The 43896-nt window shown below is 72.0% G+C and carries 37 protein-coding genes, 1 tRNA gene and 1 pseudogene; 16 read left to right on the top strand and 23 right to left on the bottom strand.

Going from position 1 to position 43896, the window contains the following annotated elements; all coding sequences use genetic code 11:
- A pseudogene (locus IF30_RS42335) lies at positions 1–198 on the top strand (hypothetical protein); the annotation flags it as partial.
- A 100-nt stretch (positions 199–298) separates the two neighbouring features.
- On the opposite strand, the gene IF30_RS44125 reads toward IF30_RS42335, so the two are convergent.
- Both IF30_RS44125 and polA read right to left on the bottom strand, forming a co-directional pair.
- Positions 299–1198 (bottom strand): HEAT repeat domain-containing protein, encoded by a 900-nt coding sequence (locus IF30_RS44125; protein WP_051711713.1) that lies wholly within the window; start codon positions 1196–1198, stop codon positions 299–301.
- A gap of 72 nt (positions 1199–1270) precedes the next feature.
- Positions 1271–4015: a DNA polymerase I gene (gene polA / locus IF30_RS0132745; RefSeq protein WP_030245269.1), complete on the bottom strand. Its 2745-nt coding sequence runs from the start codon at positions 4013–4015 to the stop codon at positions 1271–1273.
- A 317-nt stretch (positions 4016–4332) separates the two neighbouring features.
- Here polA and IF30_RS0132750 point away from each other — a divergent pair, with 317 nt between their 5' ends.
- The 6 genes from IF30_RS0132750 to IF30_RS0132775 all read left to right on the top strand — a co-directional run bounded on the left by IF30_RS0132750 (position 4333) and on the right by IF30_RS0132775 (position 11245).
- Positions 4333–4821 (top strand): PaaI family thioesterase, encoded by a 489-nt coding sequence (locus tag IF30_RS0132750; protein WP_051711715.1) that lies wholly within the window; start codon positions 4333–4335, stop codon positions 4819–4821.
- 636 nt (positions 4822–5457) lie between these two features.
- Positions 5458–6690 (top strand): branched-chain amino acid ABC transporter substrate-binding protein, encoded by a 1233-nt coding sequence (locus tag IF30_RS0132755; protein ID WP_030245274.1) that lies wholly within the window; start codon positions 5458–5460, stop codon positions 6688–6690.
- A gap of 130 nt (positions 6691–6820) precedes the next feature.
- Positions 6821–7750, top strand: coding sequence for a branched-chain amino acid ABC transporter permease (locus tag IF30_RS0132760; protein ID WP_030245276.1), 930 nt, complete (start codon positions 6821–6823; stop codon positions 7748–7750).
- A gap of 5 nt (positions 7751–7755) precedes the next feature.
- Complete coding sequence (locus tag IF30_RS0132765; RefSeq protein ID WP_051711722.1) at positions 7756–9687, top strand: branched-chain amino acid ABC transporter permease; 1932 nt, start codon at positions 7756–7758, stop codon at positions 9685–9687.
- Positions 9688–9695: 8 nt separating this feature from the next.
- A complete protein-coding gene (locus IF30_RS0132770) occupies positions 9696–10532 on the top strand; it encodes an ABC transporter ATP-binding protein (protein WP_051711723.1) in 837 nt (278 codons plus the stop codon).
- Positions 10529–11245 carry an ABC transporter ATP-binding protein gene (locus IF30_RS0132775; RefSeq protein ID WP_030245282.1) on the top strand — a complete coding sequence of 239 codons (717 nt, stop codon included), beginning with the start codon at positions 10529–10531 and terminating at the stop codon, positions 11243–11245. Before IF30_RS0132770 ends, IF30_RS0132775 begins: the two co-directional genes overlap by 4 nt.
- Positions 11246–11317: 72 nt before the next feature.
- On the opposite strand, the gene IF30_RS0132780 is transcribed toward IF30_RS0132775, so the two are convergent.
- Positions 11318–11974 (bottom strand): ANTAR domain-containing response regulator, encoded by a 657-nt coding sequence (locus tag IF30_RS0132780; protein ID WP_037901914.1) that lies wholly within the window; start codon positions 11972–11974, stop codon positions 11318–11320.
- Positions 11975–12070: 96 nt separating this feature from the next.
- Here IF30_RS0132780 and IF30_RS0132785 point away from each other — a divergent pair.
- Positions 12071–12145 (top strand) — tRNA-Leu (locus tag IF30_RS0132785).
- Positions 12146–12523: 378 nt separating this feature from the next.
- On the opposite strand, the gene pyk is transcribed toward IF30_RS0132785, so the two are convergent.
- Entirely contained in the window at positions 12524–13954 is a 1431-nt protein-coding gene (gene pyk, locus IF30_RS0132790) for a pyruvate kinase (RefSeq protein WP_030245285.1), read from the bottom strand.
- 370 nt (positions 13955–14324) lie between these two features.
- On the opposite strand from pyk, the gene IF30_RS0132795 reads away from it, so the two are divergent.
- The 6 genes from IF30_RS0132795 (at position 14325) to IF30_RS0132820 (ending at position 21922) form a co-directional block, all read left to right on the top strand.
- Positions 14325–15407: a substrate-binding domain-containing protein gene (locus IF30_RS0132795; protein WP_037901916.1), complete on the top strand. Its 1083-nt coding sequence runs from the start codon at positions 14325–14327 to the stop codon at positions 15405–15407.
- The gene (locus IF30_RS0132800) at positions 15404–17056 is read left to right on the top strand and encodes a VWA domain-containing protein (protein WP_199807969.1); all 1653 of its coding nucleotides are present in this window, start codon (positions 15404–15406) and stop codon (positions 17054–17056) included. The genes IF30_RS0132795 and IF30_RS0132800 overlap by 4 nt, the downstream gene beginning before the upstream one ends.
- Complete coding sequence (locus IF30_RS48210; RefSeq protein WP_158835652.1) at positions 17043–17636, top strand: hypothetical protein; 594 nt, start codon at positions 17043–17045, stop codon at positions 17634–17636. Before IF30_RS0132800 ends, IF30_RS48210 begins: the two co-directional genes overlap by 14 nt.
- 244 nt (positions 17637–17880) lie before the next feature.
- Positions 17881–19716, top strand: a complete 1836-nt coding sequence (locus tag IF30_RS0132810) for a bifunctional metallophosphatase/5'-nucleotidase (protein ID WP_030245294.1) — start codon at positions 17881–17883, stop codon at positions 19714–19716.
- Between the two features lie 295 nt (positions 19717–20011).
- Positions 20012–20938 (top strand): NADP-dependent oxidoreductase, encoded by a 927-nt coding sequence (locus IF30_RS0132815; protein ID WP_030245296.1) that lies wholly within the window; start codon positions 20012–20014, stop codon positions 20936–20938.
- A gap of 39 nt (positions 20939–20977) precedes the next feature.
- Positions 20978–21922, top strand: coding sequence for an AraC family transcriptional regulator (locus IF30_RS0132820; RefSeq protein WP_030245299.1), 945 nt, complete (start codon positions 20978–20980; stop codon positions 21920–21922).
- Positions 21923–22095: 173 nt separating this feature from the next.
- Here IF30_RS0132820 and IF30_RS0132830 read toward each other — a convergent pair whose 3' ends face one another.
- From IF30_RS0132830 to hisI, 18 genes are all read right to left on the bottom strand, one after another.
- Complete coding sequence (locus IF30_RS0132830) at positions 22096–22962, bottom strand: helix-turn-helix domain-containing protein (protein WP_030245304.1); 867 nt, start codon at positions 22960–22962, stop codon at positions 22096–22098.
- 409 nt (positions 22963–23371) lie between these two features.
- Positions 23372–24832: a glutamate synthase subunit beta gene (locus tag IF30_RS0132835; RefSeq protein ID WP_030245305.1), complete on the bottom strand. Its 1461-nt coding sequence runs from the start codon at positions 24830–24832 to the stop codon at positions 23372–23374.
- Positions 24825–29426, bottom strand: a complete 4602-nt coding sequence (gene gltB, locus IF30_RS0132840; protein ID WP_199807971.1) for a glutamate synthase large subunit — start codon at positions 29424–29426, stop codon at positions 24825–24827. Before gltB ends, IF30_RS0132835 begins: the two co-directional genes overlap by 8 nt.
- Before the next feature lie 440 nt (positions 29427–29866).
- On the bottom strand, positions 29867–30604 hold the full coding sequence (locus tag IF30_RS0132845) for a VIT1/CCC1 transporter family protein (RefSeq protein WP_030245310.1): 738 nt from the start codon (positions 30602–30604) through the stop codon (positions 29867–29869).
- Positions 30605–30751: 147 nt separating this feature from the next.
- Positions 30752–31774: a prolipoprotein diacylglyceryl transferase gene (lgt, locus tag IF30_RS0132850; RefSeq protein WP_030245313.1), complete on the bottom strand. Its 1023-nt coding sequence runs from the start codon at positions 31772–31774 to the stop codon at positions 30752–30754.
- A 142-nt stretch (positions 31775–31916) separates the two neighbouring features.
- Positions 31917–32780, bottom strand: a complete 864-nt coding sequence (locus IF30_RS0132855; RefSeq protein ID WP_030245315.1) for a DsbA family protein — start codon at positions 32778–32780, stop codon at positions 31917–31919.
- An 81-nt stretch (positions 32781–32861) separates the two neighbouring features.
- The gene (locus IF30_RS0132860) at positions 32862–33380 is read right to left on the bottom strand and encodes a MauE/DoxX family redox-associated membrane protein (protein WP_078891884.1); all 519 of its coding nucleotides are present in this window, start codon (positions 33378–33380) and stop codon (positions 32862–32864) included.
- A 202-nt stretch (positions 33381–33582) separates the two neighbouring features.
- Positions 33583–33816 (bottom strand): hypothetical protein, encoded by a 234-nt coding sequence (locus IF30_RS0132865; protein ID WP_030245319.1) that lies wholly within the window; start codon positions 33814–33816, stop codon positions 33583–33585.
- A gap of 211 nt (positions 33817–34027) precedes the next feature.
- Positions 34028–34840 carry a tryptophan synthase subunit alpha gene (gene trpA, locus IF30_RS0132870; RefSeq protein ID WP_030245321.1) on the bottom strand — a complete coding sequence of 271 codons (813 nt, stop codon included), beginning with the start codon at positions 34838–34840 and terminating at the stop codon, positions 34028–34030.
- Positions 34841–34842: 2 nt separating this feature from the next.
- The gene (trpB, locus tag IF30_RS0132875; protein WP_030245323.1) at positions 34843–36093 is read right to left on the bottom strand and encodes a tryptophan synthase subunit beta; all 1251 of its coding nucleotides are present in this window, start codon (positions 36091–36093) and stop codon (positions 34843–34845) included.
- Between the two features lie 50 nt (positions 36094–36143).
- Positions 36144–36293, bottom strand: coding sequence for a tryptophan biosynthesis modulator TrpM (gene trpM, locus IF30_RS50860; RefSeq protein WP_420791178.1), 150 nt, complete (start codon positions 36291–36293; stop codon positions 36144–36146).
- 9 nt (positions 36294–36302) lie between these two features.
- Positions 36303–37109 carry an indole-3-glycerol phosphate synthase TrpC gene (gene trpC, locus IF30_RS0132880; RefSeq protein ID WP_030245324.1) on the bottom strand — a complete coding sequence of 269 codons (807 nt, stop codon included), beginning with the start codon at positions 37107–37109 and terminating at the stop codon, positions 36303–36305.
- Between the two features lie 299 nt (positions 37110–37408).
- Positions 37409–37852, bottom strand: a complete 444-nt coding sequence (locus IF30_RS0132885) for a DUF2752 domain-containing protein (protein WP_030245326.1) — start codon at positions 37850–37852, stop codon at positions 37409–37411.
- Between the two features lie 119 nt (positions 37853–37971).
- Positions 37972–38235, bottom strand: coding sequence for an HGxxPAAW family protein (locus IF30_RS0132890; protein WP_030245328.1), 264 nt, complete (start codon positions 38233–38235; stop codon positions 37972–37974).
- Between the two features lie 258 nt (positions 38236–38493).
- Positions 38494–39093: a TIGR02234 family membrane protein gene (locus IF30_RS0132895; RefSeq protein WP_030245329.1), complete on the bottom strand. Its 600-nt coding sequence runs from the start codon at positions 39091–39093 to the stop codon at positions 38494–38496.
- 26 nt (positions 39094–39119) lie between these two features.
- Positions 39120–39578: a Uma2 family endonuclease gene (locus IF30_RS0132900; protein ID WP_051711719.1), complete on the bottom strand. Its 459-nt coding sequence runs from the start codon at positions 39576–39578 to the stop codon at positions 39120–39122.
- Positions 39579–39598: 20 nt separating this feature from the next.
- On the bottom strand, positions 39599–41122 hold the full coding sequence (locus IF30_RS0132905; RefSeq protein WP_030245333.1) for an anthranilate synthase component I: 1524 nt from the start codon (positions 41120–41122) through the stop codon (positions 39599–39601).
- 105 nt (positions 41123–41227) lie between these two features.
- Positions 41228–41599, bottom strand: coding sequence for a phosphoribosyl-AMP cyclohydrolase (gene hisI, locus IF30_RS0132910; RefSeq protein ID WP_030245335.1), 372 nt, complete (start codon positions 41597–41599; stop codon positions 41228–41230).
- 142 nt (positions 41600–41741) lie between these two features.
- Here hisI and IF30_RS48840 point away from each other — a divergent pair, with 142 nt between their 5' ends.
- The gene (locus tag IF30_RS48840; protein WP_037901921.1) at positions 41742–42311 is read left to right on the top strand and encodes a hypothetical protein; all 570 of its coding nucleotides are present in this window, start codon (positions 41742–41744) and stop codon (positions 42309–42311) included.
- 26 nt (positions 42312–42337) lie between these two features.
- Positions 42338–42991, top strand: a complete 654-nt coding sequence (locus IF30_RS0132920) for a TIGR03085 family metal-binding protein (protein WP_030245337.1) — start codon at positions 42338–42340, stop codon at positions 42989–42991.
- Positions 42992–43142: 151 nt separating this feature from the next.
- On the opposite strand, the gene IF30_RS0132925 is transcribed toward IF30_RS0132920, so the two are convergent.
- Positions 43143–43896 (bottom strand): FG-GAP repeat domain-containing protein (locus IF30_RS0132925; protein ID WP_037901923.1); only part of this gene is annotated, 754 nt, incomplete at its 5' end.

Raw genomic sequence — 43896 nt, forward strand, 5'->3', positions numbered from 1 at the left:
ACCACCGGCAACCTCACCGCCGCCTACCTCTCCCTCACCGCCGCCCACCCCATGCCCCGCACCGGCAACCCCACCCGCTACTGGACCGCCCTCGTCGCCACCGGAGAACTCCTCGCCACCGCACCCCACCCCGACACCCGCATCACCTACGCCCTCACCACCTGCCGCGAGCGCGCGGCCCACGCCACCACCCCGTGAGCGCAGGAAGTCGGCCCCGCCGACTTCCTGCTCATTCCCCGCCCCACGGCCGGTGAACGACGCTGGTGGGCGGCGGCATCCGGGTGGCGTGGTCACGGGGTCAGCGCGGTTCCGGATCCGGGTCCGCGCTCCTGGGCGCCGGGGTGGAACACGCGGTGATCGCCTCGTCGAGTGTCCACGTCCTCGCGTCGTCGCCGGGCGTCTCCCGCTGCTTCAGCCGGCGCAATGCGGGAAGCAGCTCCGGTGCGGCGGACTCGAACGCGGCCTCGATGAGGATGTCGGCCGGGTCGCGGGCTTCCAGCGCCGCTCCCAACGCCGCCAGCATGCGCCGGTCACCACGCCGGGCCAGGCCGAGAAACGCCTCCCCGGCCGTGTCCGCGTGGGCGTCGCCGACCCGCTCCAAGAGGGCGCCTCGGATCTGCTCGCAGTCGCCCGTCGACTCCAGCCCGAGGCCGAAGGTCGCCCAGTCGCGGACGAAATCCGACCGGTCGCGGCTGAGCCGGACCAGCGCGGCGACGGCCTCCGGGCAGGCGGGCTCTCCGGCGACCGACGGCAGCGTGAACGCCACCGCCTGGCGCACGTCCTCGTCGTGGTGCCCCGCCTGCGCCAGCACCGCGGGAAGGCTTCGGGGGTCGGCGAGATGACTCAAGGCCGCGACCGCCGAAGCGACCACGCGGGACCGCCCGTCGGCGCAGGCCTCCATGACGACCGGCAGGATCTCCTCCGAGAACGGGCGACCGGCATCGGACCCAAGCCGCCCCAGAACGTCCAGGGCGATCACCCGCTCGCGCACGTCCCCGGCGCGCGCCAGTTCGCGCGCGGCCTCGAACGCCGACCGATCCGTGCGGAGGTGGAACTCGCCGATGACGTGCCAACGGTCGTGTCCGTCCAGGTCCAGGAGCGCCGCGGCGCGCAGGACGTCGAGATCGTCATCATCGGCCATGCGCTCCAGCGTAGACAGACCGCCCACGTGCCGCTCGGATTTGTCGCGCCCGACCACCGCTGCCCCACCGGCCGCACGGAACGGGCCCGGACGCTCCTGCGTCCGGGCCCGCCGTGAACCGCACGTGCGTCAGTGCGCGGCAGCCTCCCAGTTGGCGCCGACGCCGACGGAGACGTCCAGCGGAGCGCGCAGCGGGTAGGCACCCGCCATCTGCTCGCGGACGATCGTCTCGACCCGCTCGCGCTCGCCCGGGGCCAGCTCCAGCACGATTTCGTCGTGCACCTGGAGCAGCATCCGGGAGGTGAGCCCGGCCGCGCGCAGCGCGTCGTCCACCCGGAGCATGGCGATCTTGACGATGTCGGCGGCCGAACCCTGGATCGGGGCGTTGAGCGCCATCCGCTCGGCCATCTCGCGGCGCTGGCGGTTGTCGCTGTTGAGGTCCGGCAGGTAGCGGCGGCGGCCGAGCAGGGTCTGGGTGTAACCCGTGGCGCGGGCTTCGTCCACGACGCGGCGCAGGTAGTCGCGCACGCCGCCGAAGCGCTCGAAGTAGGTGTCCATGAGGCCCTGTGCCTCAGCGGGCTTGATGCCGAGCTGCTGGGAGAGCCCGTACGCGGACAGGCCGTACGCCAGGCCGTAGGACATCGCCTTGATCTTGCGCCGCATCTCGGCGTCGACCGCGTCGCCGGGGACTTCGAAGACCTGGGAGGCGACGGTGGTGTGCAGGTCCTCGCCGGTCGCGAAGGCCTCGATCAGTGCCTCGTCCTCGGAGAGGTGGGCCATGATGCGCAGTTCGATCTGGGAGTAGTCGGCGGTGAGCAGCGACTCGTAGCCCTCGCCGACGATGAAGGCGCGGCGGATGGCGCGGCCCTCCTCGGTGCGGACCGGGATGTTCTGCAGGTTAGGGTCCTGCGAGGAGAGCCGGCCGGTGGCGGCGACCATCTGGTTGAAGGTGGTGTGGATGCGCCCCTGCGGCGAGACGGTCTTGAGCAGGCCTTCGACGGTGGTGCGCAGCTTGGCCTGGTCGCGGTGGCGCAGCAGGATGACCGGCAGTTCGTTGGCGGTCTGGGTGGCCAGCCAGGTGAGCGCGTCGGCGTCGGTGGTGTAGCCGGTCTTGATCTTCTTGGTCTTGGGCAGGGCGAGTTCGCCGAAGAGGATCTCCTGGAGCTGCTTGGGCGAGCCGAGGTTGAACTCGTGCCCGGCGGCGGCGTGCGCCTCCTCGACGCAGCGCTGGATCTCGGCGGCGAACTGCGTCTCCAGCGTGGTGAGCCAGGGGCGGTCGGCGGCGATGCCGTAGCGCTCCATGCGGGCGAGCAGGGCGGCGATGGGCAGTTCCATGTCGCGCAGCAGCTCGGTGGCGCCGACCTCGGCGAGTCGGGAGTCGAACAGCTCGGCGAGGTCGAGCACGGCGCGGGCCTGGAGCATCAGGGCCTGGGCGCGGGCCGCCTCGGCGTCGATGCCGTCGCCGTCCTCCGGGGCGTCGAAGGCGAGTTGGCCGGTCTCCGCGACGGGGGCAGGGGTGAGGGAGCGGGCCAGGTACTCCTCGGCGAGCACGTCGAGGGTGAAGGTGCGGCGGCCGGGCTTCTCCAGGTAGGCGGCGAGCGCGGTGTCGGCGACGACGCCCCGGACCGTCCAGCCGCGCTCGGCGAAGGCGCGCATGACCTGCTTGGCGATGTGCAGGGCCTTGGGGGCGGCGGCGTCGGCGAGCCAGCCGGCGAAGGCCCGCTCGTCCTCCTCGGCGAGCAGCGCCGGGTCGAACCAGGCCGCCGACTCCCCTGCGGCCAGCGCCACTTCGGTGACCTCGCCGGCGCCGAGCGCCCACTGGTAGACGGCGGCCAGCGCGACCGTGGTCTTGGCGTCGGAGGCGTGTTCGCGCAGCCAGGCGGTCAGCGTGCCCGGGTCGGTGAGCAGTTCGCCGTCCACCTCGACGCCGGGGGCGAGTTCGACGGCCTCCTCCTCGGCGGCGGCCGGGTCGATGCCGAAGACGCGGTCGCGGAAGTTGGCGTTGCGGAACTCCAGCGACTCCATCAGGGTGCCGACGGCGGCCCGGTCGAACGGGGCGCGGGCGAGGTCGGCGACACCGAGCGGGAGTTCGACGTCGCGGACCAGCTCGGTGAGCACCCGGTTGCGCTTGACCGAGTCGAGGTGGTCGCGCAGCTTCTCGCCGATCTTGCCCTTCACCTCGTCGGCGCGGGAGACGAGTTCGTCGAAGGAGCCGAACTGGTTGACCCACTTGGCGGCGGTCTTCTCACCGACGCCGGGGATGCCGGGCAGGTTGTCGGACGGGTCGCCGCGCAGCGCGGCGAGGTCCGGGTACTGGCGCGGGGTGACGCCGTACTTCTCGGTGACCTTCGCCGGGGTGAAGCGGGTGAGCTCGGAGACGCCCTTGGTCGGGTAGAGGACGGTGACGTGGTCGGTGACCAGTTGGAGGGAGTCGCGGTCGCCGGTGACGATGTCGACGTCGTAGCCGGCCGCCTCGGCGGCGGTGGCGAGGGTGGCGATGATGTCGTCGGCCTCGAAGCCCTCGACGGTCAGCCGGGGGACGTTCATCGCGTCGAGGAGTTCGCCGATCAGGCCGACCTGGCTGCGGAACTCGTCCGGCGTCTTGGCGCGGTTGGCCTTGTAGTCGGGGAACTCGACGGAGCGGAACGTCTGCCGGGAGAGGTCGAAGGCGACCGCGAGGTGGGTGGGCTGCTCGTCGCGGACGGTGTTGGCGAGCATCGACGCGAAGCCGTAGACCGCGTTGGTGGGCTGGCCGGTGGAGGTGTTGAAGTTCTCCACGGGCAGGGCGTAGAAGGCCCGGTAGGCCATCGAGTGCCCGTCGAGCAGCATCAGCCGGGGTCGCGGGCCGGCCCCGCCGGCACCCGTCGCGCCCATGTCCGTACTCTGCGTAGCCACGTCAACGTCCGTTCCTGCCGATTCCACTACCGGTCACCGATCCTATGGCCCGGCACCGACAAAAGGGGCACGGCGCCGGGGTGCCGACCGGCCCGGTGCCGGGGTGCCGACCGGCCCGGCGACGACGGCCGCGACCCGCCCCCGGGGGCCCGCCGGTCCGCCTCCGGGGCCGACCGGACCGCCACACCGGCCCGCCCACCGCCGCCCGCCGCGCACTACCGCCGAGTAGGGCGGTCGTACGATCACAGGCAGCAGAGCAGCAGGACCCGTGATCCCCGAGCGGCAGGAGTTCCCCCATGGCCGATGCGGCCCCCGACACCGCCCCCGACACCGCCCCAGCCCCCACCCCCGTCCTCAAGGTCCCGCAGGAGGTGCTGGACCACTTCGCCAAGCTCGGCGTGGACCCGGAGACCTTCTCCGGCGGCCACCTCGGCGAGAAGCTCGGCATGCGGATCGTCGAGGCCTCCGGCGACCGCGTGGTCGGCACCATGCCGGTGGAGGGCAACCAGCAGCCGTACGGCCTGCTGCACGGCGGCGCGTCGGCGGCGCTGGCCGAGACGCTGGGCTCGATCGGCGCGATGCTGCACGCCGGACCGGGCCGGTACGCGGTCGGCGTCGACCTCAACGCCACCCACCACCGCTCGGCGACCTCCGGGCTGGTCACCGGCGTGGCGACGGCCGTCTTCAAGGGCCGCACCGCCGCGACGTACGAGATCGCGATCACCGACGACACCGGCAGGCGGATCACCAGCTGCCGGTTGACCTGCATGCTGCGCGATCTCTAACGGGCCGACGGCTGTCGAGAGTTCAGCCGATCGGCCGTCAAATCCCTTTTCCGCCCCCTTGTTTGACGACCCCGCCCCCTGGGCAGGCGTTGATCGGGACAAGGGGGCGTTCGCATGCCCGCGCACGGCCGACGGACTCGGCTCCCGTCACGCCGCCCGCCGCACCGCTCGTCTCCGGTCGTCCTGGCGACCGGGACCTCGCCCGTAACGCTGCGTAATCCGCCGGAAATTCGAGCACAGGCCGACTCCCGGGGCTTCCAGCCGCCGTGAGCCGCTTCGCCGCGCCCTGGTCGTCCGCAATTCGGACGGTCGAGGTCGAAACCCGGGAATCGGACACGGCTGTCCGATTATCGACGATGCCAGCTGCAACCTGCATTTCTGGCCCTTACATCGTCCTACCAGCGGGTAAACGCCCGCCGACGACGGATCGATCGGACCGAAACGACCACATGCTGAGACAACTGCTCCGTGTGCTCATAACAAGAGAATCACAGCCTGCCCACACCACTGCCCGAGCTGCCCAACGGCATCTAGAGTCACGGCCAGTCACCGCGCCATTCGACTGGGCCCAGCCCTCCGCGCACTGCGGCTCCCGCCACTCCGGCGCGGGCGCATCCTGAACCGAAGGGGACCCTTGTGCGTCATCGTTCAGCAGCTGTCGTGAGCATTGCCGTGATCGCCGCCCTCAGCCTCAGCGCCTGCGGCTCACGCGGTGACAAGAAGTCCGGCGACGGAGGCGGCAGCGGCGGCGGCTCCACCGTCACCATCGGCATCGACGCCCCGCTCACCGGCGACCTCTCCGCCATCGGCATCGGCATCCGCAACTCCGTCGAACTCGCCGTCAAGAAGGCCAACGAGACCAACGAGGTCCCCGGCGTCAAGTTCCAGATCAAGGCCCTGGACGACACCGCCAAGCCCGGCCCCGGCCAGCAGAACGCCACCCAGCTCGTCGGCGACAAGAGCGTCGTCGGCGTCGTCGGCCCGCTCAACTCCAGCGTCGCCCAGTCGATGCAGCAGATCTTCGCCGACGCCAACCTCGTCGAGATCTCCCCCGCCAACACCGGCGTCGCCCTCAGCCAGGGCGAGAAGTGGGTCACCGGCGAGAAGAAGCGCCCCTTCAAGACCTACTTCCGCACCGCCACCACCGACGCCGTGCAGGGCCCGTTCGCCGCCCAGTTCCTCGCCAAGGACGCCAAGAAGTCCAAGGTCTTCCTCATCGACGACCAGAAGACCTACGGCGCCGGCCTCGCGGCCACCTTCAAGGCCGAGTTCACCAAGCAGGGCGGCAGCATCGTCGGCGAGGAGCACGTCAACCCCGACGACCGCGACTTCGCCGCCATCGTCACCAAGGTCAAGACCTCCGGCGCCGAAGCCGTCTACTACGGCGGCGAGTACCCCGCCGCCGGCCCGCTCTCCCTCCAGCTCAAGGACGCCGGCGTCAACATCCCGCTGATGGGCGGCGACGGCATGCAGAGCGCCGACTTCATCAAGCTCAACCCCAAGAGCGCCGGCGACTTCGCCACCGCCGTCGGCGGCCCCGTCGAACAGCTCCCCACCGCCGCCAAGTTCATCGCCGACTACAAGGCCGCCGGCTACAAGGACCCCTACGAGACCTACGGCGGCTACTCCTACGACAGCAGCTGGGCCATCATCCAGGCCGTCAAGTCCGTCGTCACCGCGAACAACGGCAAGCTCCCCGCCGACCCCCGCGCCGCCGTCGTCGACGCCGTCCAGAAGGTCTCCTTCGACGGCGTGACCGGCAAGGTCTCCTTCGACGAGTTCGGTGACACCACCAACAAGCAGCTCACCGTCTACACCGTCAAGGACGGCAAGTGGGACGTGGAGAAGACCGGCACCTTCAGCGGCTGACACCGGGTCACCACCGCCGAACCGGCTCCACCTCACCACCACAGCGCGCGGGGGCGCCACGAGTGCCCCCGCGCGCCCCCACATCCACCACCCACGCGGACACCCCCGAACGCACTACGGAGGCCCAGCGGTGCACGACCTACCGCAGCAGCTGGCCAACGGCCTGATCCTCGGCGCCCTCTACGGACTCGTCGCGATCGGCTACACGATGGTCTACGGCATCGTCCAGCTCATCAACTTCGCCCACGGCGAGATCGTCATGGTCGGCGGCTTCGGCGCCCTGACCGCCTACCTCGCCCTCCCCGGCGGCACCACCCTCTGGCTGGCCCTACCGCTGATGCTGATCGCCGGCGTCCTGGTCTCCACCCTCACCGCCGTCGCCGCCGAGCGGTTCGCCTACCGCCCCCTGCGCAACGCCCCCCGGCTCGCGCCGCTGATCACCGCGATCGGGCTGTCCATCCTCCTCCAGCAACTCGTCTTCTCCTTCTACCCCGACGCCAAGAAGGCCCGCGTCTTCCCCAAGATCCCCGGCGACCCCTTCAGCCTCGGCTCCGTCACCATCCAGCGCAGCGACCTCTTCCTCATCATCGCCGCCCCGCTCTGCATGCTCGCCCTCGGCTGGTTCGTCACCCGCACCCGCTCCGGCCGCGCCATGCAAGCCACCAGCCAGGACCCGGACACCGCCAAGCTGATGGGCATCGACACCGACCGCATCATCGTCATGGCCTTCGCCATCGGCGCCGCGTTCGCCGCCGTCGCCGCCGTCGCCTACGGCCTGCGCAGCGGCCAGGTCGACTTCCGGATGGGCTTCATCCTCGGCCTCAAGGCCTTCACCGCCGCCGTCCTCGGCGGCATCGGCAACATCTACGGCGCCATGCTCGGCGGCCTCGCCCTCGGCCTCGCCGAAGCCCTCGCCACCGGCTACATCCAGCACCTCCCCGGCATGCACCTCTTCGGCGGCGGTGCCTGGAAGGACGTCTGGGCCTTCGTACTCCTCATCCTCGTGCTCCTCGTCCGGCCCCAAGGCCTGCTCGGCGAGCGCGTCGCGGACAGGGCGTGACCACCATGACCACCACCAGCACCGAAACGACCCCGGTCATCGCCCTCCCGGCCCGCGCAGCCACCGCCCTCACCGGCCTCGGCGCACTCACCACCGCCGCCTCCGCCGCCATGTCCTGGACCTGGACCTCCGACTACCCCGGCGACCTCACCTACTACGGCTCCCCCGCCGGCCTCCAGTGGCTCGCCCTCGCCGCCGGCATCCTCACCCTCCTCCTCCTGCTCGCCACCCAGGGCGTCCCCGGCCTGCGCTGGGCCGCCCCCGCCGGCAGCAACAACGCCGTCCTCCTCGCCGCCACCGGCGCCCTCGCCGTCAGCGTCTACTCCGTCGCTTCGATCTCCACCGAACTCGGCGGCCTCGCCAACCTCGAACCCGGCGGCTGGGTCCTCGCCGCCGGCGGCCTCATCACCATCCTCGGCGCCCTCGGCCTCCCCCTCGACCGCCGCACCGCCGTCCCCCTGCGGATCGTCGACAAGCGCCTCTTCCTGCTCGTCCCCGCCGCCCCCCTGGCCTGGTTCGGCGCCCACGCCATCCCCGACGACAAGCCCGTCGCGCCCGTCATGACCGCCCTCGCCGGCGGCCTGGCCATCGCCACCGGCGCCGTCCTCCTCCTCCAGCTCGGCCACCTCGCCAACACCTGGCTGCGCCTGGGCCGGATCGACCGCCCGCTGCCCGCACCCCGGCACCTCCCCTCCTGGGTCGAGGTCCTGATCATCGTCGGCGCCTTCGGACTCGGCCTCTTCGCGATCACCTTCGGCATCGACACCGAGTACGGCGAACTCTTCACCGGCTGCCTGCTGTTCACCGCCCTGGCCGTCGCCGCCCTCACCAAGTCCGGCCTGATCGGCCGCCTGCGCGCACTGACCGTCAAGCACCGCCCCGTCACCACCGGCGCCGCCTTCGCCGCGGCCGCCAGCTTCCCCTTCACCCAGAACAGCGACCAGTACACCTCGGTCGCCACCAACATCCTGATCTTCGCCACCGTCGCCCTCGGCCTCAACATCGTCGTCGGCCTGGCCGGCCTGCTCGACCTCGGGTACGTCGCCTTCCTCGGCGTCGGCGCCTACGCCGCCGCCCTGGTCTCCGGCTCCCCCGCCTCGCCCATCCACGTCCAGTTCCCGTTCTGGGCCGCGATGCTCACCGGCGCCGCCGTCTCCATGGTCTTCGGCGTCCTCATCGGCGCCCCCACCCTGCGGCTGCGCGGCGACTACCTCGCCATCGTCACCCTCGGCTTCGGCGAGATCTTCCGCATCACCATGCTCAACCTCAACGGCACCACCGGCCCCAAGGTCACCAACGGCTCCAACGGCATCCCCCGGATCCCCGACCTGCAGATCCTCGGCTTCGACCTCGGCAAGCCCCACACCGTCGCCGGCATCGAACTCGGCCGCTTCTCCAACTACTACCTGCTGATGCTCCTGGTCACCGCCCTGGTCGTGCTGATCTTCGCCCGGGTCGGCAACTCCCGCATCGGCCGCGCCTGGGTCGCCATCCGCGAGGACGAGACCGCCGCCGAAGCCATGGGCATCAACGGCTTCCGCCTCAAGCTCCTCGCCTTCGCCCTCGGCGCCTGCCTCGCCGGCCTCGCCGGCACCGTCCAGGCCCACGTCAGCTACACCGTCACCCCCGACCAGTACACCTTCGCCGAAGCCCTCCCCCCCAACTCCGCCTTCCTGCTCGCCGCCGTCATCCTCGGCGGCATGGGCACCATCAGCGGCCCGCTGGCCGGCGCCACACTCCTCTTCCTCATCCCGAAGAAGCTCGAATTCCTCGCCGACTACCAGCTCCTCGCCTTCGGCGCCGCCCTCATCATCCTGATGCGCGTACGCCCCGAGGGCCTCATCCCCAACCGTCGCCGCCAACTGGAGTTCCACGAGGCCGCCATCCCGGCCCAACCCACCGGCGAGCCGACCGCACTCACCAAGGCAGGGGCGTGACCGACCCGATGACCACCACCGCCAAGCCCCTGCTCGAAGTCACCGGCGTCACCATGCGCTTCGGCGGCCTCACCGCCGTCAACGACGTCTCCCTCACCGTCCGCGAAGGCGAGATCATCGGCCTCATCGGCCCCAACGGCGCCGGCAAGACCACCTTCTTCAACTGCCTCACCGGCCTGTACGTCCCCACCGAAGGCGCCGTCCGCTTCCGCGACGTCGTCCTGCCCCCCAAGCCCCACCTCGTCACCCAGGCCGGCATCGCCCGCACCTTCCAGAACATCCGGCTCTTCGCCAACATGACCGTCCTCGAGAACGTCCTCGTCGGCCGGCACACCCGCACCAAGGAAGGCATCTTCGCCGCCATCCTCCGCGGCCCCCGCTACCACCGCGCCGAAGCCGAAAGCCGCGAGAAGGCCATGGAACTCCTGGAGTTCACCGGCCTCGCCGCCAAGGCCGACCACCTCGCCCGCAACCTCCCCTACGGCGAACAACGCAAACTGGAGATCGCCCGCGCCCTCGCCTCCGACCCCGGCCTCCTGCTCCTCGACGAACCCACCGCCGGCATGAACCCCCAGGAGACCCGCGCCGCCGAGGAACTCGTCTTCGCCATCCGCGACAAGGGCATCTCCATCCTCGTCATCGAGCACGACATGCGCTTCATCTTCAACCTCTGCGACCGCACCGCCGTGCTCGTCCAAGGCCAGAAGATCGTCGAAGGCGACCGCGAGACCGTCCAGAACGACGAACGCGTCATCACCGCGTACCTCGGCGCCCCGCTCGAAGACACCACCCCGGCCGCCCCGCAGAACGTCGCGCCGGAGAACGTTACGGAGACCGACCAGTGACCGCACTCCTCGAGGTCGAGGACCTCCGCGTCGCCTACGGCAAGATCGAAGCCGTCAAGGGCATCAGCTTCACCGTCGAACAGGGCGAGGTCACCACCCTCATCGGCACCAACGGCGCCGGCAAGACCACCACCCTGCGCACCCTGTCCGGCCTCCTCAAGCCCACCGCCGGACGCATCACCTTCGACGGCCAGGACCTCTCCACCGTCCCCGCCCACAAGATCGTCGCCCTCGGCCTCGCCCACTCCCCCGAAGGCCGGCACATCTTCCCCCGCATGACCATCGAGGAGAACCTCCTCCTCGGCGCCTTCCTGCGCACCGACACCGCCGGCATCGCAGCCGACGTCGAACGGGCCTACAGCCTGTTCCCCATCCTCGGCGAACGGCGCAAGCAGGCCGCGGGCACCCTCTCCGGCGGCGAACAGCAGATGCTCGCCATGGGTCGGGCCCTGATGTGCCAGCCCAAACTCCTCATGCTGGACGAGCCCTCCATGGGCCTCTCGCCCCTCATGATGCAGAAGATCATGGCCACCATCATCGAACTGAAGGCGTCCGGCACGACCATCCTCCTGGTCGAACAGAACGCCCAGGCCGCGCTGTCACTGTCCGACCGGGGCTACGTCATGGAAACCGGCCGCATCGCCCTCTCCGGAACCGGCGCCGACCTCCTCCACGACGAGTCCGTCCGCAAGGCCTACCTCGGCGAGGACTGACCCCACCACACGCGACGAAGGGCCCGGCAGACGTCGATCCGCCGGGCCCTCTCGCCCATCCGCTCACCCGGACTACTCGGCCGAGCCCTCGTCCGCCTTCTTGCGGTCCTGGGCCTCGCCCTCCTCGATGACCGCCTCGGCCACCGCGGCCATCGTCATCCGCCGGTCCATCGACGTCTTCTGGATCCACCGGAACGCGGCAGGCTCGTTCAGCCCGAACTTGGTCTGCAGCACACCCTTCGCCCGGTCCACCAGCTTCCGGGTCTCCAGCCGCTGGGTGAGATCCCCGATCTCCTTCTCCAACGCCCGCATCTCGGTGTGCCGCGACACCGCCATCTCGATCGCCGGCACCAGATCCGCCTTCGAGAACGGCTTGACGATGTACGCCATCGCCCCGGCGTCCCGAGCCCGGTCCACCAGCTCCCGCTGCGAGAACGCCGTCAGCATCAGCACCGGCGCCAGGTGCTTCTCGTGGATCTGCTCGGCCGCGGACAGCCCGTCCAGCACCGGCATCTTCACGTCGAAGATCGCGAGGTCCGGCTTCAGCTCCTCCACGAGCCTCACCGCCGTCTCCCCGTCCCCCGCCTCGCCGACGACGGTGTAACCCTCCTCCTCCAGCATCTCCTTCAGATCGAGGCGGATCAGCGCCTCGTCCTCGGCGATCACGATCCGGGTGATCTGGGGCGTATCGGTCTCAAGCGGCTGTGCCTGCTCGTCGGCGGTGCTCACGGGGCTCCTAGTTCCGGCGGGGTACTGCATGCACGAGGGTACCTAGACACGGTATGTTTGAGACACGACGGCAAGGCATTGGCCTTCAAATCGTAGGCCCCGATAGCCCAATTGGCATGAGGCAATGGTCTCAAACACCATACAGTGTGGGTTCGAATCCCACTCGGGGCACTTTCCTTCCAATCGAAGGATCTCGCCAGTCGGAAGCGGCTGGTGATCTCCGTCGGTTCGAGTGAAGTTTCGGCCGTTCGTCGGACACGCCCGAAATCTTCGTACACGCTCGTTCGCGTGTACGAGTCCTCCGTTCGCGAGCAAGCCGTCCCAACTGGACGACCAAGACCGTCCGGGGCGAGGTCCGCCGCTACGAGTACCCGCGCTACTTCTTCACCGATACCTCGGCCGACATCATCAGCCTCTTCACCGCCACCCTCGACGCCGTCGGTGTCCAGTGGAAGGCCGTCTCCGCTCCAAAGGCGCCACGAACGTCTCCATTACCCCCAAGTACTGACGGCGGCGCGGCCGCCCGAAGGGCCGCGCCGCCGGGGAACGTCAGGCGTCCAACGTCCCCACGTGGTGGACGCGGACGAGGTTGGTGGAGCCGGCGAGGCCCGGGGGCGATCCGGCGGTGATGATGACGATGTCGCCCTTCTGGCAGCGGCCGAGGGACAGCAGCGCCGCGTCGACCTGTTCGACCATCTGGTCGGTCGTCTGGGCGAACGGGCCGAGGAAGGTCTCCACGCCCCAGGTGAGGGCGAGTTGGCTGCGCACCGGCGGCTCGTAGGTGAAGGCGAGGACCGGGATGGGTGAGCGGTAGCGGGTCAACCGGCGGGCGGTGTCGCCGGATTGGGTGAAGGCGATCAGGTACTTGGCGTGCAGGAAGTCGCCGATCTCGGCGGCCGCGCGGGCGACGGCGCCGCCCTGGGTCCGCGGCTTGCTGCCGGTGGTCAGCGGGGGCAGGCCGGCGGCCAGGATGTCGTTCTCGGCGGCTTCGATGATCCGGCCCATGGTCTTGACCGTCTCGACCGGGTACTTGCCGACGGAGGTCTCGCCGGAGAGCATCACCGCGTCCGTGCCGTCGAGCACCGCGTTGGCGACGTCGGAGGCCTCGGCGCGGGTGGGGCGGGAGGCGTTGATCATCGAGTCGAGCATCTGGGTGGCGACGATGACCGGCTTGGCGTTGCGCCGGGCGAGCTTGATGGCGCGCTTCTGGACGAGCGGGACCTGTTCGAGGGGCATCTCCACGCCCAGGTCGCCTCGGGCCACCATGATGCCGTCGAAGGCGTCGACGACGGATTCGAGGTTGTCGACCGCCTGCGGCTTCTCGATCTTGGCGATGACCGGGACGTACCGGCCTTCTTCGGCCATGATCCGGTGGACGTCCTCGATGTCGCGTCCGCTGCGGACGAAGGAGAGCGCGATCAGGTCGGCTCCGGTGCGCAGCGCCCATCGCAGGTCGGCGACGTCCTTGTCGCTGAGTGCGGGGACGGAGACGGCGACGCCGGGGAGGTTGAGGCCCTTGTGGTCGGAGATGAGGCCGCCTTCGATGACGAGGCAGCGTACGCGGGGTCCGTCGACTTCGATGACCTCCAGGGTGACCCGGCCGTCGTCGACGAGGATGCGTTCGCCGCGGCTGACGTCGGCGGCGAGTCCGGGGTAGGTGGTTCCGCAGGTGTCCTTGTCCCCGACGACGCCGTTGTCGGTGGAGATGGTGAACTCGTCGCCGCGTTCGAGTAGTACGGGCCCGTGGGCGAAGGTGTCGAGTCGGATCTTCGGGCCTTGGAGGTCGGCGAGGATGCCGACGCTGCGGCCGGTCTCGTCGGCGGCCTTGCGGACGCGGCGGTAGCGTTCTTCGTGTTCGGCGTGGGTGCCGTGGCTGAGGTTGAATCGGGCGATGTCCATCCCGGCGTCGACCAGGGATTTGATCTGGTCGTACGAGTCGGTGGCGGGCCCGAGGGTGCAGACGATTTTTGCTCGGCGCATAGTGCTGAGACTAGGCATTACCGGCGCGTAACCTCGACGCGGGTCCGTTCTGCGGGATGACCTTTGGCGTAAGGGGAGTTGAACAATCTGACCCGCCCTCGGACCGGTGTGCGAGCGTCGCTTTCCGCGCCGGTCCTGGCACCTGCCTTGGGGGTCCGCCGGTCGCCGCCCTCCGGGTCGTCCGCCGATGCGATTCCGTGAAGGGCTGTTCACCCCCGGTTCACCGGAGCTTCCGTTGCCGCTCCCCGCCCGGCGGGACGCTCGTCACCCCCGGGTGACGGCCCGGCCGTTCCGGGCAACCACCCGGACGACGTAGACGACGTGGGCGACGTCGTGTGGTGAAGTCGCCTGCGAGGGGGAGGCGTTCGGCATGAAACGCGCTCTGGGGGTGGTGGCGGCCCTGGCTCTGCTGGGCGGGGTGGTCTATGCGCTGATCCCCGACGACAAGGGGCCCGAGGTGGTCACGGTCACCGGCCTGATCGGGTCGGAGAAGCGCGACTTCTTCGACAACCCGGACGTCAAGGCGGAGTTGAGGAAGCGGGGCCTGGAGGTCCGGGCGGATTCGACCGGTTCCTGGACGATGAGCGAGCAGGCGAAGAGCACCAAGGGGCTGGATTTCGCCTTCCCGGCGAGCGCCGCGCCGGCCCGGGAGATCCAGCGCAACTGGGAGCTGCAGGACTCGCCGCTGGTGCCGTTCTACTCCCCGCTGGTGATCGTGACGCACGAGTCGACGGCGTTGGTCCTGAAGCAGAACCAGTTGGCGGACGTGGACGCCAAGGGTGTCTGGACGTTCCGGATGGACCGGTACGTGGAGGGGCTGAGGAGCGGCCTGAAGTGGAAGGACCTCCAGGGCGCGGCTGCGCACCCGGAGTTGGCGGGCGCGCTGTACGTGTCCACCACGGACCCGGAGAGTTCGTCCTCGGGTGCGATGTACCTGGCGCTGCTGGCGTACATCGCGAACGGGAGCCAGGTGGTGTCGGACGACGCGGGGGTCGGTGCCGTCCGGGACGTGCTGGCCGCGTCGAACCGGTTGCAGGGCATGCAGAAGATCAGCAGTGACGAGCCGTTCCGGGACTTCTTCGCGGGGGTGGGGAACATGGTCTTCGCGTACGAGTCGCAGGCCGCCGCGCTGCCGCTGCAGGGCAGGTCGACGGGGGACATGGTGGTGATGTACCCGGACACCACGGTCCAGTCGGACCACACCCTGGTGGCCCGGACGGACAACGGCCGCAAGTTGGCCGACCTGCTGGAGAACGACGCGGTGCTGCGCGCGTTGGAGGCGCGCTTCGGCCTGCGCCCGCAGGCCGACCAGGAGGCCTTCTGGAGCCTGGTGAAGGACAAGAAGCCGTCCTTCGCGCACGACCTGCGCAACGCCGGGTTCAAGCAGGCGACGCTGCCCTCGCTGGACAACCTGCTGAAGCTGACCAACGCGGCGAAGGGGAGCCCGAAGTGAGCGTCCTGACGAAGCGCCGGAGCCCACTGGTCGCCGCTCTGGCGGCCGTGCTCGTGGCGGTGACCGCCTGCGCCTCGGGTGGCGGCCGCTCCGGCCCGAAGCCCACGGATCCGCCCGCCGAGACGGCCCGGCCGGGGGTACTGCGCGTCCTGGCCGGCAGTGAACTCCAGGATCTGGCACCGATTTTGGAGGACGCCCGGAAGGCCACCGGCGTGACGGTGCAGTTCGCCTGGACGGGCACCTTGGACGGCGCGGACACGGTGTCGGCGGGCCGGGCGGACGGCAGGTACGACGCCGTGTGGTTCCCGTCCGACCAGTACCTGCGGCTGGATCCGGTCGGGAAGTCCAAGGTGCTCTCCGAGACCCCGGTGATGGTCTCGCCGGTGGCGATCGGGGTGCGTTCCTCGACCCTCGCCGACCTGGGCTGGGGCGACGGCTCGAAGGTCACCTGGGCGCAGGTCGGCGATGCCGCCGCGGCCGGCAGGCTGACGTACGGGATGGCCGATCCCTCGCGTTCCAACTCCGGGTTCTCCACCCTGGTGGCGGTCGCCTCGGCGTTCTCCAAGGCGGACGCGGCGCTGTCGGAGGCGGACGTCCTGAAGGCGACGCCGCAGCTGAAGCAGTTCTTCACCGGCCAGAAGCTGACTTCCGGGTCCTCGGGCTGGTTGGCGCAGGCGTACACCCGTGCGGAGTCGGGCCTGGTGGGTGCGCTGGTGAACTACGAGTCGGTGCTGCTGTCGCTGAACAGGACGTTGCCGGCGCAGCAGCAGTTGACGGTGGTGCGCCCGCTGGACGGCGTGGTGTCGGCGGACTATCCGCTGTCGCTGCTGTCCTCCGCCGCGCCGGACCAGCGCGACGCCTTCCAGCGGCTGACCTCGTACCTGCTCAAGGAGGAGGTGCAGAAGCGCATCTCCGAGGTGACGCTGCGCCGCCCGGCGACGGCGGGTGTGGCGCCGGCCGCGGGGCTGTCTACGGACCGCCGGCCGGAGTTGCCGTTCCCGGGCACCCGGGCCGTCGCGGACGGCCTGTTGGCCTCGTACCAGAACGAGCTGCGCCGCCCGTCCCGGACGGTGTACGTGCTGGACACCTCGGGTTCGATGGAGGGTTCGCGGATCGCGGCGCTGAAGAACGCGCTGGGGCGGTTGACCGGGGCGGACGACACCCGCGGGGTGCGCCGCTTCCGGGACCGCGAGGAGGTCACCCTGCTCTCGTTCGCGTCCTCGGTGAAGTGGGCGAGGACGCACGTGGTGCCGCCGTCCGGGGGTCAGCCGGGCCCGCAGGCGGAGTTGGCGGCGATCGACGCGGACGTGCAGTCGCTGTCGGCGACGGGCGGGACGGCGCTGTACGACTCGTTGGAGGAGGCGTACCGGGTGATCGAGCGCCAGCAGGCGGCGGCGAAGGACGACCGGTTCACCTCGATCGTGCTGATGACCGACGGGGAGAGCAACGCCGGTGCGTCGGACGCCGACTTCAAGCGCTTCCACGATGCGCTCCCGGCGTGGGAGAAGGCGGTCCCGGTGTTCCCGATCAAGTTCGGGGAGGCGGCGGTGAACCAGTTGCAGGGGGTCGCGGATCTGAGCGGCGGCAAGCTGTTCGACGGTTCGGGCTCGCTGGACGGGGCGTTCGAGGAGATCCGTGGCTACCAGTGACGGGCCCTGGCGGCGGGTGTTGCGGTACCTGGAGTCGGCCCGGAACCTGGTGGGCTGTACGGGCGGCGCGATCGGTCTGGGGCTGCACTTCGCCGGGCTGGGCGGGGCGTGGTGGCCGGGCGTGGTGGCGGGGTTGTACGGGGTGGGCGCGCTGCTGACGCCCGGCCCGGCCGGCCCGGCGTCCGGGGTGTCCGGGGTGTCCCGGGCGTCGGGGCAGCCGCAGGGCGCCGGGCCGGTGTTCCCGCCGGAGCCGGAACCGGAGCCCGAGCCGGAGCCCGAGCCCGAGCCCGTGGGGAGACCGGCGCCGCCGCCCGAGCCCGATCCGGAGCTGGAGGCGCTGGCCGCCTATCTGGCCGCCGTGCCCCTGCCGCCGGGCGCCGGGGTGGACGGCCTGCTGGCGGCGCTGCGCGCGGCCGGGCCCGGCCCGGTGGCGGAGCTGATCGTCCGGCACCGGCTGCCGGTGGCGGTGGCGGGCTACCTGCGGGCGCGGACGTGGCGCCCGTGGGCGGGCCCGGACGCGCCGGATCCGGCGGTTGAGCTGGGTCGCGAGGTGGCGGGGCTCGGCGCCGAGCTGGCCTGAGCCCGGGGCGGCCGGGCGGCCGGTCGGCCGTCCCCGCTCACCCCGTCCCCGCCCGACTCCGTCACGAACGAGTCGCCAAGATCTCACCTCTTGGACAGGTCCGGGGGCTATTCAGCGACCCCGCCCGCACGGCACACTTCTACGCGCGTCCTTCTACGCGCGTCGACGCCGAGGCGCACACTCACAGTTCCAGAACACCAGTTGACGGCCCATCTGCCGTCGTTCCCACCCGGGAGAGTCGTCCATGCCCCTGAACCGCCGTGACTTCGTCACCCGGTCCGCCGCCACCGCCGCCGGTGCCGCCCTGGTGAGCGGCGCCGCCGTCGCCGCCGCCCCCTCCGCCGCGGCCGCCGAGCCGGACACGGCGGCCGCCTCGGGCCGGCAGCGCAAGCCGCGCAAGCAGGCCTTCACCGTCATGGGCACCACCGACCTGCACGGCCGGGTGCTCGACTGGGACTACTTCACCGACGCCCAGTACGTCGACAAGGCGCACAACGCGGTCGGCCTCGCCAAGATCTCCACCCTGGCCAACCAGGTGCGCGAGGAGAAGGGCTGGGACCGCTGTCTGCTGATCGACTCCGGCGACATCATCCAGGGCACGCAGCTGACCTACTACTACGCCCGGATCGAGCCGATCGCCACCGACGGCGACACGGTGCCGGACCACCCGATGGCCGTCGCCATGAACCTCATGGAGTACGACGCCGCCGCGCTCGGCAACCACGAGTTCAACTACGGCATCCCGACCGTCAAGGCCTTCGAGGACCAGCTGGAGTTCCCGCTGCTGGGCGCCAACGCGCTGCACGCGAAGAACGAGAAGCCGGCCTTCCCGCCGTACGTGATCAAGGAGCTGCACCTGGGCGAGGGCAAGCCGCTCAAGGTCGGCATCCTCGGCCTCACCAACCCGGGCATCGCGATCTGGGACAAGGCAAACGTCAGCGGCAAGATGGTCTTCCCGGGCATCGTGGAGACCGCCGCCAAGTACGTGCCGCGGATGAAGGCGGCCGGCGCGGACGTCATCGTGGTCTCGGCGCACTCCGGCATCGACGAGCAGACCACCTACGGCGACCAGCTGCCCTGGCCCGAGGACGCCTCGGGCGAGATGGCGGAGACCGTCCCGGACATCGACGCGGTGCTGGTGGGCCACACCCACAAGGAGGTCCCGCAGCGCCTGATCGTCAACAAGAAGACCGGCAAGACGGTCGTGCTGTCCGAGCCGCTGTGCTGGGGCCAGCGGCTGAGCTGCTTCGACTTCGAGGTCGAGTTCGCCGACGGCGCCTGGAAGGTCACCTCGGTCTCCTCGCGGGTGCTGAACTCCAACACCGTGCCGGAGAACCCGGAGATCACCAACGCGATCACCGAGCAGCACAAGAAGGTCGTCGCGTACGTCAACCAGAACATCGGCACCAGCAAGATCGAGCTGTCGATCGCCGAGTCCCGCTTCAAGGCCACCCCGATCATCGACCTGATCGGCAGGGTCCAGGCCGACGCGGTCAGGACGGCGCTGGCGGGCGGTCAGTACGCGAACCTGCCGGTGCTGGCCCAGGCCGCCCCGTTCAACCGCACCGCCCTGATCCCGTCCGGCCAGGTCAAGCTGCGCGACGCCGCCGGCCTGTACATCTACGAGAACACCCTGGAGGCCCGCATCCTGACGGGCGCCCAGCTCAAGGACTACCTGGAGTTCTCGGCGAAGTACTACAACCAGCTCGCCCCGGGCGCCCCGGTCGACAAGGACGCCCTGACCGGCGCCGAGACCACCCCGGACTACAACTACGACTCGGTCTACGGCCTGAGCTACGACATCGACATCTCGCAGCCGAAGGGCGGGCGGATCGTCAACCTGTCCTTCCAGGGGAAGCCGATCGACCCGGCCGCCCAGTTCGTCCTCGCGGTCAACAACTACCGCGCCAACGGCGGCGGCAACTTCCCGCACGTGGCCGGCGCCAAGCTGGTCTGGTCGAACTCCGACGAGATCCGCAACACCATGATCGCCTGGGTGAAGGCCAAGGGTGTCATCGACCCCGCCGACTTCTTCACCGACTCCTGGCGCCTGGTCCGCGCCGGCCAGCCGGTCTTCTGACCGGCGCCCCCTCTCCACGAGGCGCCGCCGGGCCCGTCCGCCCGGCGGCGCCTCGCCGTGTCCGCGCGCGGTGGAACCACGACGCCGGACGGGTCCGGGCCCGCCACCGACCCCCGACCCCGACCCGACCCCGCCTCCGCCTCCGCCGTCCCAGCCGAACCACTCATCCGTCGAGACGATCGGACATCTGGAGAAGACTGAAGGATATTCATCCGCTCGCCTGCTCTCCCTATCGTTGAGGCATCACGAACGGCCCCACGGGGGGCCGGTGTTACCGGACAGGGGAGTGAGCGCGATGCGTGCAGTGGTGCAGCGGGAGTTCGGCGGGCCGGAGGTCCTGGAGGTCGCCGAGGTCGAGCGCCCGGAGCTGCTGAGCGGCGAGGTGCTGGTGCGGGTGAAGGCCGCCGGGGTGAACCCGGTGGACGTGGCGGTGCGGGCCGGCTGGTTCCCGCTGCTGGGCGAGCCGCCGTTCACGCTGGGCTGGGACGTCTCCGGGGTGGTCGAGGAGGCCGCGCCCGGCGCCCGGTACCGGGTGGGCGAGGAGGTGTACGGGATGCCGTTCTTCCCCCGCGCCGCGGGCGGATACGCCGAGTACGTGGCCTCGCCGTCCCGCCAGCTGGCCCGCAAGCCCGCCTCGATCGACCACGTGGCCGCCGCCGCGCTGCCGCTGGCCGCGCTGACCGCCTGGCAGGGCCTGGTGGACGCGGCGCGGATCGGCGAGGGGCAGCGGGTGCTGATCCACCGGGCGGCGGGCGGCGTCGGCCACCTCGCCGTGCAGATCGCCAAGGCCCGTGGGGCGTACGTGATCGCGCTGGCGAGCGAGCCCAAGCACGCGTTCCTGAAGGAGCTCGGCGCCGACGAGGTCGTCGACTACCGCACCACCGACTACACCCAGGCCGTCAAGGACGTCGACGTCGTCTTCGACTCCTCGTCCGAAGGCACCCGCGCGCTGGAGGTGCTGAAGCCCGGCGGCGTGCTGGTGAGCATCATGGAGCACCGGGACCAGGACCTCGCCGCCGCGGTCGAGGCCGCCGGCCGCCGCTTCGCGGGCATCTCCGTCGAGCCCGACTACGCGGCGCTGGAGGCGATCGCGGCCCTGGTGGACGAGGGCCTGGTCCGCCCGCACGTCGAGCGGGCCTTCCCGCTGGCCGAGGCGGGCGCGGCCCACGAACTGGTGGGCTCCGGTACCGTCCAGGGCAAGGTCGTCCTCACCGTCGACTGAACCGGACCGCACGCGGGGAGACAGGAGAGGGGCGGGGAGTTGGACATCCTGACCGAAGCGCTGGGCTCGATGCGGACGGCGTACCCGTCCTCCGTCCGCACCGAGGGGCGCGCCCCCTGGGCCCTGCGCCTGCCCCCGGTGCTCGGCGCCGGCTTCCACGTGGTGCTGTACGGCACCTGCTGGCTGCTTCCGCTGGGTGCGGGGGACGGCGCCGAGCGGCACGAGCCGGTGCCGCTCAGCCCGGGTGACATCGTCTTCCTGCGGGACGGCGGCGGCCACGTCCTGGCCGACCACCCGGACACCCCGCCGGTGGACTCGCACGCCTGCCGGGTGAACGACGCCTCGCCGATCGGCACCCTGGCCGTCGGCGGCGACGGCGCCCGCACCAGCCTGCTGTGCGGCAACTACCACCTGGACCAGGGGCGCCCGCACCCGGTGGTCCGCCAGCTGCCGGCCCTGATCCACCTGCCGACCAGGCACGGCCGCCACCCCGAGCTTGCCGCCGCCGTCCAGCTGTTGGGCACGGAGCTGGAGAACCCGCGGATCGGCTCGGCCGGGATCGTCCCGGCCCTGATCGACTCGCTGCTGCTGTACATCCTGCGGGCCTGGTTCGAGGACCAGCCGGCGGAGACGACCGCCGGCTGGGCGGCGGCGCTGCGGGACAGCGCGGTCGCCCCCGCCCTGACGGCGATCCACGAGGCGCCGGCCACCCCGTGGACGGTGGAGTCGCTGGCGGAGCGGGCGGGCCTGTCCCGGGCCGCCTTCGCCCGCCGCTTCACCTCGATGGTGGGCGAGCCGCCGATGGCGTACCTGACCCGCTGGCGGATGACCACGGCGGCCCGGCTGCTGCGCGAGTCGGAGGCGCCGCTGACCGCGGTCGCGGCGCGGACCGGCTACGGCTCGGAGTACGCCTTCGCGAAGGCGTTCAAGCGGGAGTTCGGCCAGGCCCCCGGCGGCTACCGCCGGGAGACCCGCACCGCGTGACCCGCACACCCCGGGCTAGCACGCCCCGGTGCCGCCGGCGCGGGAACGGTGCCCCAGGAGCCGCTGCCGCCGCACCACCGGCCGTCGAGGTGCTGCAGCGCCGACTCGGAGAAGTACGACCTCTGGTCCCCCTCGTGCGCCACGACCTGACGGCGCCTCATCACACCGCCGGGTCACAGCTCCTGGCGTACGGCGTGCAGCAGGTCCCGGGTGCGGGCGGGGTCCAGGCTGTCGGCGAGCAGGTCGGCCATGGCCTGCCCGTACTCGGCCACCTCGGCGGGCTTGTCCAGGTAGAGCGCGGTGGTGAACTGCTCCAGGTAGACGACGTCGGCGAGTTCGGGCTCGGCGAAGCCCAGCACCGTGAAGGCGCCGCTCTCGGCGCTGAGCCCGGCGTTGCCGAGCGGCAGCACCTGGAGTCGGACGTTGGGCAGTTCGCCGAGTTCCAGCAGTCGGTCCAGTTGGCCGCGCATCAGCTCGGGGCCGCCCCAGGGACGACGCAGCGCGGCCTCGTCCAGTACGGCGACCAGTCGGGGCGCGTGGTCTCCGGTGAGTAGGGCCTGGCGCCTGAGGCGGACGTCGACCCGGCGCTCGATCTCCTCGGCGCCGTGGTCGTGGCAGCCCGCGGTGATGACGGCCCGGGCGTAGTCGGCGGTCTGCAGGAGGCCGTGGACGAACTGGACTTCGTAGCTGCGGATCTCGGCGGCGGCCTCCTCCAGCCCGAGGTAGTTCTGGAACCAGCCGGGCAGCACGTCGCCGTACTCGTGCCACCAGGAGTTGGCGTTGGCGTCGCGGACCAGTCCGAGGACGGTGGCCCGTTCCTGCTCGGCGTCGATGCCGTAGAGGGTGAGGAGGTCGGCGACGTCGCGCTCCTTGAAGCCGACCCGGCCGAGTTCCATCCGGCTGATCTTGGATTCCGAGGCGCGGATCGAGTAGCCGGCTTCCTCCCGGCTGACACCCCTGGCCTCGCGGAGCTTTCGCAGCTGGTGGCCGAGCAGCAGGCGCCGTACCGTCGCGCTTCCGCCTGCCTGAGTCGTGCCCATGGAAGTAACCTCCGCACTCGCGCAGCCCCCCGGCCGTCGGCGGCAGTCTGCCACCTGGCACCGACGAGCAACAGCCTGTCCGGGTCGCATTCCGGCCGCTGTGAGAAGCCTGGGCGTCGGCTGTGAGCCGGCTCGGTCGCGGCAGTGGCGGTACGGGGAGGCGCGCCGTCGTTCCCGCCCGGGCCCCTCCCCCGCGAAACCTGCCCGGACCTGCCCGGACGTGCCTGGACGTGCCAGGACTGCCCATCGGGCTGCGTCTCCGGCCGGAGAACGCGACGGCGCCCGCCCTCCAACTGGTCGGGGAAGAGGGCAGGCGCCAGGAGACCGCGTTGGCCCGGCGACGCTGGCGGGGGCAGCGGGTTGAGCTCCCGGCGATGCGGCGCCGGGGGTTCGGGGGCCGGTCGGACCGTCAGACCACCAGGGGGCGGTCCGTGGGCCGGATCGGGGCGGGAAGCGGGGACTTGCCGCCCAGGTACGTGTCCACCGCGGCGGCGGCCGAACGGCCTTCCGCGATGGCCCAGACGATCAGCGACTGGCCTCGGCCGGCGTCTCCGCAGACGTACACGCCATCGACATTGGTGGCGAACCGGCCGTCGCGGGCAATGTTACCCCGCGCGTCGAGTTCGGCTCCCAGCTGCTCGACCAGCCCGTTCTTGACGTCCGTGCCGGTGAAGCCCATGGCGAGGGTGACCAGCTGTGCCGGGACGGCCCGCTCGGTGCCGGGGACGGGCTGGAACCGGCCGTCCTTGAACTCCACCTCGACGAGGTGCAGTTCCTGGACGTTGCCGTCCTCGTCGCCGGTGAAGTGGGTGGTGTTGACGGAGTAGATCCGCTCGCCGCCCTCCTCGTGCGCGGAGGTGACCTTGTACGTCATCGGCATGGTGGGCCACGGCTGGTGTCCGGGCCGCTCCTCGCTGGGGCGCGGCATGATCTCCAGCTGGGTCACGGACAGGGCGCCCTGCCGGTGGGCGGTGCCGACGCAGTCCGCGCCGGTGTCGCCGCCGCCGATGACCACGACGTGCTTGCCCTTGGCGCTGATCGGCGACTCGACGAAGTCGCCCTCCTGCACCTTGTTGGCCAGCGGCAGGTACTCCATGGCCTGGTGGATGCCCTTGAGCTCGCGTCCGGGCACCGGCAGGTCGCGGGCGGTGGTGGCGCCGGCGGCGACGACCACCGCGTCGAAGCGTTCGCGCAGCTGCTGTCCGGTGATGTCCTCGCCGACGTGCACGCCGGTGCGGAACCGGGTGCCCTCGGCCCGCATCTGCTCGATGCGGCGGTTGATGTGGCGCTTCTCCATCTTGAACTCGGGGATGCCGTACCGCAGCAGTCCGCCGATGCGGTCGGCCCGCTCGTACACGACGACGGTGTGCCCGGCGCGGGTGAGCTGCTGGGCGGCGGCGAGGCCGGCCGGGCCGGAGCCGACGACGGCGACGGTCTTGCCGGACAGCCGCTCCGGCACCTGCGGGGTGACGCCGCCGCGGTCCCAGGCCTTGTCGATGATGGTGACCTCGACGTTCTTGATGGTCACCGCGTCCTGGTTGATCCCCAGCACGCAGGCGGACTCGCACGGCGCCGGGCAGAGCCGCCCGGTGAACTCCGGGAAGTTGTTGGTCGCGTGCAGCCGCTCGATGGCACCGGACCAGTCGTCCCGGTAGGCGAGGTCGTTCCACTCGGGGATGAGGTTCCCGAGCGGGCAGCCGTTGTGGCAGAACGGGATGCCGCAGTCCATGCAGCGGCCGGCCTGCTTGCTGATGATCGGCAGGAGGCTGCGCTCGACGTAGACCTCGTTCCAGTCCCGCAGGCGGACGTCCACGGGTCGGCGCTCGGCCAGCTGCTTGGGCGTGGTCAGGAAGCCCTTGGGGTCAGCCATGTGCCGCCTCCATCATCTTGCGAGTGGTCTCGGCCTCGGAGAGGCCATCGCGCTCAGCGGCGTCCTTGGCGGCGAGCACGGCCTTGTAGTCGGTCGGCATGATCTTGGAGAAGCGGGAGACCCCGCTGCCCCAGTCCGCCAGGAGTTCGGCGGCGACGGTGGAGCCGGTCTCCTCGTAGTGCTGTTGGACGGTCTCGCGCAGCCACTCGCGGTCGCCGGCGGTCGGGGCCTCGATGCCCACCATGCCGTCGTTGACGTTGGCGGGGCGCAGGTCCAGGACGTACGCGATACCGCCGGACATGCCCGCCGCGAGGTTGCGCCCGGTCTCGCCGAGGATGACGACCCGGCCGCCGGTCATGTACTCCAGGCCGTGGTCGCCGACTCCCTCGACGACCAGGGTGGCGCCGGAGTTGCGGACGGCGAAGCGCTCGCCGGCCTTGCCGCGCAGGTGGATGCGGCCGGAGGTGGCGCCGTAGCCGATGGTGTTGCCGGCGATGACGTGGTTCTGCGCGTCGTTGCCGATGGCGGCGGCCTCGCGGGCCGGGCGGACGATGACGACGCCGCCGGACAGGCCCTTGCCGACGTAGTCGTTCGCGTCGCCTTCCAGCCGCAGCGTCACGCCGCTGGGCAGGAAGGCGCCGAACGACTGTCCGGCGGAGCCGGTGAAGGTGACGTCGATGGTGCCTTCGGGCAGGCCCTCGCCGCGGTACCGCTTGGTGACCTCGTGGCCGAGCATGGTGCCGACGGTGCGGTTGACGTTGCGGATCGGCAGCTGGATGCGGACGGCGTCGCCGCGCTCCAGGGCGTCCTCGGCCAGCTCGATCAGCTGGTTGTCCAGGGCCTTGTCGAGTGCGTGGTCCTGGGCGGTGGTGCAGTGGCGGGCCGTGCCCTCGGGCAGCGCCGGCACGTGGAAGAGCGGGGCCAGGTCGAGCCCGGCGGCCTTCCAGTGGTCGATCGCGGCCCGGGCGTCGATGTGCTCGGCGTGGCCGACGGCCTCCTCGATCGAGCGGAAGCCCAGCGAGGCCAGGATCTCGCGGACCTCTTCGGCGATGAACTCGAAGAAGTTGACGACGAATTCGGGCTTGCCGGAGAACCGCTCGCGCAGCACCGGGTTCTGGGTGGCGACGCCGACCGGGCAGGTGTCCAGGTGGCAGACGCGCATCATGATGCAGCCGGAGACGACCAGCGGGGCGGTGGCGAAGCCGAACTCCTCGGCGCCGAGCAGCGCGGCGATGACGACGTCGCGGCCGGTCTTCAGCTGGCCGTCGGTCTGGACGACGATGCGGTCGCGCAGCCCGTTGAGCAGCAGGGTCTGCTGGGTCTCGGCGAGGCCGAGCTCCCAGGGGCCGCCCGCGTGCTTCAGGGAGGTGAGCGGCGAGGCGCCCGTCCCACCGTCGTGTCCGGACACGAGCACGACGTCCGCGTGCGCCTTGGAGACGCCGGCCGCGACCGTTCCGACGCCGACCTCGGAGACCAGCTTCACGTGGATGCGGGCCGCCGGGTTGGCGTTCTTGAGGTCGTGGATCAGCTGCGCCAGGTCCTCGATGGAGTAGATGTCGTGGTGCGGCGGCGGCGAGATCAGGCCGACGCCCGGGGTGGAGTGCCGGGTCTTGGCGACCCACGGGTAGACCTTGTGGCCGGGCAGCTGGCCGCCCTCGCCGGGCTTGGCGCCCTGGGCCATCTTGATCTGGATGTCGTCCGCGTTGACCAGGTACTCGGAGGTGACGCCGAAGCGGCCGGAGGCGACCTGCTTGATCGCCGAGCGGCGCTCGGGGTCGTAGAGGCGGTCGGGGTCCTCGCCGCCCTCGCCGGTGTTGGACTTGCCGCCGAGGCGGTTCATCGCGATGGCCAGGGTCTCGTGCGCCTCGCGGGAGATCGAGCCGTACGACATGGCGCCGGTGGAGAAGCGCTTGACGATCTCGGAGACCGGCTCGACCTCGTCGACGGGGATCGGCTCGCGGCCGAGGCCGTTGAGTTCAAACAGGCCGCGCAGCGTCATCAGGCGGGCGGACTGCTCGTTCACCCGGTCCGTGTACTGCTTGAAGATGTCGTAGCGGCGGTTGCGGGTGGAGTGCTGCAGCCGGAAGACGGTGTCCGGGTCGAACAGGTGCGGCTCGCCCTCGCGGCGCCACTGGTACTCGCCGCCGATCTCCAGCGCACGGTGCGCGGCCGCGATGCCGGAGGCCGGGTAGGCCTTGGCGTGCCGGGCGGCGGTCTCGCGGGCGATCTCGTCCAGGCCGATGCCGCCGAGCTTGGTGGTGGTGCCGGCGAAGTAGCCGTCGACCAGCTCCTGGGAGAGGCCGATGGCCTCGAAGACCTGGGCGCCGCGGTAGGAGCCGACGGTGGAGATGCCCATCTTGGACATGACCTTGAGCACGCCCTTGCCGAGCGCCTTGATCAGGTTCTTGATGGCCTTCTCGGGCTCGACGCCCTCGATGAACACTCCCTGGGCGACGAGGTCCTCGACGGACTCCATCGCCAGGTACGGGTTGACCGCTCCGGCGCCGTAGCCGATCAGCAGCGCGACGTGGTGCACCTCGCGGACGTCGCCGGCCTCGACCAGCAGCGACACCCGGGTGCGCTGCTTGGTGCGGATGAGGTGGTGGTGGATCGCGGAGGTGAGCAGCAGCGAGGGGATCGGGGCGTGCTCGGCGTCCGAGTGCCGGTCGGAGAGCACGATGATCCGGGCGCCGTCGGCGATCGCGGCGTCGGCTTCGGCGGCGATCGCGGCCAGGCGGGTCGCCAGGCCTTCGCCGCCGGCGGCGACCTTGTAGAGGCCGGAGAGCGTGACGGCCTTGAGGCCGGGCTGGTCGCCGTCGGCGTTGATGTGGACGAGCTTGGCGAGTTCGTCGTTGTCGATCACCGGGAAGGTGATGCCGACGGAGCGGCAGGCGGCGGAATCGGCGGCGAGCAGGTTGCCCTCGGGGCCGAGGTTGGAGAGCAGCGAGGTGACGAGTTCCTCGCGGATGGCGTCCAGCGGCGGGTTGGTGACCTGCGCGAAGAGCTGCACGAAGTAGTCGAACAGCAGGCGCGGCTTCTCGCTGAGTGCGGCGATCGGCGAGTCGGTGCCCATCGAGCCGAGTGCCTCGCCGCCGGTGCGGGCCATCGGCGCGAGGATGACGCGCAGTTCTTCCTCGGTGTAGCCGAAGGTCTGCTGGCGGCGGGTGACGGAGGCGTGGGTGTGGGCGATGTGCTCGCGCTCGGGCAGCTTGGCGAGCTGGATCTGCCCGCTGGTGACCCATTCCTCGTAGGGGTGCTCGGCGGCGAGGGCGGCCTTGATCTCCTCGTCGGGGACGATCCGGTTCTCGTCGAGGCTGACCAGGAACATCTTGCCGGGCTGCAGGCGGCCCTTCTGGACCACCTTCTGCTGGTCGAGGTCGAGGACGCCGACTTCGGAGGAGAGCACGACCAGGCCGTCCTCGGTGACCCAGTAGCGGGCCGGGCGCAGGCCGTTGCGGTCGAGCACGGCGCCGATCCGGGTGCCGTCGGTGAAGGTGACGCAGGCCGGGCCGTCCCAGGGCTCCATGAGGTTGGAGTGGTACTGGTAGAAGGCGCGGCGGGCCGGGTCCATGGTGGCGTGGTTCTCCCACGCCTCCGGGATCATCATCAGCACCGAGTGCGGCAGCGAGCGGCCGCCGAGGTGGAGCAGCTCCAGGACCTCGTCGAAGGAGGCGGAGTCGGAGTGGTCGGGGGTGCAGATCGGGAAGATCCGCTCCAGGCCCTGGCCGTTGCGGTTGGCGGGGATGAGGTCGGTGGCGAGCTGGGACTCGCGGGCGCTCATCCAGTTGCGGTTGCCCTTGACCGTGTTGATCTCGCCGTTGTGCGCGACGAAGCGGTACGGGTGGGCGAGCGGCCAGCTCGGGAAGGTGTTGGTGGAGAACCGGGAGTGCACCAGGCCGATCGCGGAGGCGTAGGCGCGGTCCGACAGGTCGGGGAAGAAGGGTTCCAGCTGGCCGGTGGTCAGCATGCCCTTGTAGACGATGGTGCGCGCGGACAGCGACGGGAAGTAGACCCCGGCCTCGCGCTCGGCGCGCTTGCGGACCACGAAGGCGATCCGGTCGAGTTCGATGCCGGCCTTCTCGCCGTGGGCGAGGAAGAGCTGGCGGAAGCGCGGCATCACGCTGCGGGCGGTGGCGCCGAGCAGGTCCGGCGTGACGGGGACGTCGCGCCAGCCGAGGACGGTCAGGTCCTCCTCGGCCGCGATGGCCTCGATCCGTGCGACGGCGGCGGCGGCCGGGGCGTCCTCGTCCGGCAGGAAGGCGATGCCGACGGCGTAGGAGCCGGCCGCGGGGAGCTCGAAGTCGACCTTGCCGCGCAGGAAGGCGTCCGGGATCTGGGTGAGGATGCCCGCGCCGTCGCCGGAGTCCGGTTCGGCGCCGGTGGCGCCGCGGTGCTCCAGGTTGCGCAGGACGTTCAGCGCCTGCTCGACGATGGTGTGGTCGGCGATGCCGGTCAGCGTGGCGACGAAACCGACGCCACAGGCGTCGTGCTCGTTTCGCGGGTCGTACAGGCCCTGAGCAGCAGGTCGCGCATCCGGCACGAGCGCGTACGGCGGGCGGGCGGCGCCGGCCTGGGGCTCGTTGGCGGAGTGCATGGATGCAGACAGCATCGGCTCTCCCGTCGTCGTCTTTCGGCAAGGTGGTGCAGTAGGGACGACGTTGGCCCTGATGCGGTGGTGCGATGTCGTGCAAGTTACATGATGCCCACGATCCCGAGAAGCGGAATATCCCGTCCACATGCCGGGACGACGCGCAGGTCAGGGGGTGTGCGAGGAGGAGCGCGCCACGGTGCGCGTCCCGACGATTGTGCCCAACCGCCCCCGGCCCGAAACAGGGGCGAAACCGGATCGCCACAGAAGCCGATCATGGCCGCCTGGGAATCCATTCCGGGGAGGCCGGTCGCGGATGCGAATCCGCGGCTCCGGAGCCCGGATGGTGAGACTAGGCCAGGCGCCGCGAGGCACCCATGTGTGAAACGTCACGCGTTGCGCAGCATAGTCATGCACGGCTCCGGGGCTCCGGGCCCGCCCGGGACTCACCCCACGTGGCCGCCGATGAGCGAACCGAGCAGGTAGGTCACCCCGGCCGCGGCCCCGCCGAGCACCAGCTGCCGCAGTCCGCTGAACCACCAGCTGCGAGCCGTCACCCGGGCCACCACCGCGCCGCACAGGAACAGCCCGGCCGCCGCCAGCGCCAGGGCGGGCAGCAGCGTGGTCGCGCCCAGCAGGTACGGCAGCAGCGGCAGCAGCGCGCCGAGCGCGAAGCAGAGGAACGACGAGCCGGCCGCGACCAGCGGCGAGGGCAGGTCGGTGGGGTCGACGCCCAGTTCCTCGCGGGCGTGGACCTCCAGGGCCAGCTCCGGGTCGGCGGACAGCTGCCGGGCCACCTCGTGGGCGAGGTCCGGGTCCACCCCGCGCGAGACGTACAGCTGGGCCAGCTCGGCCAGCTCGCCGTGCGGGTTGCGGCTCAGCTCCAGCCGTTCGGCCTCGATCTCGGCCTGCACCAGTTCCCGCTGCGAGGCCACCGAGGTGTACTCCCCCGCCGCCATCGAGCAGGCACCGGCCGCCAGGCCCGCCAGCCCGGTCAGGACGACGGTGCCGTGGGACACCGCGCCGCCGACCACGCCGGTCATCAGCGCGAAGTTGGACACCAGCCCGTCGACCGCGCCGAACACGGCCGGGCGCAGCCAGCCGCCGTTGACGTCCCGGTGGTGGCCGGCCGCGGGTATCCGGGGCTGGTGTCCGGCCTCGGGCTCCAGGGTGGTCGCACTCATGGTCTCTTCCCCTCCGTCGTCGTTCGTCGCCCTGAACGTAACCCCCCTGACCTGCGCATTTCCAGCAAAGTAAGGCTGTCCGAACACCACTGAGGCCACCCTTCGCACGTCTCGCGAAGGGTGGCCTCAGCCGGGGAAAGCCCCAGGTCAGATCGGGTTCGTGGCGTCCTCGACGGCCTTGTCGGCGACCACGGCGGCCGGCCCGGCGGCCGCGGACCGGGCCGGCTTCTTCCCGTCCGCGTCCTTCCCGGCCCCGGCGTCGGCCTTCTCCACGGTCCCGGCGTCCGTCTTCTGCTCGGGCCCGGCGTCCGCCTTCCCGGCGTCGGCGTCCTCGTCCAGGTGCGCGGCGGGGTCGATGCTCGCCGGGTCCTCCCGGCCGGGCCGCTTCCTGCCGACGATCACCAGGTACGCCACGGCGCCCAGGAACACCAGGATCGACGTCCAGTCGTTCAGGCGCAGGCCGAAGTAGACGTGGGCCTCGTCGATCCGCAGCCACTCGGTCCAGAACCGGCCCACCGTGTACGCGGCGACGTACAGCGCGAACGCCCGGCCGTGGCCCAGCTTGAAGCGGCGGTCCGCCCAGATCACCACCAGGGCGACGATGACGCACCACAGCGACTCGTACAGGAAGGTCGGGTGGTAGACGCCCTTCACGACCTCGCCGTCGGGCAGCGTCTTGTGGATCTCCAGGCCCCACGGCAGCGTGGTCGCGCGGCCGTACAGCTCCTGGTTGAAGTAGTTGCCCCAGCGGCCCATCGCCTGGGCGAGCGCGATGCCCGGCGCGATGGCGTCGGCGTACGCGGGCAGCGGCACGCCCCGGCGGCGGGCGCCGATCCAGGCGCCGACCGCGCCCAGCGCGATCGCACCCCAGATCCCGAGGCCGCCCTCCCAGATCTTGAGGGCGTTCCAGGGGTTCTTCCCCTCGCCGAAGTACAGCTGGTGGTCGGTGATCACGTGGTACAGGCGGCCACCGACCAGGCCGAACGGCACGGCCCACACGGCGATGTCGCCGACCGTGTGCTTGGCACCGCCCCGGGCGACCCAGCGCTTGCTGCCGAGCCAGACGGCGACGACGACACCGAGGATGATGCAGAAGGCGTAGGCGCGCAGCGGGACCGGTCCGAGGTACAGGACGCCCCGCGACGGGCTGGGAATGTAGGCGATATCCATGGCAGTTCCGACGCTACAGGGTCCGTGGCCCCGGTCGGACACCCCCTGGGTCACAGATACCGAACAGCAATGGGCGCGGAGCGACCGCCGCCCCCTCCGGACGGGGAGGGGGCGGCGGTCGCGCCAGGCCGGCCGGGCGGGCTCAGCCGGCGGCCGGCGAGGGGTTGTTGGCCTCCGAGGCGGCGCTGGTCGGCGCCGGCGTCTGCCCGTGCGAGCCGGCCGTGCCCAGTTGCTTGCCCTGGTTGGCGGCGTCCACCCACTTCGCCAGGTTCGCCGGGGTGATCTCGTCGTTGCCGTTCTTCGGGTAGATCGGCTGGCCGTTGAGCAGCACGGTCGGGGTGGACTTGTAGCTGGACTTGTCGAAGTCCTGCTGCACCGAGGACACCCAGCCGCCGAACTTGTTGTCGTTGACGCAGGCTTGGAACTCCGGCGTGTCCAGGCCGTCGACCTGCTTGGCCAGGTTGAGGAGGACGGCCTTGTTGCCGAAGGCGTCGCTGGTCTCGTCCGGCTGGTTGCGGTAGAGCACGTCGTGGTAGTCCCGGAAGTGCCCGGCGTCCTGGGCGCAGGCCAGCGCGTTGGCGCCGGTCTTGGAGCCCTTGCCCGGCACGGCCCGGTCGATGAACGACACGATGTGGTAGTTGGTGTAGACCTTGCCGGCGTCCTCCAACTGGTCGACGGTCGCCGAGAATTCACGCTCGAAGGTGCCGCAGGCGGGGCAGCGCGGGTCCTCGTAGACGGTGAGCACGGAGGGCGCGTTGCCGGCGCCGACCGGAATGACCAGGTTCTTGTCGCCGATGGTCCCGGCCGGCGCCGCCGCCGGGGTCTCCGGCTTGGAGCGCTGGTTCTGCACCACGACGCCGACGACCACGGCGGCGGCGATCACCGCGAGCACGGCGCCGCCCACGATCAGCTTCTTCCTGCGCCGGGCGGAGGCTTCCTCGGCCTCCCGCTGCTCCAGCATCCGCTCGCGGGCGGTGCGCTTGCCTTCTCGGTTCTTCTCGCTCATTGCCTTGACATCCACGGTCGGGGCCTTCGTCGGGTGCGGGGTGGGGTGGGGGTGGGGGTGGGGGTGGAGGGGGCCGGAGGGTCAGCTCGCCAGCCAGCCGTCCACCGAGAGCCGGGTGCGGGGCCGCCACAGCAGCCACCCGGCCGGCAACAGGAACCCGGTGTCGCGCAGGATCTCCTGCGCGTACGTGGTCTGGGACTCGTCGACGTGCCCGCCGCCGCCGAAGCAGCCGCAGTCGATCGAGATGCCGCGCGCCCAGGCGGAGGCGATACCGGCGATGAAGACGAGCAGCAGCAGGGCGGAGACCCCGGCGACCAGCCGGACGCCGAGGCCGATCAGCAGCAGCAGGGCGAGCGCCAGCTCCAGGAAGGGCAGGCCGTAGCCGATCGGTTTGACCAGGCTCTCGGGCAGGATCTCGTAGGCGCGGACGGCCTGGGCGGCTTCCGCCGGGTCGGCGATCTTGGCCAGGCCGGCCCAGCCCCAGACCACCGCGAGGCCGAGCCGTGCGGCCGTGCCGAGCCACTCGCTCCAGGCCGGCACCGGCCGCCGCGCCCGCGGCGTGGGCGCCGGCTCACCGGGCTGCGCTGCCGGGCCGGCCATCAGGGGACCCCCCTCGGGAAACTCGTTCACTCGCTGATGAACCGCGGGGGAGGGAGGGGGGTTCCTCCGGATTCGGGAATTAAGCCGGATAGGTGACGCCGGGGGATGGTCTGTCCGAATCCGCCGAACGCCCGTACGCCAGTGGCACCGTCCGTCAGCGGCGCCGGTGATCAGCGGCGCCGTCCGTCAGTGGCAGCGTCGGTCAGTGGCACCCCGGCATGCGCGCCGGGTCGAACAGCTCCGGATACCCGTGCCCCGCCCGCTCGGCGGCGTCCCAACGGGCCGCCTCGGCACAGGCGACCGCCTCCCGCTCCGCCCGCTCGGCCCCCCGCTTGGCCAGCGCCTGCCCCACCTCGGTGTGCGCCCCGACGGCGGCCCCCAGAGCCAGCGCGGCCGCCGCCGCCCGCAGCAGAACGGCCTGATGGAAACCTCGCACCGGCTCACCCCTTCGCTCGCTCCGCTGGCTCCGTGCACCTCGTCCGTTCAGTCGTCCCTCCACTCAACGCCGGTCAACCGCGGCTGATGCGTGTGCCCGCGACGGTTCACTCGTTCGGGGCGCCCCGAAGTCGACGCGCCCCGCCCCGAGACGACGGCCCGCCACTCCGAGGGGAGTGACGGGCCGTCGACCGACCGGTGCCGACCGCATGTCAGCGCCTGCGCACGCCCTCCGCCAGCTCACCGGCCAGCGCGCGCACGGCGTCCAGCGCCGCCGCCTCGTCGTCGCCCGCGTCCAGGATCCGCTTCACGAACGCGGAGCCGACGATCACGCCGTCCGCGAACCGTGCGACCTGCGCCGCCTGCTCGGCGGAGGAGACGCCGAGCCCGACGCAGACCGGCAGGTCCGTGGTGGCCCGGGTGCGGGCGACCAGGTCCTCGGCGAGCGAGCCGACCGCGGACCGGGCACCGGTCACGCCCATCACCGCGGCCGCGTACACGAATCCGCTGCCCGCCGCCGTGACCTCGGCGAGCCGGGCGTCCTTGCTGCTGGGGGCGACGACGAACACGGTGTCCAGCCCGTGCGCCTGCGCCGCCTCGCGCCACTCCTGCGACTCCTCCACCGGCAGGTCCGGCAGGATGCAGCCGGCCCCGCCCGCGGCCGCCAGGTCGGCGGCGAAGCGCGCCGGGCCGTACCGGTCCACCGGGTTCCAGTACGTCATCACCAGCACCGCCACCCCGGGGTGCGCCGAGGCGGCCTCCTGGACGGTGCGCAGCACGTCCTTGATCCGCACGCCGCCGCGCAGCGCGATGTCGTCGGCGGTCTGGATGACGGCGCCGTCGAGCACCGGGTCGGAGTGCGGCAGGCCGACCTCGACCACGTCGCAGCCGCCCTGGATCAGCGCGTCGATCGCGCGGATGCCGCCGTCGACGGTCGGGAAGCCGGCCGGCAGGTAGCCGATCAGCGCGGCCCGGTCCTCCGCCCTGGCGGCGGCCAGGATGCCGCTGAGCTTGGAATCGGCCATGGTCAGTTACCCCCCTTGGCGGAGCCGGCGCCCGGCTCGTCGTACAGGCCGAAGTACTCGGCGGCGGTGTGCATGTCCTTGTCGCCGCGCCCGGAGAGGGAGACCAGGATGGTGGCCTCCGGCCCGAGCTCGCGGCCGAGTTCCAGGGCTCCGGCGAGCGCGTGGGCGCTCTCGATGGCCGGGATGATGCCCTCGGTGCGGGACAGCAGCCGCAGGGCCTGCATCGCGGCGTCGTCGGTGACCGGGCGGTACTCGGCCCGGCCGGTGTCCTTCAGCCAGGCGTGCTCCGGGCCGACGCCCGGGTAGTCGAGGCCGGCCGAGATCGAGTGCGACTCGATGGTCTGGCCGTCCTCGTCCTGGAGGACGTAGGTGCGGGAGCCGTGCAGCACGCCCGGGTCGCCCTTGGTGAGGGTGGCGGCGTGCTTGGGGGTTTCGGCGCCCTCGCCGGCGGCCTCGCAGCCGATCAGGCGGACCCCGGCGTCGGGGATGAACTCGTGGAAGATGCCCATCGCGTTGGAGCCGCCGCCGACGCAGGCGACCACGGCGTCGGGCAGCCGCCCGGTCCGGTCGAGGACCTGCCGGCGCGCCTCGACGCCGATGACCCGGTGGAAGTCGCGGACCATCATCGGGAACGGGTGCGGCCCGGCGACGGTGCCGAACAGGTAGTGGGTGGAGTCCACGTTGGCGACCCAGTCGCGGAACGCCTCGTTGATGGCGTCCTTCAGCGTGCGGCTGCCGGACGTGACGGCCACCACCTCGGCGCCGAGCATGCGCATCCGGGCGACGTTCAGCGCCTGGCGCCGGGTGTCGACCTCGCCCATGTAGATGGTGCAGTCGAAGCCGAACAGCGCGCAGGCGGTGGCGGTGGCCACGCCGTGCTGGCCGGCGCCGGTCTCGGCGATGATCCGGGTCTTGCCCATCCGCTTGGTGAGCAGGGCCTGGCCCAGCACGTTGTTGATCTTGTGCGAGCCGGTGTGGTTCAGGTCCTCGCGCTTGAGCAGGACGCGTGCGCCGCCCGCCTCGGCGGAGAAGCGGTGCACGTCGGTCAGCGGGCTGGGACGCCCGGTGTAGTCCTTGAGCAGGGCGTCGAGTTCGGCCGTGAAGGCCGGGTCGGTCTTGGCCTTCTCGTACTCCTCGGCGACCTGCTCGACCGCGGCGACCAGCGCCTCGGGGATGAAGCGGCCGCCGTACGCGCCGAAGTAGCCGCGCGCGTCCGGCACCTGGGCACCGGGCAGGTAGTCCTTCTCGGACATGTGGATTCCCTTGGGGAGGTTGGATGACGGTGACGTCCGATCGGCTGGTCTCAGCCGCGCGTCACGCGCCATCGCCGCCCCGGCACCTGTCCGGGCTCACAGCCGATCACGTACCGCACCCGACGCCCCAGCGCCCGGCGCGCGGGCGCGCGGCAGCCGCGCGGGCGGCAGCCGGGGGCGAGTCGGGAGGCGATCTTCATCGGGCCGGGTCAGTCCTTGTGCCGGACGGCGGGGTGCGTCCCGGCGGCGACCAGGTCGGCGACCGCGGCGCGCGGGTCCTTGCCGGTCACCAGGGATTCGCCGACCAGCACCGCGTCGGCGCCCAGGTTGGCGTAGTTGATCACGTCCAGCGGGCCGCGGACCCCGGACTCGGCGATCTTGACGATGCCGTCCGGAATGGCGTGGACCACGTTCCCGAAGGTGTTGCGGTCGACCTCGAGGGTCTTCAGGTTGCGGGCGTTGACGCCGATGATCCGCGCCCCGGCGTCGACCGCGCGCCTGATCTCCTCCTCGTCGTGGGCCTCCACCAGCGGGGTGAGGCCGATCGACTCGGCGCGCTCGATCAGCGACACCAGGGCCGGCTGGTCGAGGGCCGCGACGATCAGCAGCGCGAGGTCGGCGCCGTGCGCGCGCGCCTCCCACAACTGGTAGGCGGTGACGATGAAGTCCTTGCGCAGCAGCGGGGTGTCCACCGCGGCGCGGACGGTGTCCAGGTCGGCCAGCGATCCGCCGAAGCGGCGCTGCTCGGTCAGCACGCTGATCGCGGCGGCCCCTCCCGCCGCGTAGTCGCGGGCCAGGGCGGCCGGGTCGGCGATCGACGCCAGGGCGCCCTTGGAGGGGCTGGAGCGCTTCACCTCGCAGATCACCCGGACCCCGTCGCCCTTGAGGGCGGCCACGCCGTCCTTGGCCTCCGGGGCCTTCGCGGCGAGCGCCTTCAGCTCGTCCAGGGAGACCCGGGCCTGCCGCTCGGCGAGGTCCTCGCGGACCCCTTCGATGATCGAGTCGAGCACACTCACTCAGGAGCCCCCATCTTTTCTGCCAGTTGGCCAGCGAGAGGGCGGGCAGGAGCCCGCCGGCAGTTCGATGGTATCGGCACCCGGAGGTGCGGGGCGCATCGCCCGGAACGCGTCTCGCGGACCGGACGCCCGCTCCGGCGGCCCTCAGCTGCGGATTCACCGGTCCTCCACCCGCGCCCGGGCGGGCCCGGCGAGCCCCGGGACGGCCCGGGACGACCCGACACGGCTCGGGGTTACCCGACACGGCTCGGGACGGCTCGCGGCGTCGGCCGGGTAGCAGCAGGTGCGGGGAGGCCCGGTCAGAGCAGCGGCGGCGCCAGGCCCGGGCCGACCGGCGAATTGCGCACCACCGTGAACACCAGCACCAGCAGCATGATCAGTGCCCACCGCCGGCCTCCGACGGTGATCCCGGGCGGCCGGCCGCCGGTCAGCGCGGCCCACGTCCAGCGCAGCCAGAGCACCGCCAGCACGCCGAACAGCAGGACGGCGAGGGCGTTGTCGTGCAGGGCGCCGGTCAGGTCACCGTGGGCCAGCGCGTGGACGCAGCGCAGCCCCCCGCAGCCGGGGCACCACCAGCCGGTGGCGGTGAGGAACGGGCAGTCCGGGTAGTGCCCGGGGGCGTTCGGGTCCACCACGGCGACGTACGCGGCGGGGACGGCCGCCGCCGCCGACGCGGCCAGTGGCGGGCCCAGCCGGCGCAGCACGGGCGGCGGGGCGGAGGCGGTGGTGGGGGCTGCGTTCACGCCCCGATTGTGCCCGCGCCCGGGCCCGGGGACGACGAAACGGCGGGCGCGGCGCGCCCGCCGTTCGGTTGTGCGAAAGGCGTGTCGTACGGAGGTGTGCCGTACGGGAGGACCGGTCGTCAGGCGGTGGCGACGGCGCGGGCCTCGCGGGCCTGGACCTGCTCCTCGGCCGACTTGTAGACGTTGGTGCTCGGCTGGCGGCCCATGCCCGCCATCGACATGGCCTTGCCGACGATGCCGCCGAGCAGCACGACCGCCAGGCCGGCCCAGACGAGCAGCACCGACGGCAGGATCATCGCGACGCCCGCGATGCCGAAGCCGACGAAGGAGATGACGACGCCGGTCCAGGCGGCGGGGGTGTGGCCGTGTGCTGCTGCTGCCATCTGAATGGTGCTCCTTGGCTCTCGGGGCCCGGCCGGGCCTGCGGGGCCGCCGGCGGGTTGACGGGTTCCATTGTGCCGGGCCACACACGGACGGCCCAAAGCGGGTGGTGCGTCTATCGCGTCACATGCGCAGGACAGTGGCCGCGGGGTTCGACGGAGCGGCCGCGGGGCCCGGACGGTACGGCCGGGGGGTCAGACGGCCGGGGGGTCAGACGGCCGTGGGGTCAGACGGCCGTGGGGTTCAGACGGCCGTGGGGTTCAGACGGCCGTGGGGTCCTCGCCGCGGTCCAGCGCCTTCCACAGGTCGCCCGGCGTGTCGGCCTTCGCCGGGGCCTTGCGGGTGGGCGCCTCGTAGCGGCTGCCCATGGTCGGCCAGCGGCGGCCGTGCCGCAGGGTGATCAGCCCGGCGACGGCCAGCAGCACGCCGCCGACCACGGCGACCCACGGCCAGCCGGTGTGCGAGACCTCGGTGGCCGCCGAGCCGGTCAGGGCGAGCTTGCGGGCGGTTTCGGTGTCCAGCGCGGCGGTGTCGCCCGCCCCGGCGGCCGCGGCGGCGGCCGCGCCGATGCCGGCGAGCAGGGTCAGCGCGCCGACCGCCAGCCGGCCGGCGCCGCGCACCGCGAACACCGCGACGGCCGCGGCCAGGCCCACCAGGGCCAGCCCGCCGGGCAGTTCGGAGATCCTGCCGCCGGTGACGGAGACGTCCAGGGTGCCGGCCCGGCCCTCGGCCCAGGTCCGCCCGGCCGCGGTCAGCACCAGCACGGCGCTCAGCACCGTCAGCAGCAGCATCACGCCGAGGGTGCGGCGGCCGGGGGCGGCGGGGGCAGGGGCGGGGGCAGGGGTCTGGTCGGCACTCACCCGTCCACTATCCCCCGCCGGACGGCTCAGCCCGTACCCGGGGTGGGGAACACGTCGGTCCGCAGCACCGCCGTCCGCCCGCCCAGGGGCAGGAACAGGTCATTGCCGAACGGCACCCGCTCGGCCTCCCGGTAGACCCCCTCGGGGGACGGCGCGGTGTGCACGGTGCAGACGGCCGCGGCCGGGTCGACGACCACGTACAGCGGGACGCCGCCGGCCGCGTACACCCGCCCGGCCTCCGCCAGGCCGGGCCGGGCCACCTCCAGCACCGCCTCGACCCCGGCCGCGCCGAACCGGCCCCGCTCGCCCCGCGCCGCGTCCGGGGCGAGCACCGCGAGGTCCGGGGCGAGGCCGCCGGGCGCCCCCGGGAAGTCGAGCAGCACGCCGGACAGCACCCGGCCGTGGCCGGCCGGCTGCTCGCCGAACTGCCCGGCCGCGCTGAGCACGACCGCCCAGCGCAGCTCGTCGAACGGCACCTCGGGCATCCGGCCGCCTCCCTCGCGCCTCAGGACGATTCCGGCCTCCGCAGCGTATTGGCGGTGGCGACGGCCCGCAGCACGGCGGCCGCCTTGTTGCGGCACTCGGTGTCCTCGCCGTGCGGGTCCGAGTCGGCGACGACGCCCGCGCCGGCCTGCACGTACGCGGTGCCGTCGCGCAGCACCGCCGTACGGATCGCGATCGCGGTGTCGGAGTCCCCGGCGAAGTCCAGGTAGCCGACGCAGCCGCCGTACAGGCCGCGGCGGGTGGGCTCCAGCTCCTCGATGATCCGCATCGCCCGCGGCTTGGGCGCGCCGGAGAGGGTGCCGGCCGGGAAGCAGGCGGTCAGCACGTCGAAGGCGGTCCGCCCGGGCGCGACCTTGCCGGTGACGGTGGAGACGATGTGCATCACGTGGCTGTAGCGCTCGATCTGCATGAAGTCGACCACCTCGACGCTGCCCGGCTCGCAGACCCGACCGAGGTCGTTGCGGCCGAGGTCCACCAGCATCAGGTGCTCGGCCCGCTCCTTGGGGTCGGCGAGCAGTTCGGCGGCCAGCGCCGCGTCCTCGTGCGGGGTGGCGCCGCGGTGCCGGGTGCCGGCGATCGGGTGCAGCATCGCCTCGCCGTCGGTGACCTTGACCAGTGCCTCCGGGCTGGAGCCGACCACGTCGAAGCCGCCGTCGGCGGTGCCGTCCGGCCCGGGGAAGCGGAACAGGTACATGTACGGGCTGGGGTTGGTGGTGCGCAGGACCCGGTAGACGTCCAGCGCGGAGGCCGGGCAGGGCGCCTCGAAGCGCTGCGAGGGCACCACCTGGAACGCCTCGCCGGCCCGGATCCGCTCCTTGATCTCCTCGACGGCCGCCCGGTACGGCTCGCCGCCGAAGGGCGAGCGCACCTCGCCGGGGCCGGCCGGGGTGAAGGTGGCCAGGCCCGGGTCGACCGGCCGGAGGAGGTCGGCCTCCATCGCGTCCAGTCGGCCCACCGCGTCCGCGTAGGCCTCGTCCACGCCGCTGGCCCGGTCGTTGTGGTTGACGGCGTTGGCGATCAGCAGGACCGTGCCGTCGGCGTGGTCGAGCACCGCGAGGTCGGTGGCCAGCAGCATGGTCAGCTCGGGGAGCTTCAGGTCGTCCGGGTTCAGGTCGGGCAGCTTCTCCAGCCGGCGGACGATGTCGTAGCCGAGGTAGCCGACCAGGCCGCCGGTGAGCGGGGGCAGGCCGTCGTCCTCGTGGCGCGGGGTGTGCAGCGTCTCCAGTGCGACCCGCAGCACCTGCAGCGGGTCGCCGTCGGTGGGGATGCCCACGGGCGGGGTGCCGAGCCAGCGGGCGTCGCCGTCCGGGCCGGCGGTGAGCGTGGCGGCGCTGCGCACGCCGACGAAGGAGTAGCGCGACCAGCTGCGGCCCTGCTCGGCGGACTCCAGCAGGAAGGTGCCGGGCCGCTCCTGCGCGAGGCTGCGGTAGAGGCCGATCGGGGTGAGCCCGTCCGCGAGGAGCCTGCGGGTGACCGGGATGACCCGGGTGTCGACGGCGAGCTTGCGGAAGGCTTCGAGGTCCATGCGGGGCGGCACCTTCTTGAGTTCCGGCGTAGGTCCCGGGAGCGGGATCAGGGAAGTGGGATCAGGAGGGTCGGATCAGGTGGGGCGGGGTCGGGGAAAGCGGGCTCAGGCGAGCGGGAGCACGTCGGCGTCGAAGCAGGTCCGGTCGCCGGTGTGGCAGGCCGCGCCGCTCTGGTCGACCTTGACCAGCAGGGTGTCGCCGTCGCAGTCCAGCGCCACCGACCTGACCGCCTGGACGTGTCCGGACGTGTCCCCCTTGACCCAGTACTCGCGGCGGCTGCGGCTCCAGTAGGTGCAGCGGCCGGTGGTGAGCGTGCGGTGCAGCGCCTCGTCGTCCATCCACCCGAGCATCAGCACCTCGCCGGTGTCGTACTGCTGCGCGATGGCCGGGAGCAGGCCGTCCTCGGTGCGCTTGAGCCGGGCGGCGATCTCGGGGGCCAGGGCGGTGGTGCCGGGAGTGGCGGGTGTGGTGGACATGGGGCCATTGTGTCAGCCCGGTCGGGCCGTACGGCGGGTCCGTCCGACCGGCGGCCCGCACCGCCCGCCTCCGATCCGCCGTACGGGGCGAGTTCGGCCAACCGCCTGCCGGGCCGGCCCCCCGTGGGCCATCCTCGTGGCCATGACCTCCGAGCAGCCGCCCGCAGCCGCCGCCCGCCCCTCCCGCGGCCTGGTCCTCACCGCCGTCGCCGTACTGGTCGTCCTGCTCGCCGTGGTGGCCACCGCGGCGCTGTGGCCGGACGAGAAGAAGCCGGCCGCCGCGCCGCCCCCGCCCACCCCCACGGCCACCCCGACACCCACCCCCACCCCGACGCCGACCCCCACCAAACCGCCGCCGCCGTACGCCTACTTCGCCGTCGGCACCTGCTTCGACCACCCCCAGCTGAGCCCGGTGATCACCAAGGCCGAGGAGCGCCCCTGCGCCGGCGAACACGACGGCGAGGTGATCGCCGACCTCAGGCTCGCCGACGGCCTGACCGGCGAGATCCCGATCGCCCTCGCCATGCGGGACGGCTGCAAGGAGGCGGAGGCCGCCGCCAAGGCCAGGCAGACCGACGGAAAGTCCTACTACGGGCGGCAGTTCGGCCCCGCCATGGCCAACTACCAACAGGGCTGGCGGGACTACACGTGCACCCTGACCGCCGGCAACAAGCAGGGCGCCCCCAAGCTGACCGGCCACCTCCACCCGTAGGGCCGGACACGTCCTAGGCTTCCCCCATGTCGAACCACGCCCTCGCCGAACGCCACCGGCTCACCGAACTCCTCGTCGCCGCAGGCCCCGACGCCCCCACCCTCTGCGCCGGGTGGACCACCCGGGATCTCGCCGCCCACCTGGTGATCCGCGAGCGCCGCCCGGACGCGGCACCCGGGATCAGGCTCGGTGCGCTGGCCGGCTGGACGAAGCGGGTCCAGGACGGCTACGCCGAGCGGCCGTACGAGGACCTGGTGCGGCTGTTCCGCTCCGGCCCGCCGGTCTACTCCCTCTTCGCCCTCCCCGGCGCCGACGAGGCCGCGAACACCGTCGAGTACTTCGTCCACGCCGAGGACGTCCTGCGCGCGGCCGACGACTGGACGCCGCAGCCGGTCCCGCCCGGCCGCGCCGAGGCCCTGTGGCGGCGGCTGCCGATGCTCGCCCGGCTGGAGGCCGGCCGCCGCTCCCCCGTCCGGCTGGTCCTGGAGCACCCCGACGGCCGGTCCCTCAGCGTCGGCCCCGCCGGCTCCCCCACCGTCCGCCTCACCGGCGAGCCCGGCGAACTCGTCCTCTTCACGTACGGCCGGGGCGACCGCACCACCCTGGACGTGGACGGCGCCCCCGACGCCGTGGAAGCGCTCCGCCACGTCCTGCCGCTGCCCGCGCAACAGGGCAGGTAGACCCTGGGCACCGACCGCCGGCGCCCCGGGCGGTGCTGACGGACGCACAGCGGCGGGCCCGCCGGGCCGGGTTGTTCCCCGACCGGCGGGCCCACCGGACTGGTGCCGGACCGCTACCGGACCCACCGGGCCAGTGCCGTCCGGCCCTCGGTCACCAGCCGCCGGAGCCGATCTCGGTGCGGGAGGCCAGGCCGTTGCCGGTGCCCTTGTAGAGGTAGAGCTTTCCGGTCTCGCCCGGGGCGGACTCCACCGCCGCCAGGTCGCCGATGCCGTCACCGGTGAAGTCCGCACCCGCGTAGTCGGAGATGCCGTTCCACCCGCCCGAACCGATCTCCACCCGGTCACCCAGGCCCCTGCCCGTCCCCGGGTACAGCCACAGCTTGCCCGTCGACTTCTCCGTGGCCACCAGGTCGGCCCGGCCGTCCTTGTTCATGTCGCCCGGGCTGACGATCTTGCTCATTCCGTTCCAGCCACCCGAGCCGATCTCCACCCGGCTGCCCAGGGCCCCGCCGAGGCCGGGGTAGAGGAAGAGCTTTCCGGTCGAGGTCTCCGTCGCCACGACATCGGCCACGCCGTCGCCGTTGAAGTCGCCGACGGCCGTGTTGTCCATGCCGTTCCAGCCGCCGCTGCCGAGCTCGACCCGGCCCTCGATGCCGTGGCCGTTGCCCGGGTACAGCCACAGCTTGCCGGTCGACTTCTCGGTCGCGACGATGTCGTCCCCGCCGTCACCGTTCAGGTCGCCGACGGCCAGGTTGCTCATGCCGTTCCAGCCGCCGGAGCCGATCTCCACCCGGCTGCCCAGGGCTCCCGTCCCGGTCCCCGGGTAGGAGAACAGCTTGCCGGTCGACACCTCCACGGCGACCAGGTCCTTCCGGCCGTCACCGTTGAAGTCACCCGCCGTCAGG

It is taken from the genome of Streptomyces sp. NRRL S-350 (assembly GCF_000719705.1).
Classification (GTDB): Bacteria; Actinomycetota; Actinomycetes; order Streptomycetales; family Streptomycetaceae; genus Kitasatospora.

What these genes read in the sequence shown, in the direction of transcription:
- IF30_RS0132815 (WP_030245296.1), top strand. Translation starts at nt 20,012, where the DNA reads ATGCGTGCAGTGGTGCAGCGGGAGTTCGGCGGGCCGGAGGTCCTGGAG.
- IF30_RS0132795 (WP_037901916.1), top strand. Translation starts at nt 14,325, where the DNA reads ATGAAACGCGCTCTGGGGGTGGTGGCGGCCCTGGCTCTGCTGGGCGGG.
- IF30_RS0132905 (WP_030245333.1), bottom strand. Translation starts at nt 41,122, where the DNA reads ATGGACCTCGAAGCCTTCCGCAAGCTCGCCGTCGACACCCGGGTCATC.
- IF30_RS0132765 (WP_051711722.1), top strand. Translation starts at nt 7,756, where the DNA reads ATGACCACCACCAGCACCGAAACGACCCCGGTCATCGCCCTCCCGGCC.
- IF30_RS0132830 (WP_030245304.1), bottom strand. Translation starts at nt 22,962, where the DNA reads ATGGGCACGACTCAGGCAGGCGGAAGCGCGACGGTACGGCGCCTGCTG.
- IF30_RS0132860 (WP_078891884.1), bottom strand. Translation starts at nt 33,380, where the DNA reads ATGGCCGGCCCGGCAGCGCAGCCCGGTGAGCCGGCGCCCACGCCGCGG.
- trpB (WP_030245323.1), bottom strand. Translation starts at nt 36,093, where the DNA reads ATGTCCGAGAAGGACTACCTGCCCGGTGCCCAGGTGCCGGACGCGCGC.
- trpM (WP_420791178.1), bottom strand. Translation starts at nt 36,293, where the DNA reads ATGAAGATCGCCTCCCGACTCGCCCCCGGCTGCCGCCCGCGCGGCTGC.
- trpA (WP_030245321.1), bottom strand. Translation starts at nt 34,840, where the DNA reads ATGGCCGATTCCAAGCTCAGCGGCATCCTGGCCGCCGCCAGGGCGGAG.
- IF30_RS0132890 (WP_030245328.1), bottom strand. Translation starts at nt 38,235, where the DNA reads ATGGCAGCAGCAGCACACGGCCACACCCCCGCCGCCTGGACCGGCGTC.
- hisI (WP_030245335.1), bottom strand. Translation starts at nt 41,599, where the DNA reads ATGTCCACCACACCCGCCACTCCCGGCACCACCGCCCTGGCCCCCGAG.
- gltB (WP_199807971.1), bottom strand. Translation starts at nt 29,426, where the DNA reads ATGCACTCCGCCAACGAGCCCCAGGCCGGCGCCGCCCGCCCGCCGTAC.
- IF30_RS0132920 (WP_030245337.1), top strand. Translation starts at nt 42,338, where the DNA reads ATGTCGAACCACGCCCTCGCCGAACGCCACCGGCTCACCGAACTCCTC.
- IF30_RS48840 (WP_037901921.1), top strand. Translation starts at nt 41,742, where the DNA reads ATGACCTCCGAGCAGCCGCCCGCAGCCGCCGCCCGCCCCTCCCGCGGC.
- IF30_RS0132835 (WP_030245305.1), bottom strand. Translation starts at nt 24,832, where the DNA reads ATGGCTGACCCCAAGGGCTTCCTGACCACGCCCAAGCAGCTGGCCGAG.
- IF30_RS0132750 (WP_051711715.1), top strand. Translation starts at nt 4,333, where the DNA reads ATGGCCGATGCGGCCCCCGACACCGCCCCCGACACCGCCCCAGCCCCC.
- lgt (WP_030245313.1), bottom strand. Translation starts at nt 31,774, where the DNA reads ATGGATATCGCCTACATTCCCAGCCCGTCGCGGGGCGTCCTGTACCTC.
- IF30_RS0132810 (WP_030245294.1), top strand. Translation starts at nt 17,881, where the DNA reads ATGCCCCTGAACCGCCGTGACTTCGTCACCCGGTCCGCCGCCACCGCC.
- polA (WP_030245269.1), bottom strand. Translation starts at nt 4,015, where the DNA reads ATGGGCGCGACGGGTGCCGGCGGGGCCGGCCCGCGACCCCGGCTGATG.
- IF30_RS0132855 (WP_030245315.1), bottom strand. Translation starts at nt 32,780, where the DNA reads ATGAGCGAGAAGAACCGAGAAGGCAAGCGCACCGCCCGCGAGCGGATG.
- IF30_RS0132770 (WP_051711723.1), top strand. Translation starts at nt 9,696, where the DNA reads ATGACCACCACCGCCAAGCCCCTGCTCGAAGTCACCGGCGTCACCATG.
- pyk (WP_030245285.1), bottom strand. Translation starts at nt 13,954, where the DNA reads ATGCGCCGAGCAAAAATCGTCTGCACCCTCGGGCCCGCCACCGACTCG.
- IF30_RS0132845 (WP_030245310.1), bottom strand. Translation starts at nt 30,604, where the DNA reads ATGAGTGCGACCACCCTGGAGCCCGAGGCCGGACACCAGCCCCGGATA.
- IF30_RS0132900 (WP_051711719.1), bottom strand. Translation starts at nt 39,578, where the DNA reads ATGCCCGAGGTGCCGTTCGACGAGCTGCGCTGGGCGGTCGTGCTCAGC.